A 41,471-nucleotide genomic window follows, 5' to 3' on the forward strand; every position below is an offset into this window, starting at 1 on the left:
CAAATAGTCCCTATATATTCCTATCGCGGTCATCATACGATATTCGGTGTATTGCGAAGGATTGTCCAAAAGCCAGTTCCATGTATTTCGAACAGTCATGTAATCATCGGTGTTCTGGTAGCTCAAGGCCTGATAGATTAAAGCGTCCCCCTCATATGGACGTCTTTCACGAGTCACCGAATCGACAACGGTATCCAGGGTCGTAGCCTCGTAAGTGTATTGCGACAGCTCGGCAACGTCATCGAGAATCTCCACTCCGGTGCTTAACGACTGTTCCGAGTCCGCAGTGGACAAGGAGACCTTCACGCCTTTGATGTCATTCGCCGTCAGTTCGCCGGGAAAGTTATGTAGCGTGACATATCTGAACCCCCTGAGGCTGAACCCCGTGAAAGTCGAGGTGCCACCACTAAAGATCCACGTCTCGTCATAAACGTTTCCGGTTCCCATTTTATATTTGGCGACGCCCGAACTAAGCTGCTCGCCTTCGGTGACTCGCACCGCCTGCTTCTCTCCCTTAGGAACGGTAACCGTCAGTTGTATGTCGCCAATGATCTCTTTGTTGAAGGCGACCGTGTAAACACCCTGACGCTGCCGAGTGATCGATCCGACAGACACCAGTGACCTTTTCATATTGGAGACAATCGATGGCGACAGCTTATACGTCGTCGGCAATCCGAAACTTTTCGGCTGCTCCCACCCAGCCGAGCTCTCCTTGAATCCGCTATCCACACCGTCAACCTGGTCTGGATCGCACCATGATGCGGGGAAAGCCGAGACATCGACGTTCTGCGCATTCTCCGTGTAATACTGCGTTCCTATGGAATGCCCCGATGTCCCATAGACGATATCGTCCATGGACATGGCTTGCGTGGAAGCGGAGCCATTCTGAACATCGGAACCAGAGTTGTAGACCACCGAGGAAGTGCCATCCGAATAGAAGTAGGTGAGCTGCATCAGAACGCCGGGGGATACGGTTCCCCCGGGAGCATAGCTGAACAGGCCGAGAACGTTCGCCTTTCCTTTCGCCAACTGCTCTGTGATGTCATAAGTGTTATAAAACAGTTTGCTCGACGATCGTCTTGTAGGGCCGACCCCGATCTCTTGATTGTTAACGAATGCCGTAAAGATATACCGTCCGGAGGCTTTCGACGTATCCACCGTATCGGAGCCAAGAGCGGTAACGGTGAGAAGTGCCTTGGTGACTCCATCGGCTTTGGCGACCCGGGCGCGGATCAAGGACGAGTTACCCTCTGTCGACCATATAAGATTCGTAGACGTGAATTTGGTTCCGACCGCTGTTGCAAAATCCCATCTCTCCGAGGAAAGAACGGTCCCGTCGGCGTTCTGTATGTCAACGGACCAGTAGTACAGGCTATTCTCGTCAAGAGTGGAGCTACCCTCACATCCCGAGGGAAAGACATCGGTAAAATACGCGTTTCTTTGGGCAGACACAGCTCCGGAATCATCCGCATCGATCCAACCGGAACTGCACAAAGAAGAAGTCTCTGAGCTATTCCGGAATAAATTGATCTGGTATTTCTTCTGATAAAAGTCAGTTGGATTCTTCCAGGAAAACACCGGTTTTCTGGAATCCGCGGCATAATTCGATTGAAGAAAACCGACGCTCAGATCATAAGGAACCCGCTCTGTCGAGGATGAATCCGCCGCATCCGCATCAGGAACGGAAACTGCAAATAGCGATGATACACAAAGAATCACGCAAAAAAATAGCAAGACCAATCGTTTTCCTGCGTTGTATATCAACTTCCCCGCGCTCCCGCCCAACGTCCCGTCGTCCGAATAATCCCTGCATCGTCCCAAATAGCGGAACAAAACCGTCACACCAATCTACCCCACCGTCCGTACGGCGCAGAAGCGGTTGACGCCATTGGCATGGCCATGGATGAGCCGGATGGTTTTCAGCACAACATGCCCACACTATAGCTTCCAATTGATACGTGCTATATTCTTTAGGGTTGTCTGGGCACCGGAGGCGTCCACGGCACAATGGAGGATTCGCCTAGTGGTCTATGGCGCACGCTTGGAAAGCGTGTTGGTGTAACAGCCTCACGAGTTCGAATCTCGTATCCTCCGCCATGAGGGTTTTGAACGAAAGTTCAAAACCCTTTTTTGTTGCCGCTTCCGTCCTGTTTCCTTGCGTTTCAGCCATTCCCCGCAATACCCATACCTTGCGTGGTCGAACATTGAGCAGCCTTTAGAGGGGTAGTTAGTAGGTAAACAAAGTGGTAAGAGCCTGACTACTCCAGATTCTTACCCACTACCAGAAGGACGCTTATGCCAGCCTCACACGTCAGGGTCAGCAGATCGAATCACTGAAATCACATGACGTCACGTTTGGCCTGTACAGGAACCACAAAGACAACACCACAAATCTGTTCCAATCCATCCGGATTATGCGCAACGCCTCTTCACATAACAACTGCCTGCTGATTGGCATCGAAAAACAGACCAGGCCTGCTATAAATCAACCACCTTGAACCTAGGAAGTTACTTGGGAACCTTTACCTTACCAACTTCCTAAGTAACCTCCCAGGTTCCGCATTCCCTTCGGCGTCCTCAAGCCGCCTTCACCCGATACGGCAGCTGCTCACGCTGAGACTCCGTTCGCCTTTTGAGAAGGCACCAAGCGGTAGCGACGCTTGGGGCTGTACTTGGAACCTATGCCTTCCACCAGTCCATCTGCCATCATGCGGGAAAGGTAATCGCGAATGGTTTTGGTGGATGTCCCGGAAGCGTTCGACAATTCCGAAGTGCTGGCGCTTTGCCTCCGGGCAAGATACGACAAAAGCGCCTGTTCCATTCACAGTGTTGTCTCATACCGCGCATTACGGCCACTCCCGACCTTCTTCGCTCGCCCCTCACTCACCAGTTTCCGCAATTGGTAGTATGCCTGATTCGAGTCAAGGTGCAGCAGTTTCATAACATCGTTTTTGCTCACCGACCCCTGCTTATTCATCAGCTTTGTTATCAACTCCGGATAACGCACCCTATCGATGTCTGACTGTCTAACATATTCCACCACTTTGCCGCTGCGACGGGATACTTTCGCCCCCAACATGTATGAACGCCGAGCACCAGTGCCGTAGCTTTCAACAAGACCAGATTCGGCCAACTGCCCCAATACGGTACGCAAACGCTGGTCGCTCATGTCCAAAGACTTCGACAGAACTTCAAAGCTACAACGCCTTTCACCTTTGAGCTTGTCCAAGATGAGCAGCCCATCGAGAGGCAAAGACCTGCCGCTACGCTCACGTTCCTCAGCCAAGAGCTCCACGAACGCCTTATCAGGTGCGCTCCTTGCCAAAAGCACAGATACTTCGCGCTCGTTTGATCTCGAATAATCCGGTAGGGGACGCCCATAGTTCAAAGCCCCCTCGAAAATACGATCGATGCCACGGCCTGTCCGTTCGGCAAGCCCAGTCCTTTTCAGCGCGTCCATGAGACATGGATTCCGGCCATGCGGCTCGGCGGTAAGTAAATTATGAATGCTGATGCCTTCCACGAATCCACCAGGATTAGCAATGGTCAGCCCGGCATCATCCACCAGCACCCGCACACGACCAAGAACCGAATAGTCCCTGTGCCCAAACGCATTGACCAGGGCCTCTCTGAAAGCCCTTTCATCAAATTCAGGAACCATTGAGGAAAACAGTCCTACGTTCAGTTCCGTTCCCGGATTCCATGGTTTAAACGCTTCCGCTATCTGTTCTATGGTTTTGAGCAGTGGCCCACGATATGTCTGGTTCACCTTGATATCAGTTCCGGCAAGAACCTGGAAAACCGCCTCATTCGTCGGAACAAGACGCTGCAACGATTCCTCCAGATCCTCATCCTCAAGTTCGAGGAGATTACGGTCACCGGACTGGCAGGACGCGATAATCCTATGCAGACAAGGGCTACAACCGCTTCTACCGGTTCTGAATCCGAAAGGCCCTTTAACATCATTCTTGAATTCTTTGAACAAAGCTTCTCTGCCATATTCATGTACGATTCGCAACCGCCCACTCCGAATCTCTGAATTTTTCTCTGAATCGTGCAATCCTTCTCTGAATTCAGAGAAAGACCACTGAATCCAGAGAAAGGCCACTTCCTTAAGACCGATTAATCGGCAGTGGCAGTTGTCCTCCGCCAATAGACTCAGGAACAGCGAGACTAAGCCATTCACGAGGCGTTTCTCTCTCCATGGCGACGATGACGACGACAATCGATACCACCCGATGGCATAGCGCCGACGGCTCATCTTGCTCAGATCGTGACAACTATCCCTGCGCCGGAGTCCGCCGCTGACATCGGGCAATCAACGTTCCAGAACCTTCGCTCGTGACGCATGACGACGCATATTTCCTCTGTGAATTTATCAACTGCGTGCTCCTCTCGTATGCAAAGAACCTGCGATTCCCCAATTGAATTCAGTACATACCTGGAACTGGAATATGATATTCCTTGCATCGCGTCTCATACGCGACGCATACAGAGAACCGAGAAGGGTATGAAAAAGAGAAGAGCAGTTCTTCTGGCGCCGCTTTCCGCAGTAGCCATCGTCTTAGCCATGGTTTTTCCGCTTGCCGGAACAACCTCACAGATGCAGACAGCCGACGCGTCCACGACAACCGCCGCATCCGCCCTGTCGCAGCTGACCGTCAAAAGCGACGCCTCGACGGCGGGATATTCGCGAGACCAGTTCGGAAATGACTGGGAGGACGTCGACAACAACAACTGCGACACGCGCGACGACATTCTCAAACGCGATCTGACCCATATCACATATAAGACGGGCAGTACCTGCGTCATTGCATCCGGTACGCTGAACGACCCCTATACCGGGAAGACCATCAACTTCGTCAGAGGCGAGAATACGTCGCAGGCCGTCCAGATCGATCACGTCGTGGCGCTCGGCAACGCCTGGGAGACCGGAGCCCAGTCATTGACCACGGCGAAAAGAACGCAACTGGCCAATGATCCGTTGGAGCTTCTGGCCGTGGACGGTCCCACGAATGGGAAGAAAGGTGACAAAGACGCCGCGGGGTGGGTTCCGTCCAACACGAAGGCCGACTGCGCCTACGTCGCCAGACAGATCACGGTCAAGCAGAAGTACGGTCTGTGGGTGACGTCCAGTGAAAAGAACCGGATGTCGACGGTTCTTTCGACATGCCCCAACCAGCCTCTGGCAACGGGAACGACGGGACTGGACATCTTCTCCTCATCGTCATCCTCAGGCGTCACGGTCAGCAAGCCTGTTCTCACGTACCGCACGCACGTCCAGACCTACGGATGGCAGAAATGGATGGGTGAGGGCGCGACATCGGGGACCACCGGAAAAGCCAAACGCCTCGAGGCCATCGAGATCCGCCTGTCGGGGAGGTCCCAGGCGACCAAGGGAGAGATCCAGTACCGCACGCACGTGCAGACCTACGGATGGCAGAAATGGGTGAATACCGGAACATTATCAGGAACGACGGGGAAGGCCAAGAGACTCGAAGCAATTAGCATCAGGCTGACCGACAATCTTGCCAAACGCTATGACGTGTACTATCGCGTCCACGCCCAGCACTTCGGCTGGATGGGATGGGCGAAGGACGGCGCGAATGCGGGGACCGCAGGATACGCCTACAGGCTCGAGGCCATCCAGATTAGGCTCGTCACGAAAGGCGGGGCCGCTCCGGGAAGCATCTCCACCGCGTTCCGTCAGGCTCCCGCGAAGAAGACCCCGGCCAAAGCAGTCACGAAGAAGACCTCGACGCCTACGAGGAATACCGGATCGTCATCCCTGCCGGTCAAGACGGCAGGATCCTATTGCAAGAAGTCCGACAAAGGCAAGCATGCGCGGACCAGCACGGGTGTGACGCTTACTTGCAAGACCACGTCGTCGGACTCGCGACTGCGCTGGCGACACTGACGGGCTGGCTATGTGAGAGTCCCTGCGAAATATCAGGATTCCAACGGGACGTTAACGATGCGCAGGAACCATGAAACCGTGGATCGGTTCAGACTCGTGTCTGGATGCTCTGCGCTGCAGAGCATCCCCGCGGGGCGTAATCCCCGCCGGACGGCTACGCTCATATGCAACTACGCTCGTATGCAACCGGAATGGAACGCAAGCCCGCGTTCCCCGCGACACGAAGAGAACCGAGGCACACACCCATGAACAGGACCGTGGTCGTCACAGGATCGACATCGGGAATCGGAAGCGCATTCGCCGACCTCTTCGCGAATCGGGGCGATGCGCTCATCCTCGTCTCGCGCAGCGTCAAAACGCTTCGGGCGCAATGCACGGCTTTGAGCGAACGTCATCCGCAGGGGCGGTTCTCATACATCGTCGCCGACCTCAGCGACCACGTCCAGGTGGATATGGTCTGCCGGCGTCTGGCCGACGAACCGGTCGACGTTCTGGTGAACAACGCCGGATTCGGCATGACGGGACCTTTCACCCACGAGGATCCTCGGGGCATACGGTCCATGATCGACGTCAACGTGGCAGCCCCCACCGCATTGTCGAGGACGGTCGCCGAGGGAATGGTGTCACGTGGACACGGCCGCATTCTCAACGTCGCGTCGATCGCCGCCTTCATGCCCAATCCCTTCGGTGCCGTGTACGCCGCGACCAAGGCGTATGTGCTCAGCCTGTCCGAAGCCCTGTCCGAGGAGCTGCGAGGCACGGGAGTCACCGTGTCGGCGCTCTGCCCCGGACCGACGCGCAGCAATTTCGCGGAACGTTCGCAGATGGGGCGGACCCGGGTGTTCGCGCGGAACGTGATGGACGCCGAATCCGTGGCACGAGCCGGCTACAAAGGGATGATGCGTGGAAGGCGACGGATCGTCCCCGGGCTGCCCAACCGAATCCTCACGGGGCTGAGCATCATCGTACCTACGGTCGTGGTTCTTCGAATCGCGGCCTGGGCGTTGCGGTACACGGATTAGAGCGCACGGCCGGCGACCTAGCTGCACCTATCGACGCACCGCCAACGTATCCACCCCATCACCATCCCAATCACCAACCAGAACCGTATCCGATCCCTTCCCGTAGCGCACGGTCTTGTCGGCCTTGCCCCCCGAAATCGAATTCTTGAAGTAATAGCAATTCCCATTGCACGCGGGGATATAGGTTTTGTTGCCAAACGCGCTGAAGTCGACGCTTCCGCTGATGCCACTTACGGAGCCTCGATCGGTGTACTGCCACCCCCTGCTGTTTGACGTGAAGCCGGTGAATTCATTCGTTCCCCCATGCTGAGCGACCCAAGTTGTTTTGGACCAGATGGATGAGGACTTCAAAACACCGTTCAACCGACTCGTATAGGAGTACACGCCCAGATTGGTGTATCCCGCGGAATTCAGTTCCTTGTACCAAGCGCTGATCATCGCCTCGTAGGTCGTGGTGCTTGTTGGCGGGACATGGATCGGTTTATCGTTGGAATCGTTCCACGTCCAATCCTCAAGGTCGTAGTAGATTGGATACGACAGGTCACTGGCGCTCACTCCCGCTTCCTTAAGCAACGCCGCGACGTTGGCTCCCTCCGCGGACGCTGTGTCCACGTCGTAGGCATACGAATACAGATAGATTCCGAAGGAGATTCCCAGCCGCTTACACCAGGTGATGTTCCGCACGGCCTTCGCATCGAATCCGTTGTCCCAGGCGTATCCGATCCGGATGATGGCCCCCTGGACCCCGGATTGCTTGACCTTGGTCCAGTTGACGTCACCTTGATATTCGGACACGTCGATGACCCGTGACGCCTGCTGGACGAAAAGCGACCCGTCCGCGTTGAAGAACGCGGACGTACCGTTCTTGGTCCCCCAATATGCTCCATACGTGTTGTCGTACAAAGCGGCGGTCCGTACGGATCCGGACCCGCTTTCGGAAGATGACATGGCTTCACGGACCCTGCTCACCGACACGGGAATGAATTTCTGCCCATCAGTGCGATCAAGAGGATCCGGCGGCTGGGTCGATGTGCCGACCACGCTGGGATCGGTGACAGTCTCCCCTGTCTCAACGTTCCTCACCGTTCCATCCGATAGTTTCGCCAATGTTTCGGATATCGTCGTCGCGTCGTCAGGAATCGAATCCACGATTGTCTGGGGAAGCGTCATTGAGGGATTGTCGGGAAACGATCCGTTCGTCGTTTCGTCGGCGGACGAGACCACGACATCCGTTTTAGAGCCGTCAGTGACGGTCGATCCGATTGCCGCAGGCGCGGAGATGGACCCCACGGAGAGTACGGCGGACATGAGTATCCCAGCCAATCGGATCAACACCGGGAACACGGTGGTCACCATGTAACAACCATCCTCCCTACATTCATGGTCACAAAATGCAAATGCGCTCCAAAAAAGACATCTTGCTTGCGCAAGTGTATCCCATGACTCTGTGGAAATACTTTGTGACAATGCTCTGCGGCAACCGTGCACAATCGGCGGAAGGTCAGTTTTCCACCTGTTCAGTCGATCCCAGATGAATCATGTCGTGCTGGCTGTAGTAAACCCACCCCGGCTTGGGTGAACCACCAAGCAGCTGGGCGACCGTCACAAGGGTGTATCCCTTTGAGCGCAGTTGATGAACGATGTCCGGAACCGCTTTGACCGTGCTGGCGTAAATGGAATGCATAAGGACGATGGATCCCGCCGACACGTTGTTGACGACCGTCGTCGTTGTCTTCTTCGCATCAAGTGATTTCCAGTCCTCGGAATCGACGTTCCACAAAATAATGGCTTCGCCACGCTTCGCGGCGACGTTGCGCACATCATCATTCCAAGCGCCGTAAGGAGGCCTCACCAAGCCGGAGCTCACACCACCCGCGGCCACAATGGCACTCTCTGTGAGGGAAAGCTCGGACGCGATGTCCTTCGTGGACAGCTTCGACAGCTGCGCGTGGTCCCACGAATGATTCCCGTCCAAACTTCCGGAGGCGACATCGCGCGTGATGTTCGAGGATGTGCTCGACGTGATGTTCTTGCCGATCATGAAGAACGTCGCCTTGACCTTGAGCTTGTCAAGCTCGTCGCGGAGCTTGGAGTCGTTCACCGCGCTGGGGCCATCGTCGAACGTCAACGCCACGCACTTGAGCTTGTCGCAGTCCACCCCCGACTGCTGCTCGATCGACGCGCTCACGGCATCCATCGCCTTCTGTAGCGAGGTGGCACTCTCGCGGCATTTCTTCGCGAGCGCCGTGGCCGACGACGAGCTTGTGGACTTCGATTTCACCAAAGCAAGCGCCGCGGTGATCTCGGTGGACAGCGCCTCGTGGTACGTCGTCTCGGCGGTTTTCGCAGCGGTCGAATTCAGCAGTGTCTTGGCGTTCGTCGCAAGCGCCGACAAGGTGCTTTGCTCATCCGCAAGCGTTTTCTCATCACGACTCGCCAGCACCGTGGTCGAGGCTTTCGTAACCTTGTCCACATGCGCACGCATCGCCTCGGTCTGCGCGGTTATGGCTGCGGTGGACGCTTTCAGCGACTTCGTGGAGCTCTTCGTGGAGCATGCATCCGCGGCCGTGAGAACCGGGTTCTTCGACAGGATGGCGGATGCGGCCGACACCGTCGCGCTCAGCTTTGTTACCACGGAGGCTTGCGACACCTGCGACGATGTCACTCCGCCGGACGTGGACGCGACCGTCTTCAGGGTCTTTTCCAGACGCGAGCGCGCCTGATTGCTTCTGGACACAGCGTTCCTACAGTCCTCAAGGGCGGCGTTATGCTCGGCCTTCAACCACACCAGCGCACCGAACACACTGATGAAAATCAGCAATCCCACCAGAATGGCCCAAGCCCAGCGGGGGAAACGCGGAATGTTGGAAGGAGAATTAAGGGCGGCGATGTCATCGGCCGTCAGAGCCTCGCCAACAGCGCTATCCGCGCGACCGCTTTGCGGGGATTCCGACGCCGGACGGCCGTTATTCCCTGCGGCTCCCCGCGCTCCCACATCATTCCCTTCCATCATTCTCTTTCATCATTCTCTTTCATCCATGTCTTCCACGCACGCACGTCTTCTCACACACGCTCCACCAACCAGTATCTCGCTGTTTCCGCGGGCACGCGCAAGCATGGAACGGTTTCTCGTCCCGATTCAGCAGCATCCACTAGAATGATCCGCATGTCCTTGCACAATCTGTCCGCGAACGCCCAAGATTATCTTAAGGTTCTCTGGGATTTGCGTGAATGGACCGGAGAGTCCGTCGCACCTTCCGAGCTGGCGAAAAGGGCGGGCGTGAAGCTCTCCACCGTGTCGGGAGCGGTGTCCCGTCTGGTATCCGGAGGATATGCGACGCACACTCCGTATGGCACCATAGAGCTCACCGCGGAGGGCGAGTCATACGCGCTGGTCATGGTCAGGCGACACCGGCTTCTTGAGACCTTTCTTGTGCGGACGTTGGGATACCGCTGGGACGAGGTGCATCACGAGGCGGATGCGTTGGAGCACGCCGCCTCGGACATGATGATCGACCGGATCGACGAACTTCTGGGCCACCCTGAGACGGATCCCCATGGCGACCCCATACCGCGGGCCGATGGAACCCTGCCGGAGAATCATTCGATTCCGCTTGCCGACGCCCCACAACGCGAAGTGGTGCGCATCGACCGCGTAAGCGACGAGGATTCCGGACTCCTGCGATATCTGGACGATCAAGGAATCGGGATAGGGTCCGAGGTCCTCATCGGGGCACGTCCTCCCCATTCACACACCACCACGATCATCGCACTTTTCGATGCTTCCTCCAGGGAGGAGATGCCGCTAAGGGATCCCATCGCGCTCGATGCGGCCGCCGGGACGCAGATTCGGGTGACCCCGATCGACATCAACCGATAGCGGGCATCACACCCTCACAAGAAGCTGCGAGACGTCCTGCACAACGAGCTGAAGATTCAAGGCCGTAAGAACCGCGACGACGAACCATGCCACCACCGACAGCCATATCGAGTTCACGTGGCGGCCCATGATTTTGCGCGACGACGTCAAAGCGACGAGCGGGATCATCGAGATCGGCAGCGCCACGCAGAGGAACACCTGCGAATAGACGAGAAGACTGTCCAAGGCCGATTCTTTGCCGCCAAAGATGATGGCGCAGATCATGACGGGAATGATGGAGATCACTCTGGTGACCACCCGCCGCAGCCACAGGGGAATACGCATACGGATGAATCCCTCCATGACGATCTGTCCGCTGAGCGTTCCGGTGATCGTCGAATTCTGGCCGGATGCGAGCAGCGCCACAGCAAACAACGTGCTGAGCACACCGCTGGCGACCGGGCCCGCGATCGACGAATCCTTCAAAGCGTCATACAAAGCCGTGAAGGTGCCCAGACCGTCACCATGTCCGTAAAACATCGCCGCGCCCAGCATCAGCAGAAGACAGTTGACGAGGAACGCCAGACCAAGCTGGATATTCGAATCCCATGTCGCGAAGCGGACGGCCTTGTCCACCTGGGAGGCGTCGTCGCGGTCGTAATCACGTGTCTGCACGATCGAGGAATGCAGATACAGATTGTGGGGCATAACGGTCGCTCCGACGATGCCCAACGCCATCGTCAGCTGTCCGTTGCCCAGAATCTGGGTGCTGGGAACGAATCCGGCCACTACGGCACCCATATCCGGACCCGCGACGGCGACCTCATACAGGAAGACCACAAGAATCACGCAGATGAGCGTCGCGACGATCGCCTCGATCTTTCGGAAGCCTATCTGCATGAGAAGGAGAAGGAGGAGAACGTCGAGGACGGTCAGCGTCACACCCCACGGCAAGGGAATGCCGAACAGGAGCTTAAGCGCGATGGCCCCGCCGATCACCTCGGCGATGTCCGTGGCCATGACGGCAAGCTCCGTGCTGACCCACAGCGCAAAACCCAGTCGGCGACCGGTATGAGCGCGTGTGGCCTGAGCCAGATCAAGCCCAGTGACGATTCCCAGTTTCGCGGACATATACTGTAGCATCATCGCGATGAGGCTCGAAAGCAGGATAACCGACATCAGAAGATACCCGTACTGGGCACCTCCACCTATGGAGGTGATCCAATTGCCCGGATCCATATATCCGACCGCCACCAAGGCCCCCGGTCCAGAGAACGCGACAAGATTGCGCCAGAACCCATGATGCCCCGAGGGAACATGCACGGTGGAATTGATCTCCTCAAGCGACAGCCCATTGGCCGTCTCAATAATCGAGAACCTTTCGCGCCCGCCCCGGGAGCCGGGCCGCGCATCACCCGAGCGGTCCATCGAAGCTGCCGATGCCCGTCGGCCAGCGGAGTCCACCGTCATACCGTCGGACTCAATCATCATTCCCACCTGTCTCTCTTCGAGGCCGTACATTCGACCGCCGACGAACCCGCATCGCCTCCCACGCGGGTTCTATCTCATGAACTTTTATATTCTAGCCCTAGAACTATTACCGGTATTGTTAACTACGCGACATCCGCCAATCAGGCATCAAGTAACTACAGAATCCCGCATGGCCTCGGGCGTCCATCCCCAGCTCCCAGCCAGCGTTCAGCAATACCGCAGAGACGTTCCAGAGTTAAGCGCGATACCATTACATAAGACGGAAAGGCCCGCCGACCACCTCACAGGAATGTCTCCAGGTCCGAACGCGAGCTCCCACATCACCGGAAAGGCACCACATGTTCGTTCTTAAGAACGCATGGGCAACTCTGACGCTCCACGGATGGCGCACCGCCACGATCACGCTTACCGCACTGTCAGCCGCGACCCTGACAATTTTCTCGACCGCCGTGATCAACTCCGCGAACACGGCGGAGACCACGACGTATCAGGCCCAAAAACCCACAGTGGTCATCCGCCCCACGGCCAAGACGGAGGCCAAGCGCAATGGGGCAGACTCCTCCTGGACCAAATACCATCTGTCATGGGAGGACTACACCACCTATGCCACCAAGGTGCAGTCCGCCGGAGTGACCTTCTCCTACACGTTCAGCGAGACGGTTCCCGTGCGCCAGACCTCGTCAACCAAGGCCATCGCAGGGACCAACGATGCCGGGGCCGACAAAACGGGAGGGGAGCTGACGTGGAGAAGCTTTTATACGCTCGAGGCCGCCCAATCCAATGACCTGGGACGATTCAAACTTATCTCCGGCAAGCACCTCAACTACACGGGCGCCGACACAAGCAACGTTCTGATATCCCAATCGCTCGCCAAGAAGAACAACCTCAAAGTCGGAAGCACCATCACCGTCGCCAACCCGACGAACTCGTCGAAAACGTACAAACTCAAGGTGCGGGGAATCTACGTCTATGTCGGCTCGGCCTCCAAGGGGCAGGGCAGCGATGCGAAACAGTCCAAGGACAATCGCGAGAACGCCATCTATTCGAGCTACTACACCTTCGGCTACAACGGACTGGACATATCCAACGGCAAAGGCTGGGCGAAGCCGGATCTGAACGTCATGTTCAAGCTCAGTAAGTTGAAGGCATACAACACCTTCGTCAGGGCGGTGAAGAAAGCGAAGCTCCCGTCAACGCATGATGTCAGCTCCCCCTCCCTCACCAAATACGAAAACAAGATCACGCCTCTGTCCCAACTGGCTTCACGGCTGCGGATCGTCCGCATCGTGACATGGGCCGCAGGTGGCGTCATCCTTCTGGGACTCACGATCTTGGCTTCGACGCGGCGACGCGGTGAAATCGCCGTGGCCATGCTTGTTGGCTCGTCACGTGGTCGTATCGCATGGCAATTCATGATTGAGTCTCTGATGCTGACACTTCTTGGACTTCTTTTGGGAACACTCCTTGGCGGCGTCGGCACGCCCTGGCTCGGCTACACATTGGCCGGATCGAACGCCACGCCCATTCAGGCATGGCTTATCTGGTCGGTACTGGGATACGGACTGGCCATATGCGTGGCTTTGGCCATCATATCCATGGTGCCCGTCCTCTCCCTGAGGCGTGCAAGACTTGTCGATCCATTGCCTGTCATCGAGGCTCCGGTGGACGATCTTCCACAGAGTCCGGAGGGTGACGCATCCGAGAGCACGGACATCGTAGAAAACACAGAGACGCCCGATAAGACGGACACCATGCACACCAAGGAAGCCGCCGCGGACACAACCAGCGAGGAGGCGCACGATGAGTGACGACCCGCAAGAGAAGAACGAGAAGCCACAAACGAACGACTCGATGAGCGGCGACACCGAATCCAGCGCTCGTGGCAACACCACGGCAGACAAGGCCCGATCCAAGGCCACAACTCCGGATGCGACCACTTCCAACACCGACACGACGAAAGCCGAGGACACCCTTTCCTCGGCGACGGATGGTGCCACGGAAGTGACCTTCTCCATCATCTTCGATGATGACGACGCCGTCGCCAGCGCAGGCACCGACTCCACAGACGCCGACTCCGCCGACGACGTAGACGACGTAGACGACGATACAGCCGCCAACACCAACGCAGCCGTTCCTGACGATAATGCCGCTAGCGACGTCAGCACCGCCGGGAACGAGGACGACACGGACGACGCCACGCCCGAAGCGGCTCCGGCGGATAACACCCCTAAGGACGCCCCATCGGACTCGCCGGACGCCGAGGTGCCGGATGCCGCCGGGACAACGGAACCGCCAGCCGCGGAGATCGATGAGGACGATATCGACGAAGACGAGGACGTTGCGGACGAAGACGAAGACACGGACGACACAGTCAGCACCCCTGCCAATGCCCTGTCCATCGAAAAGGGAATCAGCGCAACGATCCGGTCCACCGGACAGGAGGATGACATCCTGCTGCGGTCCTACCCGACGTTCTCACTGACTGATGTGACCGTCGTCAAGAAATCGGACAGCCGCCGAATCCTCGACGACGTGACCATGTCCTTCTACGCGGGCAATCTCTACTGCGTGGGAGTCGACCCGGACTACACCGAACAGCACTCGACCTTCATTCAGGTCATCACCGGGCTGCGTCGCCCGACTTCCGGAACGGTGATGATGCGCAGCGCCAACCTCGCGGAACTGGACGCGGTCGAGGCCCGCGGGCACCGGCTTGGCATCGTCACTCAGAAATACCGGGTCCGGGAGGGACTTAACGCCGTCGACAACATCACGTACGCGATGGACGCATCGAACCGAAACTTCCTGAAGCCGAAGAAAACCATCGCCAAAGAGCTTCTCAAGCATGTAGGCTTCCCCAGCGACGGCACGAAAGACGCCGACGGACCGAACTCACCATGGCGCGTTCGGGTTGGGACTCTTTCCCCTGTTCAGCAGCTGCGCGTGGCCATCGCCAGAGCCATCAGCTGCGAGGCGAAGGTTCTGATTCTCGATGAACCAGTCGTGGGTCTGGATGATGACGAGTCGGAGTCCATCATGTCCACGCTCCAATCGCTTGCCCATGACAAGGACCCTCGATGCGTGATTGTGGTAAGCAGTGACGAGACGATTCTGGACGCGGGCGACGAGCGGGTGGATCTGATCTGACGGACGGATTCAATCCGGACGGGGGTGGTGTCGCCGGCCAACTATGGGGCCGGCGACACCACCCCCGTCATACCCAACCGGCCGTCGCCCTGATCTATCGCGATACGGGCATATCGTACTGTCTCGCCAGTGAATCGATGTCGGGAACACCGTACTTGCGCACCAGCTCCATCCATGCACGCCGGTTGGCCTCACCATACCGTGCGGCCTTGCGCTCATAGGCCTCAGCGGTGAGGAACCGGGGAGGAATCGACTTGCTGTGGTATTTGTCTGCCACCATAACCACCTCCTGTTCCAATGTCATGGGAGAGTAGTTGTCGGGCGGGAGGGGAAGGTTCTGCTCCACCACCTGTTCTCGCGTCAGCCCCACACCGGTGTGGTTCCGCGCGAACTCAGCGATTGACTCGTCGACGCCCTGCTCTTTGAGGTACTCATATCCAAGAAGCCCGTGAAGGATGTAGCGGGGACCGTCGAACTTCAGCGCGCGACCGTCCGACCCATCATGCGCCAGGACACGATACGTGCCGATGTCATGAAGAAGCCCCCCCACCACCACCATTCGCTCATCAAGATAATGCGGAGGGATCGTTCCTCCAACGACGCCCTCGGTCGGTGGAACCATAAAGCCTTCACTGGACGACGTGGATGGATCGCACCCTCCGTGCGAATCGCCGCCTCGTTCGGAAGAGTCCACGGGCAGCGTGCAGCGCCTCATGAACAACGCGTTCTGTCGACGCGCGAGAGCGCGGGCGATGGTCGCGACGATGACGCAATGGGTGTGAATGAGGTCGTACGCGGCCTCCGACGGCGATATGCGACGATGAAGATCGTCGATCTGCTGCATATTGGGAATGAGGCCGGTCATATCCAGTATCCTAGTGGGGCGCATGGGCGAACGGGCATCACAGTGAGCGTATGCGGAACTGTCCGGTGTGGTTCGACGCGATCAGAAGATGGTTGTTCCCAAGCTCCCGCCAACCCAGAGATGCGGGCTGGGGGAATCCCGAGCTCGCCACGACCACCCCCACGGGCGCTCCAGCTGAATCGGCGATCGGACGATATCGCACGGCCCGGTAGTCCGCCGCCTCGTCACCGCGTCCATAGGACTCGTAGACATCCACCACCCGCTGAGGCGTGCCCTCACGTCCGGCCGCACGCAGAACCACCAATTCATCACGGCTTTGGACCATGCAGTTGAAACTGGAAAGCGGGTACCGCTCCCTCAGCTTGCGGACCGCGCGGCACACGGCCTCGTCCAGAGGCAGGCCCAATCCCACCTGTTCTATGACCACGGCGAAGAAGACCGCGGAGTCGCTTTCCCCGCCCGTCGACAGAACGGTGGAACGTGTGACCGGAAAATCACGATCATCAACGATGTTGCGGCCCTCGTCATTCGAGATGTCGCCATTGTGGATGAAGCTCAACCCATGCGTGGCGAACGGTTGCTGGTTGCCAAGGACGAGTGGCAGATGGGAGCTGGCAAGCCTCAGATGCCAGATGGCCCCGCGCGAACGTTGCGTGGCCAACGCGGGGAACATCGAATCATGGACCGAGGACTCGATAGAACGGTAAAGACGTTCCATGGTCTCCGGAACCGGCTCCCCGCCGTCCCGACGGAAGGGGCTGTCATTCGGAGCGGAAACGAGGCACGCTCCCCATCCGTCGTTGTGGATGCGCCCAAGATCGCGGAAACGGGCAGACTCGTCCTCGCCTATGACATCCGTCAGGCTCAGCTCAAGTCCATTGGTCGCGTATCCCAGCAATCTGCACATAATCAACCACTGTAACCTGTGACGACTCCCCTAGCTGTGTTTACGGCCACGGGCGATACGTCCGGGGCGTCGAGGGGTACCGCGACCGTCCCGCGATGGAGGAACGACCGGTCCATCATCCGCGGCCGCCGAATCGTCGGGGGTGGGATCCACGGATGAACGCTCCGTTCCCACGCCGTTCTTGTCCACCACGCCGTTCTTGTCCACGTTGTCCTGTTGCGCTACGGACTCCGCACTGCCGATGGACTCATGCGCCGGGACCTCTATGCGATGCAGAACAACCGTCTTCTCGGGGTCGAACGCTTGGACGACATCCGTGATGCGCTCGGTCGGAGCGTTGTCGGAGGGAATGGGCGTCGTTGGCGTTTGGACGGCTCTGTGCCCGTCGGGAACGACGCTTGGGCGGACGGCGGAGCGGTCCTCCCGTTGTTGTCCCCGTGGCTCCCCCGTCGATGCGACGGTCTTGGGCCCGCTGTCCTTCGGATCGATAGCTCGCGCACGAATCGGCTCACGGCGCAGCCGCGGAGGTCGACGCGTCGACACGAACAAGGGCTGCACCTCTATCAGCGGATTGCAGGGAGCCAATCCAAACCATTTGACCGGGGATCCGGCCACATGCCTGATGGCGTACTTCACCTGAAGGGAGAGCGCTCCCCTTGCCGAAATGTTGGATTCGGGCATCAGCGCCTTGTGGATCAGAACATAACGAATCGTTCCGATTCCGGGATCCGCATCGACCTTCGGATACACCGACCCCTGTCGAGGCATCTCCCCGGCACGGGACAGATCATGCATGATCTGGTGGATGTACGCCGGGATGGACTGGGAGACCTTGAACCCCAGACGAATCCGGACGCGGAAAAGATAGTTCGTGCCGAAATCCTCCACCGAATACTCGCGGGTGAACGGCTCGTCCGTGGTCTGCACGGACACCGCCCACCAAGCGCGCGCACGCTTGGGATGGTCGGCGAAGATCGAGAAGAAGATGTCGGTGTCCAGACGCGACATCTCCCAATCGGACGTGAGGTACACGATGTTGTCGGCGAAATATGGGATGCGGAAATCACTGTGCAGCTTGTCCAACGCGGGAAGGAAGTCTTTGGGCTTCATGTGCCGCCGCTGAGACCGTTCGATCTGCGTTCCGTCGTTCCACGTCACCATGATGATGAGGATCGCCAAAGTCAGCAGCATGGTGAACCAGCCGCCATGCAGGAACTTCGCCATGGATGCGATGAAGAACATGATCTGGATCGATAGGAACACCAAGGTGAACACGACGGCCCCGGCGCGACGACGATGGCACCACATGTAGACCGCTAGAAGAATGGTCGTCGTGATCATGGTGATGGTCAGGGCCAGCCCATAGGCGGCGGATATGTGCTCCGAGTCCTTGAAGATCGCGAGGACCATCAGCGTGGCTGCGCACAGCACTCCATTGACAACGGGGATGTAGAGCTGACCTCGCGTGCGGGCGGGATATCGGACCTGCAGATGGGGCATCCAGTTAAGACCCGTCGCCTCGGACACCATGGTGAAGGCCCCTGTTATCAGGGCCTGGGATGCGATGATTCCAGCGGTGACCGACAGGATGACAGCGAAGTATCTGACGTTCGGCCCCATCATCAGGAAGAACGGATTGACGCTGTCCATCTTGGCCAACGCGGCGTTGTTCCGGTTGCGCAGCATCCACGCGCCCTGTCCGAAATAGTTGAAGACGAGGGCGATTTTGATGAACGGCCATGTGAAGTAGATGTTGCCCCGTCCCACATGACCCATATCGGAGTACAACGCCTCTGCGCCGGTCGTGGACAGGAACACGGTTCCCATAAGCGCTATTCCGGCAACATTATGCGAGCTGAACAGGAAATGGACGCCGTACACGGGGTTGAGCGCCGCCATGACGCTCCAGTCATTGTGAAGGCTCAGAAGTCCGACCACCGCAAGAAAGGCGAACCACACCATGACCACACTGCCGAAAACCTTGCCGATGCTCTCCGTTCCGCGCGATTGCACGGAGAACAGAACGACGATGATCACGGCGGTGATCATCAGCGACAGATTGGGGTTCTCGGTAAACAGCGGCTCCAGGACGGTGATGCTCTGCAGTCCCTCCACAGCGGAGGATATGGACACTGCGGGGGTGAGCACCGAATCCGCGAGGAACGCGGCGCCTCCCAGCATGGCGGGTATGGCCAGCCACGCCCCGTAACGACGGATCAGGGAGTACAGGGCGAAGATTCCGCCCTCGCCCTTGTTGTCTATCCGCATCGCGATCAGCACGTATTTGACTGTGGTTATCAGCGTGATCGACCAAAACACCAATGACAGCATGCCAAGAACCGCCTGGCGGTCGGTGTTGGCCAGACCTCCCTGACCTGAGAGGAAGGTCTGCGCGGTGTAGAGGGGGGATGTTCCTATGTCGCCATACACCACCCCCAGCGCGACTATCGCCATGCCGAAGGAGACTCGGTTCGGACCGGATTGAACCCGGGTCCACCAACGTCCGATGGGGCCTCGGGAAGCCGCGTCGGCCAGTTTGATGGCTTCCTCGCGCTCCACGGCATGCTGCTTCTCGAGCTCCTCGCGCTCCTTCCGTGTCATGGTCCTACGAGAGACTTTCGGAGCGTTGGTGAATGTCCCCGCCTTGAGAAGCTGTTCCTTCAACTGGGCCGGTGCCGGGGTCACGGGCGTCGGCGGCGCGGAGGCCTCCGGTTCAGCCTTGCGGGACGACCGACCCCCCTGACTGTTGTTCCGGCTATTGTCAATCCCCCGAGATGAACCACGATTGCGTGACTTCGCCATGCAGTGTCCTCCAATGGCGGAGACCCTCTCCGCGTTATATCGCAAAGAAAAACCGTCTTGACATTTTCTTTACAATTCATTCAGCGGCAAGTGTATACGCCCATAAGACATATACCAACTTCACCCTTGGGACATCGCGCCACCACGCGCAGAGGAACGGCCTAGAATCCATACACCGTGCGGACATTCCTCCGCGTCGCACGGGCAACATCCGCGACCGGCAGATCGAAAACCTCGGTGAGCGCGGCCAGTGTGTATGGAATCATATATGGAGCGTTCGGGCGCCCCCGGTAGGGCATTGGGGCAAGATACGGCGCGTCGGTCTCGACCATCACATGATCGAGGCCGACGATCCGCGCGGACTCGCGAATGCCTTCGTTTCCCTTGTATCCCACCGTTCCCGAAAGGCTCAGATACCACCCCTGCTCACGCGCGATCCTGCCCATGTCGGCGTCGCCCGAATAACTGTGGAACACGGTGAACTCCGGGCTCCCATCCGCAAGCAGGGTCTCGACGACCTGCGCATGCGCGTCGCGGTCATGGATCTGCATCGGCAGGTCCAGCTCCTTGGCCAAGGCGATATGCTCCCGGAATGCCTCCCGCTGGATCTGCTCGGCGGCGGCTCCCGTGCGGAAAAGATCCATGCCCGTCTCCCCGATGGCGACGACGACGCCCGGATTCTCGACGCACAGCCGCCGAACCTCCTCGAAGGCCTCGGAGAAGGTCAGGTCATGCCACGGCTTATACGAGATCGGAAGCCCGTCCGGCCCCGGAACTCCGTGGTGTCCATGCAGAACCGCCTCATTGGGATGGATGGCGACGGCGGCGTGGACGACGCCCGGGTGGGAGAGAGCCATATCGACGGCCGTGCGAAGATTCGGATACTCGCATCCGACGTCGATGATCCCTTCCACCCCCACCGACCGCGCAAGGTCAAGCTGCTGGTCAATGCCGAGGACCTCCACGGGATCCTGCCCCCGCTCCAGGGCCTGACGACTCATCTCCCGCGAAAACGGAACGACCGAGGCCACATGGGTATGGTCGTCGACGACGTGGGAATCCTGCGGAAGCGGCTGGGGACGAGGAGCCCAACTGCGGTCACGATGATGGTGTCGGCTCATAGCCACCAGTCTATGGCCGACACTTGCGCTGGGTCACATTGGGTGGGCCATAAGACACACCCTCGTCACACCGTCATCGCATCATCGCGCATCGTCGGCGTCGGCGTCTCCTTCCTCCAAGCCGGTCCGGATAGCGGCGTACTGCGACTCGTAAAGGCGGTAATAGGCTCCCCTGCGTCGCAGAAGCTCCTCGTGCGTCCCCTTCTCCATGATCTGCCCATGATCGATGTAGCAGATCTGATCCGCATGTTCGATGGTCGAAAGCCTGTGCGCTATCACGAAGGAAGTCCTTCCCTTCAGAAGATGCGCTATTCCCGCCTGCAGCGCCTCCTCGGTATGGGTGTCGATGTTGCTGGTCGCCTCATCGAGAATGAGGATACGCGGATCGGCCAGTAGAACCCTCGCGAAGGAGATGAGCTGACGCTGGCCCGCCGACAGCGTCGATCCACGCTCTTCGACGGTGGTGTCATAGCCATTGGGAAGATCCATGATGAAATCATGCGCGTGAACGGCCTTGGCCGCCTCAACGATGTCCTCGTCGGTGGCGTCCAGACGGCCATAGCGGATGTTCTCCCTGACGTTCCCGGAGAAGATGAACGTGTCCTGCAGCATCACTCCCATCTGGCGGCGCAGGGACGACAGCGTGACGTCCCGCACGTCGTAGCCGTCGATGAGGACCGACCCCTCGGTGACATCGTAGAATCGCGACAACAGGCCGACGATGGTCGTTTTGCCCGCTCCCGTCGGTCCGACCAATGCCACCGTCTCCCCCGGACGCACATGGAGGTCGACAAGGTTGAGGATGTTGCGCCCATCGGGCTCATAGCGGAACACCACATCGTTGATGTCTACCGCACCTCGGATCGTCGGGAGGTCGGGCGCATGCGGAGCGTCGACTATTTCGGGCCGGACGTCCAGCGTCTCGAATATCCGTTCAAGATAGGCGGAGCAGGTGATGAGCTGGTTGTAGAAGTTGCCCATGTCGATGACGGGACTCCAGAAATTGTTCGCGTATCCCACAAAGGCGATGAGGACGCCGGTGCTCACGGCGACTCCCCCCACTCCCATGATGCCGACGTAGTACAGCAGCGCGATGGTCATGGTGGCGATGGACTGCACTCCCGGCCACATGAGGAACTGGATGTGCACCGCGCGCATCCACGCAGACCGGACCTCGCCCTGCTGCTCCTGGAAGGCCTCGAACTGCTCACGCTCCCGCGCGAAGGTCTGTGTGGTTTTGACCCCCGCGATCGACTCATGGATGTACGCGTTGAGGTTGCTCTGCTTGTTCGACAGACGTTGGTAGGCCTTGCGCTGGAAGGTCTGGAGAACCCTCACCCACAGAACGAGCAGGGGGAAGAGCAGCAGGCTCCATAGCGTCAGGCGCCAGTCAAGCGCGAACATAACCACCAGCGTGATGATGAAGGTGAAGACATCCGAGATGACGTTGATCAGACCCGAGGACAGCGTATCCGACAAGGTATTCACATAGTTGACGACACGTATGAGGATCTTTCCGTGAGGCCGCGAATCGAAATAGCTGAACGGAAGCGTCTGGATATGGGTGAACAGGTCCCGCCGCATGTCCTTGAGCATCAGCTGCCCCACGCGGGTTATCTCGATGGTCCGATACCTCAGCCCGAATTCATAGAGGATTATCAGCACCGCGAGGACCACGGACAGGAAAATCAGCTGGCGCACATCCTTGTGGGGGATGGCGCTGTCGATCATGATCTTCGTCACGTAGGGAACCGCGACGAGGATGAAGCTCATGAGAATCACCACGACAAGGATCTTCGCCACGCGTCCTTTGTATGGCCTCAGATATCGGACGACACGTCTGAGGTCCTTCGTGTTGATCCTCTCCTCGAGATCCTCGTCCTCGCGGTATGTGTTGCGTTTTGCCATATGCGTTCCCCTATCGTCCGAATCCTTGCGGCTGTCCGGACTCCAATCCCAGCTGCCTGCGGTATATCTCCCAGTACCGTCCGTGCGCGGACACCAGTTGGGAGTGCGTGCCCCGCTCCACGATCCTTCCGTGCTCGATCACAAGAATCAGATCAGCGTCCTTAACCGAGGAGATGCGGTGCGCGATGGTGATGATCGTTTTGGATCCCTCCATTCCGCGCAGATGGGTCTGGATCTCCGCCTCCGTCTCCATGTCCACGGCCGACGTCGTGTCGTCCATGACGAGAATGGCCGGATCATCTGCAAGAGCGCGCGCCAGACTCAGACGCTGCTTCTGCCCGCCCGACAGTCCCACTCCGCGTTCTCCAACAACGGTGTCATATCCTTCGGGAAGGGATTGTATGAAACCATCGGCCCCCGCCATACGGGCCATGTGCCGGATGAAGCTGTCATCACGCCCGGGTCCGGCCCCGAACCCGATGTTTCCTCCAATGGTGTCGGAGAACAGGAATGTGTCCTGCGCGACGATGCACACCTGGCTGCGTAGCGTGGACAAAGGCCAGTCACGCACATCGATGCCGTCGATGAGAACATGCCCGACAGTGGGATCGTAAAACCGGGAGATCAGACTGACCAGCGTGGATTTCCCCGAACCCGTCTCGCCGAGTATGCCCAGCTTCGACCCCGCTTGGACGATGAAGTCGATGTCCTTGAGGATGGGCACGTCCGGATCGTCGGGAAAAGCGAAGCTCACGTGGTCGAAGCGGATCTCTCCGCTCATGTGGTTGGCCACGCGTTCCCGTTGCTCATCACCGGTTACCTTGGCCTGAACGATGACGGCGTGCCGGACCTCCTTCTCGGCATCGGGACGCTCGACGATTCGCGGACGCGCGGTGAGCAGACGGCGGATCTTAACGCAGCTGGCGTTGAAGCGCTGCCAATCGTTTATCAGCCAGCCGAACTGGCGGACCGGCCCATCCAGCATCCACAGGAAGCTGCTGAAGCTCACAAGATTGCCCAGCGTCATCGAACCATGAATCACCAGGTAGCCGCCGAAACCCAAGGTTATGAGCTGCAGGGAGAAGCCAAGGCCATCCAGCCAGGGCATGTACCGCCTGCTGTTGCGCGCCAGTGCCATATTGCGGTCCATGTAGTCGTCGTTGAAGCCGTCGAATTTTTCCGTCTCATACGACTCACGCACGAAGGCCTTGACGACCCTGTTCCCCTCGATGTTCTCCTCGACCATGGAGTTCAGTCCGGCGAGCGAGTTGCGAACCTCGAGGAACAACGGACGCGCGTGTTTCGCCAATTGCCTCGTCAGAGCGAACAACGGGGGGATCACGCAGGCCAGGGCGAGCGCCAGACGCCAATCGATGACGGACATCACACACAACGCGCCAACGACCATCACAACGGCGTCGGCCATCTGATAGGTGACCCAGCTGAGGAAATGGCGTATGGCATCCGTGTCCGACGTCATGCGGCTCATGATGTCGCCGGTGCGCGTGTGGTTGAAATACGTGAAATCGAGCTCGTGCAACTTCTCATACTCGTCGCTGACAAGACGATAGATGGAGTTCTGACCGAAACGCTCCATCCAGAGCTGGTATCCGTATCGGGACACGACCCTCACCAGCGTGAGGACCACCATTAGCAGGCACAGGCGAACAAGACGGTCCGTATGCCCCTGGGTGATGACTTGGTCGACAATCATTCCGGCGATCAAAGGAGTCATCAGCGCCATGGCGTTGTTCATGGCGAACAGGACGAAGGATCCCGCGATCTTGGGAAGGTCGGGGCGGCAATATGGCAGAATCCACATCAGATTCCCAGATTTGACGTTTCTTGTAGGGTCGACGTACATCAGACGCATCCTCGCATTCCCTCGCTGGACCCTGGACCGAGCGGGTGGCGCGAGACCGTCCGCTCACGGGATGCCATCGTGTGTCACCCCCGCAGGGCAACCACCATGACAGGTGGGGACGACGGAAACCCTGTGGATGCCCCACCGGCGAGTCGCGCCCAGATTCTCTCCCGGATGGCGTCAGACTGCGTATCCCGCGCCAGCTTCCAGTAAGCCGCCACGACATAGATGGGGGTGAAAAGGAAAAGAAAAGGAAAACCCGGCGGGGGGAAACCGCCGGGTCAGAGAAGAGAGAAGAAGGGTTCAGTTATGGGGTCCGGTCAGGGAACCTCGTCATTGGCTTTCGCTTCCGACATGTTTGATATAACCAGACGAGTCTTGGAGCGCCACTATCACAACCTGAAAGTATTCTGTGAGTTTGCGCGCGAATCCTTCTCGCCCGTTCTACTCGCCGTCATCGGAATGAAGCCGGGCCTTCGCCTCCTCGAAGCGCTTGCGCTCGCCCGCCTTGCGTTGGGCGAGCTCCACGCCGAAGCGCTCCAGCTCCTCCTCGACCGCCTCAGTCGGAATCTTCGCGAATATCGGCGACGGCGCCGGAACCGGGGCTCCCGTGTTAAGAGGCTCGCTCGCCCACGGATGCACGGTGCGGCCCAGCTCATAATCACCGGTGATGATGGGGTAGTGGAATCCGGGTTTGTCAAGATCCTCCACCTCCTCGAGCCGTGGCAACGGCGAGAACACTCCCGTGCCCCCCAACGCCTCCCAAACCTTCTGCGCGGAATGGGGAAGGAACGGGGCAAGAAGATGGTTCGCATCGGACACCGCTTGGGCGGCGACGTGAAGCACCGTCCCCAGACGCGCCTGATCATCCTTGATCTTCCAAGGCTCGGTTGCGGAGATGTATTTGTTGATGTCCCCCACCACACGCATGGATTCCGACAAGGCGGCCTTCTGATGATGGCGCTCGATCAGCCCTCCCACAACATCGAAGGCCGCGGCGGTCTGCTCCAGCAGAGCACGGTCCTCGGTGGTCATGGAATCCTCGTCCAACGGGGGGATCGAGCCGAAGTTGCGGTTGATGAGATTGGCCACGCGGTTGACCAGATTGCCCCAGCTGGCCGCCAACTCCTCGTTGTTATGGCGCACGAACTCCGACCAGGTGAAGTCGGAATCCGAGCTTTCGGGGCCCGCGATGGAGATGTAGTAGCGGACCGCATCCACGGGATAGCGGGCGAGGATGTCCTTGACGTAGATGACTATGCCCCGGGATGAGCTGAACTTCTTCCCCTCCATCGTCATGAACTCGGACGCGACGACCTGCTCGGGCAGATTCAACGGGCCCAGCTTCCCTGTGTCTCCACCCTTCGAGCCCATGCCGTTGTAGGCGAGGATCTCCGACGGCCAGATCTGCGAATGGAAGGTGATGTTGTCCTTGCCCATGAAATAGTAGCCGGGGGTCTCGGGATCATTCCACCACGCCCTCCAAGCGTCAGGGTCTCCGGAACGGCGGGCCCACTCGATCGACGCCGACAGATACCCGATCACCGCGTCGAACCATACGTACAGCTTTTTGTTGGGATTGTCAATCCATCCAGCGACCGGAACAGGAATTCCCCAATCGATGTCTCGTGTGATGGCGCGGGGCCGCACCTCGCGGAAAAGGCCAAGCGAGAAATTGATCACGTTGGTGCGCCAGTCCTCGCGGGTTTTGAGCCAGGCCAGATTGGCGTCCACAAGCGCGGGGAGGTCGAGGAAGAAATGCTCCGTCTCCTCGAACCGAGGTGTCTCTCCATTTATCTTGCTGACTGGGTTGATCAGCTCATCGGGATCAAGCTCGTTGCCGCAGTTGTCGCATTGGTCGCCACGGGCCCCTTCGGCTCCGCAGATCGGGCAGGTTCCCTCGATGTACCTGTCGGGAAGGGTGCGGCCCGTCGACGGAGATATGGCGACCTTCTGCGTGCCTTTATAGATGTATCCGTTTGCGAGGCACTGCGTGAACAGCTCCTGAACGACCTTCTCATGATTGCCGGTGGTCGTTCGGGTGAAAAGATCGTAGCTCAGCCCAAGGTCGCATAGATCCTTGGCGATCACCCGGTTATACCGATCCGCCAGCTGTTGCGCGGTCAGCCCCTCCTTCTCCGCCTCCACCAGGATGGGCGTTCCATGCTCATCGGTTCCGGACACCATCAGGACCTGATTGCCCTTCATGCGCTCATAGCGGGCGTAGACATCGGACGGGACTCCGAATCCTGCGACGTGTCCAATATGACGGGGTCCATTGGCATAAGGCCATGCGACGTTCACGAGAATATGACTCATAACCCTTGATTATTAGCCCCGTTCGGGACAGACCGAAGACAAAGGTGCGCGGCGGGGGCCGCATGCGCCCATCCACAAATCCCCAATCGGCGGTCGCCACGATGAGTGTAACGGCACGCGGTCTAGCCTCACCCCTATGACCAGACCCTCAACCTCCCCCCATCCATCACGTCCCACGTCCTCCTGCGCCCTCGTCCAACCGGGACAGGGAAGACGACCAGAACGACAACAGGAGGGCCGCCCCGACGGAATCCGCATAATCGGACATAGCACCCGACACTCCGGGACAGCGACGGCACGACGGACTCGCGTCCCTCTGATATTCGCCTCGTCGGCACTGCCCGGGCCACTGAGCATGCGCCACCTCACCTCGCGCGGAATCATGCGATGCCTCGACCACGCGACCGCCTACCATCTTGATCACACACGCACGTTAACGGGCCGGGGAGCGCTGGTTTCGACCATGATTCCCAACGACGCCGCGGCCTGCATGACGCTCGCCGCCTGGATCTGGATCGGAGGAGATTTTCCCCCGACCATCGACCTGCTGACCGACATGCATTTCCGCAGTCGGATTCATGGCAGACGCGTGAGGGTGTTCAACCGGAAGGCGCCGGCATCGCAGAAAATCATGATCACCGGCCGTGAGGTGACTTCGCCCGCGCGCACGGCGTGTGACATCACTCTGCTTCCCGACCTCGAATTCGAGGATTTCGGGGGAACCGCACGCGTTCGCGAACTCATGGAGCATTACGACGTGGGCGTGGACGACTGTCTGCGCATTCTTGACGACAATCGGTATTGGCCAAACAGAGTCGCCTCGCGCCGCCGCCTGGAGAGTCTTGGCGGAGCTTCGGTCTCCGTGATCGTGTGATATGCGGCACGCGAAAAAAACGACCGCGCCAGCGGCGCCTCGGCTACGGTTGCGACGGCTGAGGGGTTCTCCCGCCGCCTGCGGCACTGGGGCCAGTCACTCCGGCAACGGGAATCGTCTCCACCCGCCGAAGCCTCCAATCACACCGAACGCGTCAGTGGCATGCGACCCCGAGACAAATCCACAACTGCTGTGGGAGATCGCGCGGGAACGACCCGACCTACGACGATGGATCGTGGCCAATCCGAAAGTCGACCCGCATCTGGTCGAGTACATAGCCCAAAACGGTGGGCCGGGAGTCGTCGAAGCCGTCACCGCGCTCCTCGACGCTCTGGATGCCGACGACCAATGACGGCAGCCTCAGCCACGCATCGCAAGAATCGCGGAATACACCTGTTTCCGACTCATCAGCGATCCGTCCGGCAACGGATGCTCCTCGACCACGCGCGCGATCGCGTCCTTGACACGCATGTCGTCCCTCTTCGACAGCTCCATGGCCAGCCGTGCCATCCCCTCCACATCCAGGACGGATTCAGTGGCGTCCGCCGCCTCCCGGCCGGAAGCCCCCGCGACGACGACAACCATTTCCCCGCGCGGAGGATCATCCTGAACCGTCTGGCGAATCACGCCGATGGTCCCACGGCGAACCTCCTCGTAGTCCTTCGTCAATTCGCGGCACAGGGCCATGGCACGATCCGGGCCGAACTCCTCAAACAGGTCGTCCATGGCATCCGCGATGCGATGGGGCGTCTCGTAGAACACCATGGTTCGCGTCTCCGCGCGAAGGGATCGCAGATGCCGTACCCTCTCACCATGCCGGCGGGGAAGAAAACCCTCATAGCAAAAACGGTCCGTCGGAAGCCCCGACAGCGTCAAGGCATCGAGCACCGCGCTTGGGCCGGGCGCGCAGGTGAGCGGCAGTCCCCGGTCTATCGCGCCCCGGGCGATGGCGGTTCCGGGGTCGTTGATCATCGGCATTCCCGCGTCCGACACGACCACGACGGTGGCCCCCCTCTCGACCTCGTCAAGAAGGCCGGCGCTCAGGGACCTTTCGTTGTGGTCGTGATAGGCGATGACACGACCGCCGACGCGCACACCCAGACGCCGGGCCAGATCGTACAACCGCCGAGTGTCCTCCGCGGCCACGATGTCGGCATGCCTGAGAAGATCGATCAACCGCGCCGAGGCGTCCTCGACATTCCCTATCGGGGTCGCGGCGAGAACCACGCGGCCGACCCGCTCCCCATCATCGGGTGAGGCGGGGCGCGCCGCATCGGACGGTGATCGCGGCTCTTCAACTTGAGGGGTTTGCGAAGTAACCGAGGAGACGGATGTCATACCTATCAGTATCCCCTACTCTTGGGTATGTGCCATCATCAATGTCCAATCCCGCGCGAAATAAGGCGTCCCCCGCTCTGAGGGGAGCATATGCCTGGCGACGTCCACTCCTCTCATGGACACTCACGCTGCTTATGGCGCTGTTCGGAGGCGTCCTGCGGTTTTTCAGGCTTGGCAAGCCCCGCGCCGTGGTGTTCGACGAGACGTACTACGTCAAGGACGCCTGGACGATGCTTATGACAGGAGAGGCCCGCGACTGGCCTGAAAACGTGCAGGTGAACGGTGTGGACACATCGGTCAACACCCTTTTCGCCGCCGGCGACACCAACCACTGGCTTGCGTCCGCCGAGTACGTCGTCCATCCTCCGCTGGGCAAATGGTTGATAGCCGTGGGATTGAAGCTTTTCGGCGGAGCGGGAAACATCGCCGCATGGAGGGTCAGCGTCGCCGTGGCGGGGACCATCGCGATAATTCTGATGATTCGCGTCGCGTTGAGGATGTTCCACAACCTCCCGATCGCTATGCTTGCCGGGTTCCTCATGTCGGTCGACGGAGTGGGAATCGTGATGAGCCGCACCGGCCTTCTGGACAACTTCATCATGGTGTTCGCGCTTGGCGCCTTCCTTATGCTGCTCATCCACCGTGACTGGGCCATCAAACGCCTTCGGAAACGCTTCGAAATCGATTCGTCCCTCAGGTCCGCCCGCTGGATCGTCGTGGGGCATGGTCGTGCCACCCGCCTCGTGCTCGATTCGCCAGGCCCCATGATCGCGTTCTCCTGGTGGAGGGCCGGCGCGGCGATTCTTCTCGGACTCGCGACCGGCGTCAAATGGTCCGGGATCTATTTCTTCGCCGCCTTCTGCGTCATCAGCGTCCTTTGGGACGCCTGGCTGAGGCGGCAGGTGGGATACCGCTTCTGGCTGGCATCGGGAATCTTCCGCGATGGAATTCCAGCCGCGCTGTACATGCTCCCCCTCTATGGGCTGACGTATCTCGCCGACTGGGAGAACTGGTTCATCCATCCCGACTCGTACATGCACAACTGGGCCGCCAACAATCCCGGCCAAGGAGTGACCTGGCTTCCGGAGAGTCTCCGGTCGTTCGTGGAGTACCACGTCGAGATGTGGAAGTTCCACACCACTCTTGATGTTCCCCACGCGTATCGGGCCAACCCTCTGACATGGCCTTTGCAGATCCGCCCCACAAGCTTCTACTGGGAGTGGATCGACGGTCATCCCGGTCTGTGCTCGCTCAACACCTCGCAACGATGTGTGGCGGCCGTGACGTCACTGGGCAATCCTCTGATCTGGTGGCTGGGATCCGCGTGCGTCATCGCCGGAATCATCATCGCGATCAAGCATCGCGGGGACTGGCGCATTGGCGCCGTCGTTATCGGATTCATCGGAGGATGGCTCCCCTGGGCCCAATATCTCAACAGAACGACATTCACGTTCTACTCCATCGTCATACTTCCCTGGATCATCCTCGGAATCTGTTTCGTGGCCAACGAGGTGCGTGAACGTGCGAGCGCCCTGACGTGGAGGCTCACCCTGGCGGTGACGGTGGGAGCCATCGCGCTCGTCTCCCTGTTCTTCTACCCCATCTGGACGGGGATGCCCGTCCCGTACGAATTCTGGCTAAGCCACATGTGGCTCGATTCCTGGATATAGCCCCCCAACCTACTTGGATGACCCATCGGCCTCCCTGGAGGTCAGGAGGCCATACCGGCACAGGCACTCATCGGGATTCCCCAGCCGTTCCGCCGGATCCAGGAAACCCTTCCAACCGTCATCGGGGAAAAGCTCCTCCGAAAAGGCGAGCCATTCCTCCGTCAGATTCGCCGACGAATCGGACAGCCACCGCAGCTGAAGACCATCCATCGCGCTCATGGACAGCGTCCAAAGGTGGTGGAACCGATTGGGGTCCGCCAGATACTTCTTGGGCAGGATCCAGTTCATGGAGGATATCTGGGACCAGAACCTCTGATTCCTCCCGATGAAATACTCATGCGCCGGATGCTCCGGACTGAGCGCCTCGGCGTTGAGGATGGAGAAAAGCTTCACCATCTCGGGCCTGTTGATGTTGAGCATAACGTTGTCCAGACAGAAGCGCGGGAAATAGTAGAAGACCTTCCCCTCCCCGTCCTCTCCTCTGGCGTGGCCATAGATGTACTCGTCCGCCTGGGCCGAATCGTACATCTGCTCGATCACCATCCGCAGAAGATCGTTCTTCGTTCGGATGTAGTGGTACAAGGCCGATTCCGTGATCCCGATCTCGTCGGCGACGTCCTGAAGGGACATGCCCCAGAAACCTTTCGCAGCGATGACCTTCGCGGCCACCGACACTATCTGGTTGCGCCGCTCGTCCTGTCCCATCCTCTTGCGCCGCACCACATCTCGCGACTCGAAGGAGCGTACCTCGTGCTCCTGGGATTCTCCTGGCTCGCATACGTGAAATCGCTGTTGTTCCTCAGAGCGTTCTCCCGCGTGGGCGACCAGCGGGAAAACGAGGACCGCAGCCATGATTACTCGCTCCCCCAAGGAACGCTATAGAGCTGGATAGACCCCCCGCAAACCCCACCAACCCCCCGTCCGAGTATGGTTGAAACATCGTCTCAACCCACATAAGACAACCGCTACACACCAAAGCAGGGAGGGCCATGCGCATCATCGATTTCCTCATCGGACTCATGAAGGATCCCCGAACGGCCATCGCCACATGGATCACGATGGGAGTGGCACCCACGCTGGGCTTCATCTTCCTCATCGTCTTCGTCGAGACGGGGGTCGTGTTCTTCCCCTTCCTCCCGGGTGATTCCCTGCTCTTCGCCGCGGGGTTCTTCGCCGCGCCCGACGCGACGACGGGAACGTCCGCGCTTCCCCTCACCGCCTTGCTGCCGGTGGTATGGATTGCCCCGATCGTGGGGGATCAGTGCAACTATGTGATCGGACGTTTCTTCGGCAGGCGCATCATCGACTCCGGCAAAGTCAAGGCCATGACCCCCGAGCGCATCGCCAAAACCGAGGCGATGATCAACAAATGGGGCCCCCTGGCGGTTTTCCTCGGTCGATTCTTCCCCTTCATCCGCACCTTCATGCCCTTCATATCCGGCATCTCGGGAATGCGGTGGCGTCGTTTCACGCCGTTCTCCGTCCTCGGCGGGCTGACATGGTCGACGCTGTTCACTCTGCTGGGCTACTTCTTCGGCGGAATCCCGGTCGTGCAGGATAATTTCGAACTCGTCATCGTGGCCATTCTGCTGATCTCGCTGACGCCGACCTTCATCGGTCTGTGGAAGGCGCACTCGTCATCGAAACCCTCGCATACGGAATCCGCTTCGGAATAGATGACGCCACGGGAGTCTCGGATACGAAGGCGCCAATACCGGTGAAACTACGGCAACCGCGGAATCCCGGCACGGATACCGGCTTGGCGTAAACGTCGTTGCCGTCCGCGCGTCCCGACACCATTCCTGCCACACTGAGATTGCGCTTGGCGACGGGTTGTATTACAGTATCGAGAGTTGTCCGCAAGGACAATGGGGCTGTAGCTCAGTTGGTAGAGCGCTTCGTTCGCATCGAAGAGGTCGTGGTTTCGATTACCATCAGCTCCACCTGAAGGTCGTTGTTCAAACCAGCGGCCAGATCGGTTCGATTCCCTTGAGCTTTGCTCTTTAGCTTCAGCATCTTTCCAGTATCTTTGATCTTTCCAATCGTCAGTGCGTCGTCCACGAATCGCGCGCCCTCGACGTCATCATGGTGTCGCGTGAACCGTTCATCACACTCACATGCATATGCGCCAGACCGAGCGCACAACCGCGCAGGCCGTCGTCAGGAATAACGCCGATAAAGCTTCCTGGGGAATCGGGGACGACAAAGCGAATATGGTTCTACAATCTCTACAGTTACAGCTTCACGGAAGGAGCATGGATATGACGGTTCTCGTCACCGGAGCTACCGGCGGGTTCGGCGGATACGCCATCAACGCGTTGGAGTCCCTTATTCCCTTGGATGAGATCATTGGTCTGGCTCGCAGCGAGAAGAAAGCCGCGCGTCTCGAAGCGCAAGGCGTCGCCACCCGCATCGGGGACTATGCGGATCCCGACTCACTCGACAGAGCCTTCGCCGGCGTCGACCGTCTCCTGTTCGTCTCAGGGGCACCCGGCGCACCCGGCGAACGCGAGCGTCAGCACGCAAACGTCGTCGATGCCGCGAAGAAGACGGGAGTGAAGTTCATCGCCTATACCAGCTTCGCGCAGGCGACCGCCGTGAACAACATGCTGTCGGCGGACCATGTCGCCACGGAGAAGCGAATCGAGGAATCCGGAATCGACCATACCTTCCTGCGCAACAACTGGTATCTCGAGAACGAATTGACGCTCATCGACGTGGCCAAGCGCACAGGGAAACTACCCTATGCAGCCGGAGACGCGACGATCGGATGGGCGTTGAAAAGCGAGTATGCCCGTGCCGCCGCCATCATCGTCAGCGGGACGACACGTACACCGAAAATCCTTGAGCTGTCCGGCGCCGCACGGTCATACGCGGATCTCTCCGCGGCCCTGGGACGCATTCTGGGCGCGCCCATCAAACCTCTGCCGCTCACAACGGAGGATTTCACCCGCACTCTGGAGGATGCGGGGCTGCCCGAGGGCGCCGCTTCCGGGCTCGCAGGTGTGCAGAAGCTCATCGCGCACGGCGACCTCGAAGTGCTGTCGAGCGATTTCGAGAAGACGCTGGGGCATCCGTTGACGCCTCTCGACGAGGCGTTGCGCACCATCCTCAAACAGGCATAAGCAGATACGACGAAGACCGCCCAAGGATACGCACCTGGTCCATCGGCCATGCTACCGGCACAGACGACGCCGTATCAGCGCCTCGCAGGATTCCGCGGTTACCCCGTCATATCCATCCCATGAGGCGAACTGCTGACCATCGGAAGTGTCGACCTGCGTGTACCGCGTCTGCGCCACGGTGGTAGCACCCGATGCGACCGCCGACAACAGTCCTGTCGGGGAATCCTCCACGGCAAGGAGTCTGGCCATCGCATCCGCATCGGCGCTCCCATCAACCCCCACTATCCGCGCGGCGGCAAGATACGGAGCGGGATCGGGCTTCTTCGCCACATCGTCATCGCCGCACACGTATCCCGCGAAACTTCCGGCCGGAGCATGCGCGATGAGATTCACGGCCATATCCCTCGGAGAGGTCGTGACGAGAACCGAAGGGATTCCCGCGGCCGACAGCGATTCAAGAACGGCGAGGACGCCATCGATCCAGGGAACCCGCTCGAATTCGCGTCGGGCCACATGGGCGATCATCCTCCGGCCTATCTCATCCGCGTCCAGACGCGTTCCACGCTCGATCATCTTCCGGGCGACCTCGGGAACCGGAGTGCCCGAGCACTGCCACGCCATCTCCTTGTCCCAATCGCCTCCGGCGTCCTTGGCGATGATCAGTTCGGACTCATGCCAGTAGGGCTCGGAATCAATCAGCGTGCCGTCCATATCCCACAGCACCGCGGTCAAAGCACAAAAGCGATCGGTCATGTCCATCCTTCTCAGCCGGATCCTGCGTGACGCCACCCCAGATTAGCCCAAGGCACGGAGCTCAGCATCCCGCGGTCTCCGCTAACCCGCGGTGTCGGAATCATGCATCGCGACGATCATAACGGCGTCGCTCCCGTCGTCAGTCATCGCGATCAAGCAGGTCGATGTCATGCACGCCGTCCGTCTCGGCCACGGCGGTGATGAAGGCCTGCAGATCGCCCTTCCCGCTGACGCGAATGTCCACGCCGGCACCATCCCAATCGTCCCGATGGATGTCTCGCGTAGAGACGATGCGCGCGTCGAATCCCTGACCGTCGGCAAGAAGCAGCGTCTGGCGCAGGGCACCCCTGCCATCCTCGTACGTCAGACGCAGCAGATGATCCTGATCGCGCCGCAGGATCAGCGATGTCAGAGGCGCCACTGCGAAGACGACGAGGAAGTACAACGCCACGACAAGCGCCGCCGCGCCGATCATCCCCGCTCCGCAGGCCACGCCCACGGCCGCGGCCATCCAGACGGCGCTGGCGGTCGTCAGACCTCGCACGGTGTCGTTATTGAAGAAGATCACGCCGGCGCCGAGAAAGCCGATGCCGACGACCACCTGAGAGGCGATCCGCGAGGCGTCCCACGTCACGCCCGACCCCATCAGCGCGGGGATTCCCCGAATGGAGATCAGCGTGAACAGGCAACTGGCAAGACCCACGAGGATATGCGTACGGATTCCCGCGTCCTTCCGCCGCGCCTCACGTTCGAATCCGACCAGCCCGGTAAGCACCAAAGCCGCGGCGATATCGACCAGTTCGGCCGGAGTCACCATCCACGTCGTCATGGGCATCCCCCCGCTCTCCTACCTTAAAGAATAGACGCCTGAAGAACAGGCGAGCGAAAGGCGGGAGACGCGACGAACCTCTACCGGATGCGACGACCGCACGACCAGACGGACCGCACGCTCCAGTCCGCACGGTCCCGATGGTCTCCAGCCCGCCGTCACGGCCGAGGTCTGCGATGGGTCCGGGCACATTCGAACAGCCGGTCGGCGTCCACGTCACGGCCTCCGCGGGACGCTCACGCGCGCATGCCGCGGGACGAGAGGAGGACAGAGAGCGTTTCGGAGCCAGGCGGCGTCGGCGGAGACGCCGGCGAGCCGCGCCCATGAGTCCAGCTCCTCCGATGAGCAGCACGCCTACCGCGAGAAGAGCCATGGTCGCCTGCGAACCCGTCAGGGGAAGACCGGGGATGGCTTCCTTGGTGTTGGTCAGCGTCAGATCCATGCCGTCCGTCACGCCGGTCTTCACGGCTACGCCGTGGTACGTCGAATCCAGAACGTATCCGATGGGGGCCTTGGTCTCCTTGACGACGTAGCAGCGATAATCGGAGCCTTTGCCGGGATCATTCTGGGAGTCGGAGACGAACAGACCGGCGATGTCGGCCTTCCCATCGGAGTCGGACGTGAAGGTGTCACTGCCGCTGACTGGAATGGCCGTGCCGTTTGCAGCCGTGGCGGCATCTCCCGTCGTGCAGTCCGCGGCATACGGGTCCTTCGACTCAAACACCTGGAATTTCGCTCCAGACAGTGCAGAGCTCGAATCCCCGCTGTCAATCTTCTTGAGAACCAGATCTCCCCAGTTCTGGGTGACGGAGTTCGATGGGGTGCTTGGCGTAGTGCCCGGATTAGTCGGATCAGTCGGAGGCTCCATCGGGGTCGTCGGAGGCTCCGCTGCGGTCTCGGTCGTCGACCCGAAGTACGCCGTGTTCTTAATGGCTCCGTCGCCCAAACTATTCACCGTGCCGCTGAACGTCACGACGACCTTCTTGCCTGCGTTGTTCTTCAGCCACGACAAACCATCCTGCGTGAACTGCATGGTCACAAGATTTGACGTCTTATCGACCGAGGTCACGTAGTAGCCGGAATCCAACGCCTTACCGTCAACAGTGACGGATGACACGTCATCGTCCGTCAGACGGGAATCCATGGGATCCTGGACCCAGAATCCCGAGAACTGCCTTGCATCCGCGATCGCGGGCACTGTCACCGTCGTCGGGAACGACGCCGTGGATCCCAAGCCCAGGCTGCTCTGCACCGTCACGGTCTTGCTGATGGAGGCCACGCCGTTCTTCGGATAGACGTTGACGTCATACAGCCATCCGTTCGTTGCGTCGCTGCCTTCCGTGTCCGGATAAGGCACCGTGACAATGAACGGCTCCGCCTTGTCCACCACGGTGCTTGATGCCGTGTTCGTGGTCGACACCTCGCACACCAGATACGCCTTTGCACCCGTGCCCGTGTCAATCGTCGCCTTCCCGTCCGAATCCGTCGCGGACGACACGATCGGGTCACCCAGGGTCTGACCGGTCAGGGTCGGCGTCCCCGTCAGCGTCGTTCCGGAATAGGAGACTCCATCGCATGCCGTGCCATCGGCAATGGACGCCACAGGGCTGCTCGTCCAGCCGTTCACTGTCGTCCATCCCGAATTGGTCGCGAGATCGACCGACGTGATTGGATATGCGGCGAAGACGACGCCGACCAGACCCTTGAAATTCTTGGGCGCCGTGCCGGATGCCGTTCCCGAATCGGAATCCCCCTGCTGCTCTCCCTTATGAATGATGATCGAACCCGACTGGCTCTCATCGATGTTCCCGTAATGCGCAGTGGACGTATCGGCGGTGGCCGTGGTGGCGGTGAGACCTCCCGCCAGTAGACAGGCGGCGACGACGGCTGCGGCTGCCATGCCGGCCGACCTGCGGACGTGTTCCCTCATGGTTATTCCTTCCTCTTCTTGTTCTTCGCTGACGTGTTCATAAATTGCGGGTTCGTACACGTTGTCCGAGGTCGACCCGCGGATGACCGTCATGCGGCCGCCCCTTCCCCGGAATCGCCCGGTCGATGGATATGGGGAAGAGAGAATCCGACTCCGGTGCGGGAGCGCTTCCACAGCAGAAGTCCGACCGCCAGAGCTCCCAGCACGAAGACGGAACCGATGACGCGGAAGACCCATGTGCCGATTCCGCCGGTGAGAGGCAGCGTGGGGATTGACGTCTTGGCATTCGGGATCGAAGTCGTGGACGTGGTGCCGCCGTCTACCGTGAGCGTCGGCGTCAGGGACTCGCCGGAAATCGTGAAGCCATAGGTTGTCCCATCCTTCACGTATCCCGCAGGGGCGGTCTTTTCCGTGAGCTTGTAGTGTCCCCATCTGAGTCCGATAAGGCGAAATGCTCCGGGGATCGAATCGGAATCGTCGTAGTCACCGGTTGTGCATGAATCCGACGTGCAGTCGGTGATTCCATCGGTTCCGCTCACAGTGGAGTAGGTGACGCTGTCACCACTGCTGCTGTACTGCAACTCCCAGGTCGATCCGGAAAGCTTCGTGCCCGTCGAAGCCGAATCGGCCTTATCCCATGAGATGGTTCCAGATTGGGAGGCGTTGGTGAAGGTGCACGTGACGGCGGCGCCGTCGACGACGGTGACTTTGTCATTCTCGTCGACGGCAACGGACGAGGAATCATTCTCGTCCGAACAGCTTAGGCCAGCTTGCTCATAGCCGCTGCCCTTTGTTGTGTCGTTCGGGGATTCGCTCAGATCGTACGACCCCGGTGCTGCGAGTACGTAGGAAGACGTACCTGTCAACGTTGAATTCGTTGAGGAATCCGATGGATCGTTCTGCGTAAACTCGTACTTTGCGGGATCGTCCGATGCGGATGCGGCGGCGAGCGTCCAGTCGCTGGGTTTGAGCGTTCCGCCGTTGGTGTTGTCCACCGTTTTCGTGAGCTTGAGCTTGGTGAGGTTGAGGGTATAGTCACCGACCTCTCCACCGTCCGTAGTGACGCCAGCGGGTGCCAGTTCACCATTCTCGTAGGCGCTTTTCGTGACAATTCTGACGCGCATGAACATGCGGGAGGGATGGCCTGTGGCGACGGCATCGCCGACGCTGCTGCCAATGGGAACGGTCCACTTCAGCGTCGCCGTAACGCCGGAACATTGAGACGCATTGCTCTCTTCGTCAGTGTCGACCGTCCCGGATGAATCGGCGAATTCCCCGTTCTGGTTCCAATCGATCCATCCCCGGACATAGGCTCCGGTACCGTCCGTCGTGCAGCTCACCGTCTGGGTGTAGGTCTTCCCGTCGGCGGAGTATCCACCGCTGACCAGGCCATTATCATTGGGCAGCCCATCCTCATCGTCCCCGTCACCCGTTGCATCGTCGGAATACTGGTCACCGCCGTCGCTGTCAACCGTGGTGCCCAGCCGAGGCTCCGGCTCACCGGATATCGCCTTGTTATCGGCTTCGGCCGCCGCCGACAGATTATAGGAATCGCCGCCGCCTGCGGTGGCATCGCTCGTCTTCGTGATGTCAGCGCCGATTCCGCCACCGCTCCACGTGGGTTGGAGCACGGACCCGGCTTCGCCATAGGACCCTGGGGCGTCACCAAAGTCAGTGCCGAGAACCACGCCCAGCGCCACAGCCGTTTGTCCCGCGCCGTAGAGATGAACAAAAGCGGATACCGTCGAACCGGAATGCTGCAGGAAGAGCACCGACGACGGGCCGCCAAAGCTAGGTGCCATGGCCGTATCCGGATCGCCGACATCAGCCTTCCATGCGGCGTTCGGATTTTTTCGCCGCCGCGGATTGATCGCATTGAAGTCCATTGGACCTGAAACGAATCCCGGAATGCGTGACGCCTCCGACGGCGTCGGAATAGGGATAGTCTGCGACTGAGGACGAGCTCGTGCACGAACGGGCGCTGTCCAGAAGCCTCCAGGTGTAGCTTCCGTTGTCCTTTTCAATAGGCGAGCCGAAGATGTACTCCTGGTGCTTACCGGAGTCCCAGTTGTTGGATTCAGCGTCCGCGAACACCAGTCCGGAAAGCCGTATGGGCGTCGGATTCCCGTTCACCTCGCGATAGGCACTGCACGAGAAGGTGAAATAGGCGTTCCCGTAATTCGTGTTGTTCTTCAGACCGGTTATGCCGGTCCCACGATAAAGATGGTTGAGTCCTCCGCTCCATGAATTTGTGCCCGTCTCGAATGACGCGACCGAATCATTGTTCGCCGCATCACTATGCGCATATGAGCATGTGATGTAGTTGCCGCCTCCCAACGACATCGTCACATCCTGAGATTCAGGCATCGTCCCCGTAGACCATGGAATCCACATGATGTTCGATCGATACGCCCCAACCCCCGCAGTGGCGTACACGGGGTCGACCGCGGTGGAGACATCCGCCGAAGCGGCGGGTGCCATGAAAGCCAATCCCAACGACAATACGAGCGCGCCCGCACGCAGGAACGCATCACGCGCCCGCACGCTGCGCCGAATATGAGAAGGAGGAGTCCCGTCCCCCACGCCCGACGATCCCGCCGAATTCCTCATACCGCTCTCCTTCAAAACCCGCCTCGAAGCGTCCACCAATTCCAAGAAGCACAAGCACGGTAATTCCTGCCTTCACGATCACGCGAGACACCGCACAGCCATCACCACACCTTGGAGTCGACCGACGAAGAACCCAGCTCATGGCTCATAGGACTCAGCTTTCCCACGGCCCTCCTTCCATGCACTTTCAACTTCCGACGCTAAAGGACGCATCGAGCTCCGGTTGCCTTCTCCTTGTTTTTCACCCGATCAATCACTCGGCATTCATCAGAACCGTCATATCCATCACACCTATGCCATGCTGTTCATCATCTATTCAGACGCGGATATCACCCTCCCAACCGGTGTTGCCTCATCGGAACAAGCCGACGATCCGGACTCCTCGCTTCCCCATATCACCGCATGAACTCCACGGTCCAGTTCACCGGGCAATCAGACGACCACCGGCGCGAATCCGACATCCTCTTCCTTTCCCTTCGAGCCCTCGGCCAAAGAGCGACATGAGAATCCAACGGCATGAGAATCCAACGCGGGGCCGGAACCGTCTTTACGACGATTCCGACCCCGCATCTTCTCGAGCTACCCCGCATCTTCTCGGGCTACGTAGATCTATTGCTCCGCGTCATCTCCTTTCCAGGAGATCTCCTCTCGGCTCAGCGCCCGACATGGCGTGCTCCGCGGTTCCGCATTCCGGTGAGTACAAGTCCCGCTGCAACGCACAGCAGCGCGACGATGATGAGACCGAACAGCGCGACTCCCGTCGAGGCCAACGCCGTGACCCGATGGGTCCATTCCGCTTCCGCCGTCTTCGACGTGGTCGCGCTTCCGTTGGATGAGCTTCCATGAGCCGGAGACGGTGGCGGAGCCGATCGGCTGGTCGTCTCCCACCGTGACCTGGGTCAGGTCGTCGCTGATCTCGTACCCCGAGGGTGCGGTGACCTCCTTCACCCAGTAGGTTCCCGCCGTATTCACCGTCGGCGCGACCCAGTCGCCGTTGGCGTTCTTCACCCGGAGGAACCCGTCCACGACGGCCACGTCATCGACGGCAACCGTGCTCTTGTCGGACTTCAGGATCTGGAACCTGGCGCTCTTGTCCGTGATCCGCTTCGTAAGGTCGGAG

Annotated in this window: 30 protein-coding genes, 2 tRNA genes and 2 pseudogenes; 13 read left to right on the plus strand and 21 right to left on the minus strand. The window is 59.4% G+C overall.

Annotation, left to right across the window (positions count from 1 at the left end; all coding sequences use genetic code 11):
• Window positions 1-1,452 (minus strand): family 78 glycoside hydrolase catalytic domain (locus Q1X90_RS03195; protein WP_300766491.1); only part of this gene is annotated, 1,452 nt, incomplete at its 3' end.
• 557 nt (window positions 1,453-2,009) lie between these two features.
• On the opposite strand from Q1X90_RS03195, the gene Q1X90_RS03200 reads away from it, so the two are divergent.
• Window positions 2,010-2,097, plus strand: a tRNA-Ser gene (locus Q1X90_RS03200).
• Window positions 2,098-2,608: 511 nt separating this feature from the next.
• Here Q1X90_RS03200 and Q1X90_RS07470 read toward each other — a convergent pair.
• The gene (locus Q1X90_RS07470) at window positions 2,609-2,821 is read right to left on the minus strand and encodes a helix-turn-helix domain-containing protein (protein WP_366944453.1); all 213 of its coding nucleotides are present in this window, start codon (window positions 2,819-2,821) and stop codon (window positions 2,609-2,611) included.
• Window positions 2,822-4,186, minus strand: a complete 1,365-nt coding sequence (locus Q1X90_RS03205; RefSeq protein WP_300766493.1) for an ATP-binding protein — start codon at window positions 4,184-4,186, stop codon at window positions 2,822-2,824.
• 417 nt (window positions 4,187-4,603) lie between these two features.
• On the opposite strand from Q1X90_RS03205, the pseudogene Q1X90_RS03210 reads away from it, so the two are divergent.
• From Q1X90_RS03210 to Q1X90_RS03220, 3 genes and pseudogenes are all read left to right on the plus strand, one after another.
• A pseudogene (locus Q1X90_RS03210) lies at window positions 4,604-5,197 on the plus strand (HNH endonuclease family protein); the annotation flags it as partial.
• A gap of 15 nt (window positions 5,198-5,212) precedes the next feature.
• On the plus strand, window positions 5,213-5,917 hold the full coding sequence (locus Q1X90_RS03215; protein ID WP_300766538.1) for a hypothetical protein: 705 nt from the start codon (window positions 5,213-5,215) through the stop codon (window positions 5,915-5,917).
• A gap of 245 nt (window positions 5,918-6,162) precedes the next feature.
• Window positions 6,163-6,939, plus strand: coding sequence for an SDR family oxidoreductase (locus tag Q1X90_RS03220; protein WP_300766495.1), 777 nt, complete (start codon window positions 6,163-6,165; stop codon window positions 6,937-6,939).
• 27 nt (window positions 6,940-6,966) lie between these two features.
• Here the strand turns inward: Q1X90_RS03220 and Q1X90_RS03225 are convergent, their stop codons facing one another.
• Together Q1X90_RS03225 and Q1X90_RS03230 are read right to left on the minus strand one after the other, a co-directional pair.
• Window positions 6,967-8,295, minus strand: a complete 1,329-nt coding sequence (locus Q1X90_RS03225; RefSeq protein ID WP_300766497.1) for a glycoside hydrolase family 25 protein — start codon at window positions 8,293-8,295, stop codon at window positions 6,967-6,969.
• A gap of 145 nt (window positions 8,296-8,440) precedes the next feature.
• Window positions 8,441-9,952: a polysaccharide deacetylase family protein gene (locus tag Q1X90_RS03230; RefSeq protein WP_300766499.1), complete on the minus strand. Its 1,512-nt coding sequence runs from the start codon at window positions 9,950-9,952 to the stop codon at window positions 8,441-8,443.
• A gap of 153 nt (window positions 9,953-10,105) precedes the next feature.
• Between Q1X90_RS03230 and Q1X90_RS03235 the strand changes: the two genes are divergently transcribed.
• Entirely contained in the window at window positions 10,106-10,819 is a 714-nt protein-coding gene (locus tag Q1X90_RS03235; RefSeq protein WP_300766501.1) for a metal-dependent transcriptional regulator, read from the plus strand.
• Between the two features lie 6 nt (window positions 10,820-10,825).
• On the opposite strand, the gene Q1X90_RS03240 is transcribed toward Q1X90_RS03235, so the two are convergent.
• Window positions 10,826-12,289 carry an Nramp family divalent metal transporter gene (locus tag Q1X90_RS03240; protein ID WP_300766503.1) on the minus strand — a complete coding sequence of 488 codons (1,464 nt, stop codon included), beginning with the start codon at window positions 12,287-12,289 and terminating at the stop codon, window positions 10,826-10,828.
• A 338-nt stretch (window positions 12,290-12,627) separates the two neighbouring features.
• On the opposite strand from Q1X90_RS03240, the gene Q1X90_RS03245 reads away from it, so the two are divergent.
• The gene (locus tag Q1X90_RS03245; protein WP_300766505.1) at window positions 12,628-14,097 is read left to right on the plus strand and encodes an FtsX-like permease family protein; all 1,470 of its coding nucleotides are present in this window, start codon (window positions 12,628-12,630) and stop codon (window positions 14,095-14,097) included.
• Window positions 14,090-15,436 (plus strand): ATP-binding cassette domain-containing protein, encoded by a 1,347-nt coding sequence (locus Q1X90_RS03250; RefSeq protein ID WP_300766507.1) that lies wholly within the window; start codon window positions 14,090-14,092, stop codon window positions 15,434-15,436. Before Q1X90_RS03245 ends, Q1X90_RS03250 begins: the two co-directional genes overlap by 8 nt.
• A 94-nt stretch (window positions 15,437-15,530) precedes the next feature.
• Here Q1X90_RS03250 and Q1X90_RS03255 read toward each other — a convergent pair whose 3' ends face one another.
• From Q1X90_RS03255 to metG, 7 genes and pseudogenes are all read right to left on the minus strand, one after another.
• Entirely contained in the window at window positions 15,531-16,301 is a 771-nt protein-coding gene (locus Q1X90_RS03255; RefSeq protein ID WP_300766510.1) for an HD domain-containing protein, read from the minus strand.
• 37 nt (window positions 16,302-16,338) lie between these two features.
• Window positions 16,339-17,208, minus strand: coding sequence for a class II glutamine amidotransferase (locus tag Q1X90_RS03260; RefSeq protein WP_300766512.1), 870 nt, complete (start codon window positions 17,206-17,208; stop codon window positions 16,339-16,341).
• A 507-nt stretch (window positions 17,209-17,715) separates the two neighbouring features.
• A pseudogene (locus Q1X90_RS03265) lies at window positions 17,716-19,893 on the minus strand (KUP/HAK/KT family potassium transporter); the annotation flags it as partial.
• Window positions 19,894-20,171: 278 nt separating this feature from the next.
• Window positions 20,172-21,131 carry a TatD family hydrolase gene (locus Q1X90_RS03270; RefSeq protein ID WP_300766513.1) on the minus strand — a complete coding sequence of 320 codons (960 nt, stop codon included), beginning with the start codon at window positions 21,129-21,131 and terminating at the stop codon, window positions 20,172-20,174.
• Window positions 21,132-21,212: 81 nt separating this feature from the next.
• Window positions 21,213-23,039: an ABC transporter ATP-binding protein gene (locus Q1X90_RS03275; protein WP_300766515.1), complete on the minus strand. Its 1,827-nt coding sequence runs from the start codon at window positions 23,037-23,039 to the stop codon at window positions 21,213-21,215.
• 10 nt (window positions 23,040-23,049) lie between these two features.
• Window positions 23,050-24,903: an ABC transporter ATP-binding protein gene (locus Q1X90_RS03280; RefSeq protein ID WP_300766517.1), complete on the minus strand. Its 1,854-nt coding sequence runs from the start codon at window positions 24,901-24,903 to the stop codon at window positions 23,050-23,052.
• Between the two features lie 444 nt (window positions 24,904-25,347).
• On the minus strand, window positions 25,348-27,222 hold the full coding sequence (gene metG, locus Q1X90_RS03285) for a methionine--tRNA ligase (protein WP_300766519.1): 1,875 nt from the start codon (window positions 27,220-27,222) through the stop codon (window positions 25,348-25,350).
• Between the two features lie 463 nt (window positions 27,223-27,685).
• Here metG and Q1X90_RS03290 point away from each other — a divergent pair, with 463 nt between their 5' ends.
• A complete protein-coding gene (locus Q1X90_RS03290; protein ID WP_300766521.1) occupies window positions 27,686-28,096 on the plus strand; it encodes a hypothetical protein in 411 nt (136 codons plus the stop codon).
• A gap of 157 nt (window positions 28,097-28,253) precedes the next feature.
• Window positions 28,254-28,448 (plus strand): hypothetical protein, encoded by a 195-nt coding sequence (locus tag Q1X90_RS03295; protein WP_300766523.1) that lies wholly within the window; start codon window positions 28,254-28,256, stop codon window positions 28,446-28,448.
• 8 nt (window positions 28,449-28,456) lie between these two features.
• Here the strand turns inward: Q1X90_RS03295 and rsmI are convergent, their stop codons facing one another.
• Window positions 28,457-29,434: a 16S rRNA (cytidine(1402)-2'-O)-methyltransferase gene (rsmI, locus tag Q1X90_RS03300; RefSeq protein ID WP_300766525.1), complete on the minus strand. Its 978-nt coding sequence runs from the start codon at window positions 29,432-29,434 to the stop codon at window positions 28,457-28,459.
• A 134-nt stretch (window positions 29,435-29,568) separates the two neighbouring features.
• Between rsmI and Q1X90_RS03305 the strand changes: the two genes are divergently transcribed.
• Window positions 29,569-31,104 carry a phospholipid carrier-dependent glycosyltransferase gene (locus tag Q1X90_RS03305; RefSeq protein WP_300766527.1) on the plus strand — a complete coding sequence of 512 codons (1,536 nt, stop codon included), beginning with the start codon at window positions 29,569-29,571 and terminating at the stop codon, window positions 31,102-31,104.
• A gap of 9 nt (window positions 31,105-31,113) precedes the next feature.
• On the opposite strand, the gene Q1X90_RS03310 is transcribed toward Q1X90_RS03305, so the two are convergent.
• Window positions 31,114-31,956 (minus strand): TetR/AcrR family transcriptional regulator, encoded by an 843-nt coding sequence (locus Q1X90_RS03310; RefSeq protein WP_300766529.1) that lies wholly within the window; start codon window positions 31,954-31,956, stop codon window positions 31,114-31,116.
• 137 nt (window positions 31,957-32,093) lie between these two features.
• Between Q1X90_RS03310 and Q1X90_RS03315 the strand changes: the two genes are divergently transcribed.
• The 3 genes from Q1X90_RS03315 (at window position 32,094) to Q1X90_RS03325 (ending at window position 34,229) form a co-directional block, all read left to right on the plus strand.
• Window positions 32,094-32,780: a VTT domain-containing protein gene (locus tag Q1X90_RS03315; RefSeq protein WP_300766530.1), complete on the plus strand. Its 687-nt coding sequence runs from the start codon at window positions 32,094-32,096 to the stop codon at window positions 32,778-32,780.
• Window positions 32,781-32,974: 194 nt separating this feature from the next.
• Window positions 32,975-33,047, plus strand: a tRNA-Ala gene (locus Q1X90_RS03320).
• Between the two features lie 318 nt (window positions 33,048-33,365).
• On the plus strand, window positions 33,366-34,229 hold the full coding sequence (locus Q1X90_RS03325) for an SDR family oxidoreductase (RefSeq protein WP_300766531.1): 864 nt from the start codon (window positions 33,366-33,368) through the stop codon (window positions 34,227-34,229).
• 51 nt (window positions 34,230-34,280) lie between these two features.
• Here Q1X90_RS03325 and Q1X90_RS03330 read toward each other — a convergent pair whose 3' ends face one another.
• From Q1X90_RS03330 to Q1X90_RS03355, 6 genes are all read right to left on the minus strand, one after another.
• Complete coding sequence (locus Q1X90_RS03330; protein WP_300766532.1) at window positions 34,281-34,982, minus strand: HAD family phosphatase; 702 nt, start codon at window positions 34,980-34,982, stop codon at window positions 34,281-34,283.
• Window positions 34,983-35,121: 139 nt separating this feature from the next.
• Window positions 35,122-35,811 (minus strand): MgtC/SapB family protein, encoded by a 690-nt coding sequence (locus Q1X90_RS03335; protein ID WP_300766533.1) that lies wholly within the window; start codon window positions 35,809-35,811, stop codon window positions 35,122-35,124.
• The gene (locus Q1X90_RS03340) at window positions 35,726-37,741 is read right to left on the minus strand and encodes a SpaH/EbpB family LPXTG-anchored major pilin (RefSeq protein ID WP_300766534.1); all 2,016 of its coding nucleotides are present in this window, start codon (window positions 37,739-37,741) and stop codon (window positions 35,726-35,728) included. The genes Q1X90_RS03335 and Q1X90_RS03340 overlap by 86 nt, the downstream gene beginning before the upstream one ends.
• Window positions 37,742-37,830: 89 nt before the next feature.
• Window positions 37,831-39,627 (minus strand): GEVED domain-containing protein, encoded by a 1,797-nt coding sequence (locus Q1X90_RS03345; protein ID WP_300766535.1) that lies wholly within the window; start codon window positions 39,625-39,627, stop codon window positions 37,831-37,833.
• Window positions 39,566-40,351 (minus strand): CshA/CshB family fibrillar adhesin-related protein, encoded by a 786-nt coding sequence (locus Q1X90_RS03350; RefSeq protein ID WP_300766536.1) that lies wholly within the window; start codon window positions 40,349-40,351, stop codon window positions 39,566-39,568. Before Q1X90_RS03350 ends, Q1X90_RS03345 begins: the two co-directional genes overlap by 62 nt.
• A gap of 609 nt (window positions 40,352-40,960) precedes the next feature.
• Window positions 40,961-41,471, minus strand: a 511-nt coding sequence (locus Q1X90_RS03355) for a prealbumin-like fold domain-containing protein (protein ID WP_300766537.1), incomplete at its 5' end; no start/stop codon positions are given.

The organism is uncultured Bifidobacterium sp. (assembly GCF_949292005.1).
GTDB lineage: Bacteria > Actinomycetota > Actinomycetes > Actinomycetales > Bifidobacteriaceae > Bifidobacterium.

Excerpts from the sequence above, each read along its gene's own strand:
- Q1X90_RS03350 (WP_300766536.1), bottom strand. The coding sequence starts at position 40,351 with ATGAGGAATTCGGCGGGATCGTCGGGCGTGGGGGACGGGACTCCTCCT.
- Q1X90_RS03255 (WP_300766510.1), bottom strand. The coding sequence starts at position 16,301 with ATGACCGGCCTCATTCCCAATATGCAGCAGATCGACGATCTTCATCGT.
- Q1X90_RS03330 (WP_300766532.1), bottom strand. The coding sequence starts at position 34,982 with ATGACCGATCGCTTTTGTGCTTTGACCGCGGTGCTGTGGGATATGGAC.
- Q1X90_RS03260 (WP_300766512.1), bottom strand. The coding sequence starts at position 17,208 with ATGTGCAGATTGCTGGGATACGCGACCAATGGACTTGAGCTGAGCCTG.
- Q1X90_RS03340 (WP_300766534.1), bottom strand. The coding sequence starts at position 37,741 with ATGAGGGAACACGTCCGCAGGTCGGCCGGCATGGCAGCCGCAGCCGTC.
- Q1X90_RS03240 (WP_300766503.1), bottom strand. The coding sequence starts at position 12,289 with ATGATGATTGAGTCCGACGGTATGACGGTGGACTCCGCTGGCCGACGG.
- Q1X90_RS03280 (WP_300766517.1), bottom strand. The coding sequence starts at position 24,903 with ATGTACGTCGACCCTACAAGAAACGTCAAATCTGGGAATCTGATGTGG.
- Q1X90_RS03305 (WP_300766527.1), top strand. The coding sequence starts at position 29,569 with ATGGCGCTGTTCGGAGGCGTCCTGCGGTTTTTCAGGCTTGGCAAGCCC.
- rsmI (WP_300766525.1), bottom strand. The coding sequence starts at position 29,434 with ATGACATCCGTCTCCTCGGTTACTTCGCAAACCCCTCAAGTTGAAGAG.
- Q1X90_RS07470 (WP_366944453.1), bottom strand. The coding sequence starts at position 2,821 with ATGGAACAGGCGCTTTTGTCGTATCTTGCCCGGAGGCAAAGCGCCAGC.
- Q1X90_RS03220 (WP_300766495.1), top strand. The coding sequence starts at position 6,163 with ATGAACAGGACCGTGGTCGTCACAGGATCGACATCGGGAATCGGAAGC.
- Q1X90_RS03315 (WP_300766530.1), top strand. The coding sequence starts at position 32,094 with ATGCGCATCATCGATTTCCTCATCGGACTCATGAAGGATCCCCGAACG.
- Q1X90_RS03245 (WP_300766505.1), top strand. The coding sequence starts at position 12,628 with ATGTTCGTTCTTAAGAACGCATGGGCAACTCTGACGCTCCACGGATGG.
- Q1X90_RS03225 (WP_300766497.1), bottom strand. The coding sequence starts at position 8,295 with ATGGTGACCACCGTGTTCCCGGTGTTGATCCGATTGGCTGGGATACTC.
- Q1X90_RS03335 (WP_300766533.1), bottom strand. The coding sequence starts at position 35,811 with ATGACGACGTGGATGGTGACTCCGGCCGAACTGGTCGATATCGCCGCG.
- Q1X90_RS03290 (WP_300766521.1), top strand. The coding sequence starts at position 27,686 with ATGATTCCCAACGACGCCGCGGCCTGCATGACGCTCGCCGCCTGGATC.
- Q1X90_RS03250 (WP_300766507.1), top strand. The coding sequence starts at position 14,090 with ATGAGTGACGACCCGCAAGAGAAGAACGAGAAGCCACAAACGAACGAC.
- metG (WP_300766519.1), bottom strand. The coding sequence starts at position 27,222 with ATGAGTCATATTCTCGTGAACGTCGCATGGCCTTATGCCAATGGACCC.
- Q1X90_RS03325 (WP_300766531.1), top strand. The coding sequence starts at position 33,366 with ATGACGGTTCTCGTCACCGGAGCTACCGGCGGGTTCGGCGGATACGCC.
- Q1X90_RS03230 (WP_300766499.1), bottom strand. The coding sequence starts at position 9,952 with ATGATGGAAGGGAATGATGTGGGAGCGCGGGGAGCCGCAGGGAATAAC.
- Q1X90_RS03275 (WP_300766515.1), bottom strand. The coding sequence starts at position 23,039 with ATGGCAAAACGCAACACATACCGCGAGGACGAGGATCTCGAGGAGAGG.
- Q1X90_RS03310 (WP_300766529.1), bottom strand. The coding sequence starts at position 31,956 with ATGGCTGCGGTCCTCGTTTTCCCGCTGGTCGCCCACGCGGGAGAACGC.
- Q1X90_RS03270 (WP_300766513.1), bottom strand. The coding sequence starts at position 21,131 with ATGAGCCGACACCATCATCGTGACCGCAGTTGGGCTCCTCGTCCCCAG.
- Q1X90_RS03235 (WP_300766501.1), top strand. The coding sequence starts at position 10,106 with ATGTCCTTGCACAATCTGTCCGCGAACGCCCAAGATTATCTTAAGGTT.
- Q1X90_RS03345 (WP_300766535.1), bottom strand. The coding sequence starts at position 39,627 with ATGGACTTCAATGCGATCAATCCGCGGCGGCGAAAAAATCCGAACGCC.